This window comes from Streptomyces sp. NPDC096040 (genome assembly GCF_040303265.1).
In the GTDB taxonomy this organism is placed as follows: Bacteria; Actinomycetota; Actinomycetes; order Streptomycetales; family Streptomycetaceae; genus Streptomyces.
This window is the reverse complement of record NZ_JBEOTA010000001.1, coordinates 340901-398355: the sequence shown is the minus strand read 5'-3', so window position 1 is coordinate 398355 and position 57455 is coordinate 340901. Positions and strand designations below refer to the sequence as shown.

General features: G+C 71.5%; 51 protein-coding genes (2 of these 51 running past the window's edge). 36 read left to right on the top strand and 15 right to left on the bottom strand.

Annotation, left to right across the window (positions count from 1 at the left end; translation table 11 throughout):
• Positions 1 to 785 carry the final stretch of an AMP-dependent synthetase/ligase gene (locus tag ABTY98_RS01795; RefSeq protein ID WP_352218865.1) on the top strand. 1090 nt of this gene lie to the left of the window's left edge, so the window shows 785 of its 1875 coding nt (coding positions 1091–1875); its start codon lies off the left edge, out of view; its stop codon occupies positions 783 to 785.
• Positions 786 to 796: 11 nt separating this feature from the next.
• Here ABTY98_RS01795 and ABTY98_RS01790 read toward each other — a convergent pair whose 3' ends face one another.
• Positions 797 to 1393 (bottom strand): response regulator, encoded by a 597-nt coding sequence (locus tag ABTY98_RS01790; protein WP_352218864.1) that lies wholly within the window; start codon positions 1391 to 1393, stop codon positions 797 to 799.
• Positions 1390 to 5499, bottom strand: coding sequence for a HAMP domain-containing protein (locus ABTY98_RS01785; RefSeq protein WP_352218863.1), 4110 nt, complete (start codon positions 5497 to 5499; stop codon positions 1390 to 1392). The genes ABTY98_RS01790 and ABTY98_RS01785 overlap by 4 nt, the downstream gene beginning before the upstream one ends.
• A gap of 102 nt (positions 5500 to 5601) precedes the next feature.
• Between ABTY98_RS01785 and ABTY98_RS01780 the strand changes: the two genes are divergently transcribed.
• Entirely contained in the window at positions 5602 to 7614 is a 2013-nt protein-coding gene (locus ABTY98_RS01780) for a SpoIIE family protein phosphatase (RefSeq protein WP_352218862.1), read from the top strand.
• Positions 7615 to 7654: 40 nt separating this feature from the next.
• A complete protein-coding gene (gene hemW, locus ABTY98_RS01775; protein ID WP_352218861.1) occupies positions 7655 to 8887 on the top strand; it encodes a radical SAM family heme chaperone HemW in 1233 nt (410 codons plus the stop codon).
• A 56-nt stretch (positions 8888 to 8943) separates the two neighbouring features.
• Here hemW and ABTY98_RS01770 read toward each other — a convergent pair whose 3' ends face one another.
• Both ABTY98_RS01770 and ABTY98_RS01765 read right to left on the bottom strand, forming a co-directional pair.
• The gene (locus ABTY98_RS01770) at positions 8944 to 9750 is read right to left on the bottom strand and encodes a DUF3097 domain-containing protein (protein ID WP_352218860.1); all 807 of its coding nucleotides are present in this window, start codon (positions 9748 to 9750) and stop codon (positions 8944 to 8946) included.
• Positions 9751 to 9784: 34 nt separating this feature from the next.
• A complete protein-coding gene (locus ABTY98_RS01765; RefSeq protein WP_352218859.1) occupies positions 9785 to 10507 on the bottom strand; it encodes an MBL fold metallo-hydrolase in 723 nt (240 codons plus the stop codon).
• A 163-nt stretch (positions 10508 to 10670) separates the two neighbouring features.
• On the opposite strand from ABTY98_RS01765, the gene hrcA reads away from it, so the two are divergent.
• The 10 genes from hrcA (at position 10671) to ABTY98_RS01715 (ending at position 21547) form a co-directional block, all read left to right on the top strand.
• Positions 10671 to 11687: a heat-inducible transcriptional repressor HrcA gene (gene hrcA / locus ABTY98_RS01760; protein WP_352218858.1), complete on the top strand. Its 1017-nt coding sequence runs from the start codon at positions 10671 to 10673 to the stop codon at positions 11685 to 11687.
• On the top strand, positions 11688 to 12824 hold the full coding sequence (gene dnaJ / locus ABTY98_RS01755) for a molecular chaperone DnaJ (RefSeq protein ID WP_351691315.1): 1137 nt from the start codon (positions 11688 to 11690) through the stop codon (positions 12822 to 12824).
• A 107-nt stretch (positions 12825 to 12931) separates the two neighbouring features.
• Entirely contained in the window at positions 12932 to 14062 is a 1131-nt protein-coding gene (locus ABTY98_RS01750) for a nitronate monooxygenase (RefSeq protein ID WP_352218857.1), read from the top strand.
• Complete coding sequence (locus ABTY98_RS01745) at positions 14059 to 14817, top strand: 16S rRNA (uracil(1498)-N(3))-methyltransferase (protein ID WP_352218856.1); 759 nt, start codon at positions 14059 to 14061, stop codon at positions 14815 to 14817. The genes ABTY98_RS01750 and ABTY98_RS01745 overlap by 4 nt, the downstream gene beginning before the upstream one ends.
• A gap of 29 nt (positions 14818 to 14846) precedes the next feature.
• A complete protein-coding gene (locus ABTY98_RS01740; RefSeq protein WP_352218855.1) occupies positions 14847 to 15239 on the top strand; it encodes a VOC family protein in 393 nt (130 codons plus the stop codon).
• 93 nt (positions 15240 to 15332) lie between these two features.
• Positions 15333 to 15911 (top strand): hypothetical protein, encoded by a 579-nt coding sequence (locus ABTY98_RS01735; RefSeq protein ID WP_352218854.1) that lies wholly within the window; start codon positions 15333 to 15335, stop codon positions 15909 to 15911.
• Between the two features lie 46 nt (positions 15912 to 15957).
• Positions 15958 to 19191, top strand: a complete 3234-nt coding sequence (locus ABTY98_RS01730; RefSeq protein WP_352218853.1) for a S41 family peptidase — start codon at positions 15958 to 15960, stop codon at positions 19189 to 19191.
• Positions 19192 to 19271: 80 nt separating this feature from the next.
• Positions 19272 to 19625, top strand: a complete 354-nt coding sequence (locus ABTY98_RS01725; RefSeq protein ID WP_352218852.1) for a histidine triad nucleotide-binding protein — start codon at positions 19272 to 19274, stop codon at positions 19623 to 19625.
• A 6-nt stretch (positions 19626 to 19631) separates the two neighbouring features.
• The gene (locus ABTY98_RS01720; protein WP_352218851.1) at positions 19632 to 20537 is read left to right on the top strand and encodes a ribonuclease Z; all 906 of its coding nucleotides are present in this window, start codon (positions 19632 to 19634) and stop codon (positions 20535 to 20537) included.
• 20 nt (positions 20538 to 20557) lie between these two features.
• Positions 20558 to 21547: an adenosine deaminase gene (locus tag ABTY98_RS01715; RefSeq protein WP_352218850.1), complete on the top strand. Its 990-nt coding sequence runs from the start codon at positions 20558 to 20560 to the stop codon at positions 21545 to 21547.
• Here the strand turns inward: ABTY98_RS01715 and ABTY98_RS01710 are convergent.
• Positions 21544 to 22728, bottom strand: a complete 1185-nt coding sequence (locus tag ABTY98_RS01710) for an MFS transporter (protein ID WP_352218849.1) — start codon at positions 22726 to 22728, stop codon at positions 21544 to 21546. The genes ABTY98_RS01715 and ABTY98_RS01710 overlap by 4 nt on opposite strands.
• Positions 22729 to 23037: 309 nt before the next feature.
• Positions 23038 to 23814 (bottom strand): IclR family transcriptional regulator, encoded by a 777-nt coding sequence (locus ABTY98_RS01705; RefSeq protein WP_352218848.1) that lies wholly within the window; start codon positions 23812 to 23814, stop codon positions 23038 to 23040.
• A 99-nt stretch (positions 23815 to 23913) separates the two neighbouring features.
• Between ABTY98_RS01705 and ABTY98_RS01700 the strand changes: the two genes are divergently transcribed.
• From ABTY98_RS01700 to ABTY98_RS01690, 3 genes are all read left to right on the top strand, one after another.
• On the top strand, positions 23914 to 24864 hold the full coding sequence (locus ABTY98_RS01700) for a 5-dehydro-4-deoxyglucarate dehydratase (RefSeq protein ID WP_352218847.1): 951 nt from the start codon (positions 23914 to 23916) through the stop codon (positions 24862 to 24864).
• A complete protein-coding gene (locus tag ABTY98_RS01695) occupies positions 24861 to 26150 on the top strand; it encodes a glucarate dehydratase family protein (protein ID WP_352218846.1) in 1290 nt (429 codons plus the stop codon). The genes ABTY98_RS01700 and ABTY98_RS01695 overlap by 4 nt, the downstream gene beginning before the upstream one ends.
• Before the next feature lie 94 nt (positions 26151 to 26244).
• On the top strand, positions 26245 to 27420 hold the full coding sequence (locus tag ABTY98_RS01690) for a carbohydrate kinase family protein (protein WP_352218845.1): 1176 nt from the start codon (positions 26245 to 26247) through the stop codon (positions 27418 to 27420).
• 170 nt (positions 27421 to 27590) lie between these two features.
• Here ABTY98_RS01690 and ABTY98_RS01685 read toward each other — a convergent pair whose 3' ends face one another.
• Positions 27591 to 28280 (bottom strand): FAD binding domain-containing protein, encoded by a 690-nt coding sequence (locus tag ABTY98_RS01685; RefSeq protein WP_352218844.1) that lies wholly within the window; start codon positions 28278 to 28280, stop codon positions 27591 to 27593.
• 251 nt (positions 28281 to 28531) lie between these two features.
• On the opposite strand from ABTY98_RS01685, the gene ABTY98_RS01680 reads away from it, so the two are divergent.
• The 8 genes from ABTY98_RS01680 (at position 28532) to ABTY98_RS01645 (ending at position 35823) form a co-directional block, all read left to right on the top strand.
• Positions 28532 to 29599, top strand: coding sequence for a PhoH family protein (locus tag ABTY98_RS01680; protein ID WP_352218843.1), 1068 nt, complete (start codon positions 28532 to 28534; stop codon positions 29597 to 29599).
• A 14-nt stretch (positions 29600 to 29613) separates the two neighbouring features.
• Complete coding sequence (gene ybeY, locus ABTY98_RS01675) at positions 29614 to 30111, top strand: rRNA maturation RNase YbeY (RefSeq protein WP_093503180.1); 498 nt, start codon at positions 29614 to 29616, stop codon at positions 30109 to 30111.
• An 18-nt stretch (positions 30112 to 30129) separates the two neighbouring features.
• Positions 30130 to 31431, top strand: a complete 1302-nt coding sequence (locus tag ABTY98_RS01670) for a hemolysin family protein (protein WP_352218842.1) — start codon at positions 30130 to 30132, stop codon at positions 31429 to 31431.
• Positions 31428 to 31787 carry an MmcQ/YjbR family DNA-binding protein gene (locus ABTY98_RS01665; RefSeq protein ID WP_352218841.1) on the top strand — a complete coding sequence of 120 codons (360 nt, stop codon included), beginning with the start codon at positions 31428 to 31430 and terminating at the stop codon, positions 31785 to 31787. Before ABTY98_RS01670 ends, ABTY98_RS01665 begins: the two co-directional genes overlap by 4 nt.
• A 51-nt stretch (positions 31788 to 31838) precedes the next feature.
• Positions 31839 to 32189, top strand: a complete 351-nt coding sequence (locus tag ABTY98_RS01660) for a cytidine deaminase-like protein (protein WP_352218840.1) — start codon at positions 31839 to 31841, stop codon at positions 32187 to 32189.
• Positions 32190 to 32682: 493 nt separating this feature from the next.
• Positions 32683 to 33153: a hypothetical protein gene (locus ABTY98_RS01655; RefSeq protein WP_502994115.1), complete on the top strand. Its 471-nt coding sequence runs from the start codon at positions 32683 to 32685 to the stop codon at positions 33151 to 33153.
• Between the two features lie 166 nt (positions 33154 to 33319).
• Positions 33320 to 34654: a beta-xylosidase gene (locus ABTY98_RS01650; RefSeq protein WP_352218839.1), complete on the top strand. Its 1335-nt coding sequence runs from the start codon at positions 33320 to 33322 to the stop codon at positions 34652 to 34654.
• Positions 34655 to 34764: 110 nt separating this feature from the next.
• Positions 34765 to 35823, top strand: coding sequence for a WxL protein peptidoglycan domain-containing protein (locus ABTY98_RS01645; RefSeq protein WP_352218838.1), 1059 nt, complete (start codon positions 34765 to 34767; stop codon positions 35821 to 35823).
• On the opposite strand, the gene ABTY98_RS01640 is transcribed toward ABTY98_RS01645, so the two are convergent.
• Both ABTY98_RS01640 and ABTY98_RS01635 read right to left on the bottom strand, forming a co-directional pair.
• Positions 35717 to 36055: a P-II family nitrogen regulator gene (locus ABTY98_RS01640; RefSeq protein WP_352218837.1), complete on the bottom strand. Its 339-nt coding sequence runs from the start codon at positions 36053 to 36055 to the stop codon at positions 35717 to 35719. The genes ABTY98_RS01645 and ABTY98_RS01640 overlap by 107 nt on opposite strands.
• On the bottom strand, positions 36052 to 37362 hold the full coding sequence (locus tag ABTY98_RS01635; RefSeq protein ID WP_352218836.1) for an ammonium transporter: 1311 nt from the start codon (positions 37360 to 37362) through the stop codon (positions 36052 to 36054). The genes ABTY98_RS01640 and ABTY98_RS01635 overlap by 4 nt, the downstream gene beginning before the upstream one ends.
• A 141-nt stretch (positions 37363 to 37503) precedes the next feature.
• Between ABTY98_RS01635 and era the strand changes: the two genes are divergently transcribed.
• Positions 37504 to 38472, top strand: coding sequence for a GTPase Era (gene era / locus ABTY98_RS01630; RefSeq protein ID WP_352218835.1), 969 nt, complete (start codon positions 37504 to 37506; stop codon positions 38470 to 38472).
• Between the two features lie 157 nt (positions 38473 to 38629).
• Here the strand turns inward: era and ABTY98_RS01625 are convergent, their stop codons facing one another.
• Complete coding sequence (locus tag ABTY98_RS01625; RefSeq protein WP_352218834.1) at positions 38630 to 39478, bottom strand: helix-turn-helix transcriptional regulator; 849 nt, start codon at positions 39476 to 39478, stop codon at positions 38630 to 38632.
• A gap of 122 nt (positions 39479 to 39600) precedes the next feature.
• On the opposite strand from ABTY98_RS01625, the gene ABTY98_RS01620 reads away from it, so the two are divergent.
• Complete coding sequence (locus tag ABTY98_RS01620; RefSeq protein ID WP_352218833.1) at positions 39601 to 40458, top strand: NAD-dependent epimerase/dehydratase family protein; 858 nt, start codon at positions 39601 to 39603, stop codon at positions 40456 to 40458.
• Positions 40459 to 40671: 213 nt separating this feature from the next.
• Here the strand turns inward: ABTY98_RS01620 and ABTY98_RS01615 are convergent, their stop codons facing one another.
• The 4 genes from ABTY98_RS01615 to ABTY98_RS01600 all read right to left on the bottom strand — a co-directional run bounded on the left by ABTY98_RS01615 (position 40672) and on the right by ABTY98_RS01600 (position 44683).
• The gene (locus tag ABTY98_RS01615) at positions 40672 to 41925 is read right to left on the bottom strand and encodes an MFS transporter (RefSeq protein WP_352218832.1); all 1254 of its coding nucleotides are present in this window, start codon (positions 41923 to 41925) and stop codon (positions 40672 to 40674) included.
• Positions 41922 to 43262: a GH1 family beta-glucosidase gene (locus ABTY98_RS01610; protein WP_352218831.1), complete on the bottom strand. Its 1341-nt coding sequence runs from the start codon at positions 43260 to 43262 to the stop codon at positions 41922 to 41924. Before ABTY98_RS01610 ends, ABTY98_RS01615 begins: the two co-directional genes overlap by 4 nt.
• A 71-nt stretch (positions 43263 to 43333) precedes the next feature.
• Positions 43334 to 43600 carry a protealysin inhibitor emfourin gene (locus ABTY98_RS01605; RefSeq protein ID WP_352218830.1) on the bottom strand — a complete coding sequence of 89 codons (267 nt, stop codon included), beginning with the start codon at positions 43598 to 43600 and terminating at the stop codon, positions 43334 to 43336.
• A gap of 21 nt (positions 43601 to 43621) precedes the next feature.
• Complete coding sequence (locus tag ABTY98_RS01600) at positions 43622 to 44683, bottom strand: M4 family metallopeptidase (protein ID WP_352218829.1); 1062 nt, start codon at positions 44681 to 44683, stop codon at positions 43622 to 43624.
• A 386-nt stretch (positions 44684 to 45069) separates the two neighbouring features.
• Between ABTY98_RS01600 and leuA the strand changes: the two genes are divergently transcribed.
• The 3 genes from leuA (at position 45070) to ABTY98_RS01585 (ending at position 49145) form a co-directional block, all read left to right on the top strand.
• The gene (gene leuA / locus ABTY98_RS01595; protein WP_352218828.1) at positions 45070 to 46791 is read left to right on the top strand and encodes a 2-isopropylmalate synthase; all 1722 of its coding nucleotides are present in this window, start codon (positions 45070 to 45072) and stop codon (positions 46789 to 46791) included.
• Positions 46792 to 46976: 185 nt separating this feature from the next.
• Positions 46977 to 47672 (top strand): TerB family tellurite resistance protein, encoded by a 696-nt coding sequence (locus ABTY98_RS01590; protein WP_352218827.1) that lies wholly within the window; start codon positions 46977 to 46979, stop codon positions 47670 to 47672.
• A 291-nt stretch (positions 47673 to 47963) separates the two neighbouring features.
• Positions 47964 to 49145 carry a sialidase family protein gene (locus ABTY98_RS01585; protein WP_352218891.1) on the top strand — a complete coding sequence of 394 codons (1182 nt, stop codon included), beginning with the start codon at positions 47964 to 47966 and terminating at the stop codon, positions 49143 to 49145.
• A 93-nt stretch (positions 49146 to 49238) separates the two neighbouring features.
• Here ABTY98_RS01585 and ABTY98_RS01580 read toward each other — a convergent pair whose 3' ends face one another.
• The gene (locus ABTY98_RS01580) at positions 49239 to 49847 is read right to left on the bottom strand and encodes a TetR-like C-terminal domain-containing protein (protein ID WP_352218826.1); all 609 of its coding nucleotides are present in this window, start codon (positions 49845 to 49847) and stop codon (positions 49239 to 49241) included.
• Here ABTY98_RS01580 and ABTY98_RS01575 point away from each other — a divergent pair.
• The 7 genes from ABTY98_RS01575 to recO form a co-directional block, all read left to right on the top strand.
• Positions 49747 to 51342, top strand: coding sequence for an ABC transporter substrate-binding protein (locus ABTY98_RS01575; protein WP_352218825.1), 1596 nt, complete (start codon positions 49747 to 49749; stop codon positions 51340 to 51342). The genes ABTY98_RS01580 and ABTY98_RS01575 overlap by 101 nt on opposite strands.
• A 4-nt stretch (positions 51343 to 51346) precedes the next feature.
• Positions 51347 to 52306: an ABC transporter permease gene (locus tag ABTY98_RS01570; protein ID WP_352218824.1), complete on the top strand. Its 960-nt coding sequence runs from the start codon at positions 51347 to 51349 to the stop codon at positions 52304 to 52306.
• A complete protein-coding gene (locus ABTY98_RS01565) occupies positions 52303 to 54348 on the top strand; it encodes a dipeptide/oligopeptide/nickel ABC transporter permease/ATP-binding protein (protein WP_352218823.1) in 2046 nt (681 codons plus the stop codon). The genes ABTY98_RS01570 and ABTY98_RS01565 overlap by 4 nt, the downstream gene beginning before the upstream one ends.
• Positions 54345 to 55343 (top strand): oligopeptide/dipeptide ABC transporter ATP-binding protein, encoded by a 999-nt coding sequence (locus ABTY98_RS01560; protein WP_352218822.1) that lies wholly within the window; start codon positions 54345 to 54347, stop codon positions 55341 to 55343. Before ABTY98_RS01565 ends, ABTY98_RS01560 begins: the two co-directional genes overlap by 4 nt.
• Positions 55343 to 56269, top strand: a complete 927-nt coding sequence (locus ABTY98_RS01555) for a dihydrodipicolinate synthase family protein (RefSeq protein WP_352218821.1) — start codon at positions 55343 to 55345, stop codon at positions 56267 to 56269. The genes ABTY98_RS01560 and ABTY98_RS01555 overlap by 1 nt, the downstream gene beginning before the upstream one ends.
• Positions 56270 to 56854: 585 nt before the next feature.
• A complete protein-coding gene (locus ABTY98_RS01550; RefSeq protein ID WP_352218895.1) occupies positions 56855 to 57079 on the top strand; it encodes a hypothetical protein in 225 nt (74 codons plus the stop codon).
• Between the two features lie 49 nt (positions 57080 to 57128).
• On the top strand, positions 57129 to 57455 hold the 5' portion of the coding sequence (gene recO / locus ABTY98_RS01545; protein ID WP_352218820.1) for a DNA repair protein RecO. Its footprint extends 423 nt past the window's final position; the window shows 327 of its 750 coding nt (coding positions 1–327); the start codon lies at positions 57129 to 57131; its stop codon lies off the right edge, out of view.

Sequence of the window (57455 nt, the reverse complement as noted above, 5' to 3'; positions counted from 1 at the left end):
GGCGGCTGCGGGCCTGTGTCTCCGGATCGGCCGCGCTGGCACCCGAGATCGGCTACTTCTTCGCCGGTGCCGGTGTGCACATTCTCGAGGGCTACGGACTGACGGAATCCTCCGCCGCGTCCTTCGTGAACCCCGGCGAGGCCTACCGCACCGGCACGGTCGGCAAGCCGCTGCCCGGCTGCGAGGTGCGGATCGCCGACGACGGGGAGATCCTGCTCCGCGGCCCCGGCATCATGGAGGGCTACCACGGTCTGCCCGAGAAGACGGCGGAGGTACTGGAGGCCGACGGGTGGTTCCACACCGGTGACATCGGCGAGCTGTCCCCCGACGGCTATCTGCGGATCACCGACCGCAAGAAGGACCTCATCAAGACGTCCGGCGGCAAGTACATCGCGCCCGCCGAGGTCGAGGGACAGTTCAAGGCGGTCTGCCCGTACGTCTCCAACATCCTCGTCCACGGCGCCGACCGGAACTTCTGCACCGCCCTGATCGCCCTCGACGAGGCCGCGATCCTGGAATGGGCCAAGGAGAACGGCCTGGACGGCAGGTCCTACGCCGAGGTGGTGGCCGCGCCGGCGACCCTGGAGATGGTCGACGGCTACGTCAAGCAGCTCAACGAAGGCCTGCAGCGGTGGCAGACCATCAAGAAGTTCCGGCTGCTGCCCCGGGATCTCGATGTGGAGCACGGGGAGATCACGCCGAGCCTCAAGCTGAAGAGGCCGGTTGTGGAGCGGGAGTACAAGCACCTCATCGATGAGATGTACGCGGGGGCGCGCGAAGCGTAGGGGTTTCGCCGTCAGGTGCCGGTGCGTGGGGGCTGCTCGCGCAGTTCGCCACGCACCTTCGGCCGGATCAGCTGCCGTATCTCACCGAATTCGGCCCGCAGCGCCACCGCGTCCAGAGGTCTGTCTCCCGACAAGTGGTCCTCCAGGACCGCCAGTCGCTTGCTCAACTCGCCGAAATCCGCCTGTTCTCGCGTCAACAAGGTCTGCAACTGCTGGTTTTTTCTGTGCAGTTCCAGAAACACGTTGACCTTCGCCCGTAGCACCCACGGATCGAACGGCTTCGTCAGATAGTCCGCCGCGCCCGTCGCGTAGCCGCGGAACGCGTACCCCGCGTCGTCCTCCGCTCCCGTCAGGAAGATGATCGGGATGTCCTTGGTCTGGTCGAGGCGTTTGATGTTCGCGGCTGTTTCGAAGCCGTCCATGCCCGGCATGCGGATGTCGAGGAGGACCACGGCGAAGCGACGGCGCAGCAGGGCCTTCATCGCCTCCTCGCCGGAACGCGCTCGTACTATCGGCTCGTTCAGCGATCCCAGAACGGCCTCAAGGGCTATCAGGTTGTCCTCCATGTCGTCGACCAGGAGGATGCCTGCAGGTTCGTCAGCGATCATTGCCCCGTCCGTTCCTTGTCTGCGGTCTCGTCGCTCTCCGCGTTGTCGGGGTCCAGGAGTGCGCAGACGACGGTGAGCAGCCCGTCGACGTCCACCGGTTTGGTTACGTAGTCGTTGGCGCCGCGCGCGATGGACTTCTCCCGGTCGCCCGGCATCGCCTTCGCCGTCAACGCGACGATCGGCAGGCCGGTCCAGCGGGGGGCGCGGCGGATGGCCGCGATGGTCTCGTAGCCGTCCATCTCCGGCATCATGATGTCCATCAGGACCAGTTCGACGTCCGGGTTGCGTTCGAGGGTCTCGATGCCCTCCCGGCCGTTCTCCGCGTACAGCACGGGCATGCCGACGCGGCCCAGGACATGGGTGAGCGCGAAGACGTTGCGGATGTCGTCGTCGATGATCAGGACGCGCCGGCCGGGCAGGACCTGGCTCGCGCGGCCGGACTGCCACGTCTCCAGCTTGGTCGGAACAGGCCAGGAGTCGTCGGTGTCGGCGTCGGGGGCGGTGGCCGGGGCGGGGTCGAGGACCGGCAGGGTGGGGTCTTCCGGGGCGGGGCCCGCCGCCGTGTTGCCGGGGCTGACGACCGGGACGTACAGCGTGAACGTCGAACCCTTGCCCTGTTCGCTGGCGGCGACGATTCGGCCGCCGAGCAGGCCCGCGATCTCCCGGCTGATGGACAGGCCGAGGCCGGTGCCGCCGTACTTGCGGTTCGTGGTGCCGTCGGCCTGCTGGAACGCCTCGAAGATCACCGGGAGTTTCTCGGCGGCGATCCCGATGCCGGTGTCCGTCACCTCGAAGGCGATCACCTCGTCGCTGCCGCGGACGTGGTGCTGCTCGGGGTCCTTCACCCGGTCGACCCGCAGTTCCACCCGTCCCTTGGCGGTGAACTTGATCGCGTTGGAGAGCAGGTTGCGCAGGATCTGCTGGAGGCGCTGTTCGTCGGAGTACATCTCGCGCGGTACGTCCTCGCCGACCGCCACCTCGAAGGCCAGACCCCGGTCCAGGGTCAGCGGGCGGAAGGTGGCGTGGACGTAGTCGAGGAGCTTGATCAGAGGCAGGCGCTTGGGGCGTACGTCCATCCGGCCCGCCTCGATCTTCGACAGGTCCAGGATGTCGTTGATGAGCTGGAGGAGGTCGGATCCCGAGCGGTGGATCGTCGTCGCGAACTGGACCTCCTGGTCGGAGAGACGGCCGTCCGGGTTGTCGGACAGCAGCCGGGCCAGGATCAGCAGGGAGTTCAGCGGAGTGCGCAGTTCGTGGGACATGTTCGCCAGGAACTCCGACTTGTACTGGGAAGACGTTGCCAACAGGGCGGCCTTTTCCTCCAGCTCCGCGTTCGAGCGCTGTAGTTCCGCCTGTTGTTTCTGAAGTTCGTCCGAACGTTCCTGGAGCTGCGTCGCCAGTCGCTGTGACTCGCCGAGCAGGGACTCCGTGCGGGAGTTGGCGATGATCGTGTTGATCGCCACGCCGATGGTGTTGACGAACTGGTCGAAGAACGCCAGGTGGACGTCCGAGAAGCGGGAGAAGGAGGCCAGTTCGATCACGCCGAGGAGTTTGTCCTCGAAGAGGATCGGGATGATGACGATCGTCGTCGGCGCCGCCTCGCCGAGACCGCTGTTGATTTTGATGTAGTCCGGCGGTGCCTCCTCGACGAGGATCCGCGTCTTCTCGCGGGCCGCCTGGCGGACCAGGCCGTGCACCGGCAGGCTGCCGGTCTCGACGATCGCGCCCTGTGCCGAGCCGTAGCCGGCGATGAACGCCAGGCCCTTCGTCGGCACGGCCGTCCGCACGGCAGCGCCGTCCTCGTCCGGGTCGGCCAGGAAGAACGCGCCGTACTGGGCGTTCACCAGGGGGGTCAGCTCGCGCAGGATCAGGTCGGCGACCTCCATCAGGTCGCGGTGGCCCTGCATCAGCGCGGCGAGCCGGGCCAGGTTGGACTCCAGCCAGTCCTTCGCGCGGGTCGTCTCGCGCAGGTTGGCCACCATCAGGTTGATGTTGTCCTTCAGCTCGGCGACCTCGCCCTGCGTCTCCACCGTGATCGAGCGGGACATGTCGCCCTGTGCCACCGCGGAGGCGACCTCGGCGATCGCGCGGACCTGGGTGGTGAGGTTGAGCGCGAGTTCGTTCACGTTGGTCGTCAGGCGCTTCCAGGTGCCGTACACGCCCTCCACGCGCGCCTGGCCGCCCAGTTGCCCCTCGGAACCGACCTCGCGGGCCACGCGGGTCACCTCGGACGAGAACGACGACAATGTGTCGACCATCGTGTTGATCGTCGTCTTCAGTTCGAGGATCTCGCCGCGCGCGTCCACGTCGATCTTCTTCGACAGGTCGCCCTGTGCCACGGCCGTCGCCACCTGGGCGATGTTCCGCACCTGTGAGGTGAGGTTGTCGGCCATGTAGTTGACGTTGTCGGTCAGGTCCCGCCAGACGCCGGAGACGCCGAGCACCTGGGCGCGGCCGCCCAGCCGGCCGTCGGTGCCGACCTCGCGGGCCACGCGGGTCACCTCGTCGGCGAAGGCCCGCAGCTGCTCCACCATCGTGTTGACGGTGTCCTTCAGTTCGAGGATCTCGCCGCGCGCGTCGACGGTGATCTTCTTGGAAAGGTCGCCGTTGGCGACGGCTGTGGTCACCTGGGCGATGTTGCGGACCTGGGAGGTCAGGTTCAGCGCCATGAAGTTGACGTTGTCGGTGAGGTCTTTCCAGACCCCGGACACGCCTCTGACCTGCGCCTGACCGCCGAGGTTTCCTTCGGTGCCGACTTCGCGGGCCACGCGTGTGACTTCGTCGGCGAACGCCGACAGCTGGTCGACCATCGTGTTGATGGTCGACTTCAGTTCGAGAATCTCGCCTTTCGCCTCCACGGTGATCTTCTTGCCGAGGTCGCCCTGGGCGACGGCCGTGGAGACGAGGGCGATGTTGCGGACCTGGGACGTCAGGTTGTCCGCCATGAAGTTGACGTTGTCGGTGAGGTCTTTCCAGACCCCGGACACGCCTCTGACCTGCGCCCGGCCGCCGAGGTTTCCTTCGGTGCCGACTTCGCGGGCCACGCGTGTGACTTCGTCGGCGAACGCCGACAGCTGGCCGACCATCGTGTTGATGGTCGACTTCAGTTCAAGAATCTCGCCCTTGGCGTCGACCGTGATCTTCTGCGAGAGGTCGCCGTTGGCGACGGCTGTGGTCACCTGGGCGATGTTGCGGACCTGCGAGGTCAGGTTCGACGCCATGAAGTTGACGTTGTCGGTGAGGTCCTTCCAGACGCCGGAGACACCCCGCACCTGGGCCCGGCCGCCCAGCTGGCCCTCCGTGCCGACCTCGCGCGCGACCCTTGTCACCTCGTCCGCGAACGCGGACAGCTGGTCGACCATGGTGTTGACGGTGAGCTTCAGTTCCAGCAGTTCACCGGTCGCCTCGACGGTCACCGTGCGGGTCAGGTCACCGCGGGCCACCGCCGTCGTCACCAGGGCGATGTCGCGGACCTGGGCGGTCAGCCGGGACGCCATGGTGTTCACGGCCTCGGTCACGTCCCGCCAGCTGCCGGACAGACGCTGCACCTTGGCCCGGCCGCCGAGCCGCCCCTCGGTGCCGACCTCGCGCGCGACCCGGGTCACCTCGCCGGTGAACAGGGACAGCTGGTCGACCATCTTGTTCACCGCGCGGCCCAGTCTGCGCAGATCGCCCCGCAACTGGCGGCTGCCGTCGTGCAGATCGACCCGTTGGGTGAGATCGCCGCCGGCCACCGCGTCCAGCACGCGCGTGGCGTTCGCCGCCGGGGCGACCAGGGCGTCGAGGACCTGGTTGACGTCGTTGACGCGGGATGTCCAGGCGCCCTGGCCGGGGCTGGCCGACAGCCGTTCGTCCAGTCGGCCGTGGCGCACCAGCTCCCGTTTCACGCGTTGCACTTCGGCGTTGAAGTGAACGCTGCGGTCCATGATCTGGTTGAAGACCGCGGTGAGTTCGGCGACCATCCCCTCGCCGGTCTCCGGCACCTTGGTGAAGTCGCCGTCGCGGGCGGCGGTCATGGCGGCGAGCAGAGGGCGCAGTTCGGATGCTCGGAGTTGTTCCGGTTTCTGTCCGTCTTCGAGCACACGCGTAGCACTGTTCTCACTCATGGCGGCCCACTTCGGTAACTCGGTGCTTATGGGCGCGGCCAGTCTGTCACTCTGTCCGCATCGATCGGGATGTATTCGTCCGAACTGCTCGGGGAGCTGGACATGGGGGCCATACCCACGCAACGGGAGACCGTCTCCCGGGGCCGTGCGGCGCCTGCGCACGACGAGGCGCCCGCACACGACGAAGCGCCCGCGCACGAGAGCACGGGCGCGGGCACGCACGAGAGCACGGGCGCGGGCACGCACGAGAGTGCGGGCGCGTACGCGCAGGGGCGCGCGACCCTGGCTGGCAGCCCCCTCGCGCCGGGTTCCGCCCGAGCGCTGGTGCGTGCCTGCCTCGACGAGTGGACCGACTGCGGGCTGCTGGACCCGGGACAGCGGGTCGCCGAGGACGCCATGGTCGTCGTCAGCGAACTCGTCACCAACGCCGTCGTGCACGCCGGCACCGACGTCGAGGTCGACTGGTGGCTGGAGGAGGCAGGAGACCAGGCGGCGTTCGTCGTCGAGGTCACCGACCACCATCCCTCCCGCGCCCCCCGTGACCACCCGGGCGAGACACCGTACGAGACCCCGGAGTACGGGCGCGGGCTGCGGCTGGTCGCCTCGCTCGCCGAGTCCTGGGGGGTCACCTACCGCATCGGCGCGAAGACGGTGTGGGCGCGCCTGACCGGTCGCGGCGGCACGCTCCCCGACGAGCAGGAGCTGAAGGTGGCCGAGATCCTCGCGCCCGAGCCTCCCCCGCTCTCGTCCGCGCTCGAACGGGAGTCCCCCCATCGCCCCGACCGGGACCGGGACTGGCTCGGAAGAGGCGCGCTGTCCTTCCTCGCCGAGGCCTCCGACCTGCTCGCCGGGCAGCTCGACGAGAACCTGGTGGCCGCACTCGCCGGCCAGCTGATCGTGCCGCGGCTCGCCGACTGGTGCGCGGTGTGGCTGGAGGACGAGTCGACCCGCGCCGGCGGCTGGGGCGAGGCGGACGGCGTGGGCGGCGTGGGCGGCCCGCGGCTGGCCCGGGTCTGGCACGGCAGCGAGAACCGCATCGAGGAACTGCGCCGCGCCCTGGAGAAGGACCCGCCCTGCGCGCGGGACGGCTTACGGTCCGGGCCCGAGACGTATCCCTGGCCCGGCGAGGTGCTCGGCCCGGAGGGCGCCCACGGCTCGGCGCTCGCCTACCGGCTGATCGCGGGCGGCCGCCCGCTCGGCACGCTCGTGATCGGACGCTCCGGCCAGGCCGGTTTCCCCGACGAGATCACCGGCCTGGTCGAGGACTTCGGCCGCCGGGTCGCCCTCGCCATCGGCGCGGCCCGCCAGTACGCCCGCCAGGCCACCATCAGCGCCGTCCTCCAGCGCGGGCTGCTGCCCGGCGCGGTCGCCGAGATCCCGGGCATGCGCAGCGCCCTCGTCTACGAGCCCTGCGACAAGGGCGGCCCCAGCGGCGACTTCTACGACCTCTTCCCGGCAGGCGACGGCCGCTGGTGCTTCGCCGTGGGCGACGTCCAGGGCAAGGGCCCCGAGGCCGCCGTCGTCATCGGCCTGGCCCGGCCCTGGCTGCGTCTGCTCGCCCGTGAGGGGTACCGGGTCGCCGACGTCCTCGACCGGCTGAACCAGCTCCTCCTCGACGACGCCACCGAGGCCGCCGACGCCGCCGCCCGCGCCCTGGTCGCCGCCGGCGGCCGCGCCGTACCGCCCGGCGACGGCCCGCAGACCCGTTTCCTCTCCCTCCTCTACGGCGAACTCACCCCCCTCGAAGGGGGCGGCGTCCGCTGCACCCTCGCCTCCGCGGGGCATCCGCTGCCGCTGCTCCTGGGCCCCGACGGCGAGGTCCGCACCGCCGCCCGGCCGCAGACCCTGCTGGGGGTCGTGGAGGACGAGACGTACACCAGCGAGACCATCGAGCTCGGGCCCGGCGACAGCCTGCTGTGCGTGACCGACGGGGTCACCGAGCGCCGCTCGGGCTCCCGGCAGTTCGACGACGGCGACGGGCTCGCGCGGGCGCTGGCGGGCTGCGCGGGCCTGAGCGCCGAGCTGATTTCCGAGCGCATCAGACGGCTCGTCCACGAGTTCGGCGGCGGGCCGCCGGAGGACGATCTGGCGCTGCTGGTCCTCCAGGCGGAGTGACCGGCGTCGTACGGGACAGGCGTACGGGACAATGGGGGACATGCCTTCCGCCCTTCCCGACGGCGAGCCGGTCCCCGACGACGGCGCGCTCCCGCCGCACGCGCTGGCCGGTGCCGCCGACCGCCCCCTCGGGTTCTATCTGCACGTCCCCTACTGCGCGACCCGCTGCGGCTACTGCGACTTCAACACCTACACGGCGACCGAGCTGCGCGGCACCGGCGGTGTCCTCGCCTCCCGCGACAACTACGCGGACACGCTGGTCGACGAGATCCGGCTGGCGCGGAAGGTCCTCGGCGACGATCCGCGCGAGGTCCGTACGGTGTTCGTGGGCGGGGGTACGCCGACGCTGCTGGCCGCCGGTGATCTCGTACGGATGCTGCGCGCGATCCGCGACGAGTTCGGTCTGGCCGCCGACGCGGAGGTCACCACGGAGGCGAACCCTGAGTCCGTCGACCCCGCGTATCTGGCGGCCCTGCGCGAGGGCGGCTTCAACCGGGTCTCCTTCGGCATGCAGAGCGCCCGGCAGCATGTGCTGCGCGTCCTGGACCGCACACACACGCCCGGCCGTCCGGAGGCGTGCGTCGCGGAGGCCCGCGCGGCCGGCTTCGAGCACGTCAACCTCGATCTGATCTACGGCACCCCGGGCGAGTCCGACGACGACTGGCGGGCCTCGCTGGACGCCGCCGTCGGCGCCGGGCCGGACCATGTGTCGGCGTATGCGCTGATCGTCGAGGAGGGCACGCAGCTGGCCCGCCGGATCCGCCGGGGCGAGGTCCCGATGACCGACGACGACGTCCACGCGGACCGCTATCTGATCGCCGAGGAGATGCTGTCCGCGGCGGGCTTCGACTGGTACGAGGTGTCCAACTGGGCGACCTCGGAGGCCGCCCGCTGCCTGCACAACGAGCTGTACTGGCGGGGCGCCGACTGGTGGGGCGCGGGACCGGGCGCGCACGCGCACGTGGGCGGTGTGCGCTGGTGGAACGTCAAGCATCCGGGGGCGTACGCGGCGGCGCTGGCGGCGGGACGGTCGCCGGGGGCCGGGCGTGAGGTCCTGACGGACGAGGACCGGCGGGTGGAGCGGATCCTGCTGGAGCTGCGGCTGCGCGAGGGGGTGCCCTTGCCGCTGCTGAAGGAGCAGGGGCTGGCGGCCTCGCGGCGGGCGCTGGGGGAGGGGCTGCTGGAGACCGGCGCGTACGGGGAGGGGCGGGCCGTGCTGACGCTGCGGGGGCGGTTGCTGGCGGATGCGGTGGTGCGGGACCTGGTGGACTGAGGGCCGGGCACCCCTGGGGGCCGGGCGCTGGGGAGGCACCCCTGCCTGCGGCTCGGCTACGGAGCTGTCACGAAATCGATCAGTTCCTCCACTCGCCCCAGAAGCTCCGGCTCCAGGTCCCTGTAGGACCCCACCCGCGCCAGGATCGCCTGCCACACCGCGCCCGTGTTGTCCGAGGGCCAGCCGAGGGCCCGGCACACGCCCGTCTTCCAGTCCTGGCCGTGCGGGACGCGCGGCCATGCCTCGATGCCCACGGCGGCGGGCTTCACCGCCTCCCAGATGTCGATGTAGGGGTGGCCGACGACCAGGGCGTGTTCGCTGGTGACCGACTGGGCGATGCGCCACTCCTTCGTGCCGGGGAGCAGGTGGTCCACCAGGACGCCGAGGCGGGCGTCCGGGCCCGGTGCGAATTCGGCCACGATCGACGGCAGGTCGTCCACGCCCCCCAGGTACTCCACGACCACGCCCTCGATGCGCAGGTCGTCGCCCCAGACCTTCTCGACCAGCTCCGCGTCATGGCGGCCCTCGACGTAGATGCGGCCCGCGCGGGCCACGCGTGCGCGTGCGTGGGGGACGGCGACCGAGCCCGACGCGGTGCGGGTGGGGCGTACGGGGGCGGCCGACGTGGGGCGTACGAGGGTGACCACCCGGCCCTCCAGGAGAAAGCCCCGCGGCTCCAGTGGGAAGACGCGGTGTTTGCCGAAGCGGTCCTCCAACGTGACCGTGCCCGCCTCGCAGCGGATCACCGCGCCGCAGAAGCCGGTGCCGGGTTCCTCGACCACCAGGCCGGGTTCGGCGGCCACCTCCGGTGCCGGTTTCGGCTTCTTCCACGGCGGGGTCAGGTCGGCGGAGTACTGGCGCATTCGGATGACGATAGGAGAAGCCGGGGCGGCGTGGTCACGACACGCCGAAGCGGGCGGCCAGGGCGTCGCGCTGCCGTCGTACGAACGCCGCGTCCACCACCGCTCCGTGACCGGGCACGTACAGGGCGTTCTCGCCGCCGAGGGAGAGGAGCCGGTCCAGGGCGGCCGGCCAGCGGGACGGTACGGCGTCGGGGCCGGCCTGGGGGTCGCCGGACTCCTCCACCAGGTCGCCGCAGAACACCACCTCCGGGTCGCCCGGGACGAGGACGGCGAGGTCGTGGGCGGTGTGGCCGGGGCCCACGTTGGCCAGCAGGGCCTGGCGGCCGTCGCCCAGGTCGAGGGTCCACTCGCCGGAGACCGGACGGCGGGGCAGGGGCAGCGCGTCCGCGGCCTCCTCGGCCTCCGGGGCCGCAAGGCCGTTGCGGATCGCGTCCAGGCGGAGTTCCTCGCGGTCGTGGGAGACAACGGCGTCCATGCCGACCGCCGCGTAGATCTCCGTGCCCGCGAACGCCGCGGTGCCGAAGACATGATCGAAGTGGGGGTGGGTGAGCGCGAGATGGGTCACACGGCGTCCGGCCAGTTCCTGCGCCTCGATCCGCAACCGCGCGCCCTCCGCCAGGCTCGACCCGGCGTCCACCATCAGGACCGGGCCCGCCCCGAGGACCAGCCCGGCCGTGCAGTCCCAGCCCGGCAGCCGGCACCGGCCGACCCTCTCGGCCACCCGCTCCCAGCCGAGCTCTTCCCAAGTCACCGTCATGCCGCGACGCTAGCCGTAGAACGCCATGGGTACTCACCGACCTTGCCCAGTCAGTACCCGACGGCCGTACACTGGGCCGGGGATGCTGGCACTCGGGCTCGCAGAGTGCCAGGCGAAAGACCCGAAAGGCCGCGGGGACGACTTTCTGGAGGTGTGGCGCTGGATGCTGAGTGAACGCAGGCTTCAGGTATTGCGCGCCATCGTCCAGGACTATGTCGGCACCGAGGAGCCGGTGGGGTCGAAGGCGCTGACCGAGCGCCACAACCTCGGGGTCTCCCCGGCGACCGTGCGTAACGACATGGCCGCCCTGGAGGACGAGGGGTACATCGCCCAGCCGCACACCAGCGCCGGGCGGATCCCCACCGACAAGGGCTATCGGCTGTTCGTCGACAAGCTGGCCGGGGTCAAGCCGATGAGCGCGCCCGAGCGGCGGGCCATCCAGAACTTCCTCGACGGCGCCGTCGACCTCGACGACGTCGTGGCGCGGACGGTGCGGCTGCTGGCGCAGCTGACGCGGCAGGTCGCGGTCGTGCAGTATCCGTCGCTGACACGGTCCACCGTGCGGCATGTGGAGCTGCTCTCGCTCGCGCCGGCCCGGCTGATGCTGGTGCTGATCACCGACACCGGGCGGGTCGAGCAGCGGATGGTCGACTGTCCGGCGCCCTTCGGTGAGATGTCCCTGGCGGATCTGCGGGCACGGCTCAACAGCCGGGTCGCGGGCCGCCGGTTCTCGGATGTGCCCCGGCTGGTGGAGGACCTGCCGGACGCCTTCGAGGCCGAGGACCGCGGCACGGTCTCGGCGGTGCTCTCCACCCTGCTGGAGACGCTCGTCGAGGAGAACGAGGAGCGGCTGATGATCGGCGGCACCGCCAATCTCACCCGCTTCGGACATGACTTTCCCCTCATGATCCGGCCCGTCCTGGAGGCCCTGGAGGAGCATGTCGTCCTCCTCAAACTCCTTGGCGAGGCGGGAGATTCGGGCATGACCGTACGCATCGGTCACGAGAACGCCTACGAGGGACTCAACTCAACGTCCGTGGTGTCGGTCGGCTACGGTTCGGGCGGCGAGGCAGTCGCCAAACTCGGCGTGGTCGGACCGACCCGCATGGATTACCCGGGAACGATGGGAGCGGTACGAGCGGTGGCACGGTACGTCGGACAGATCCTGGCGGAGTCGTAAGTGGCCACGGACTACTACGCCGTTCTCGGCGTGCGCCGCGACGCGTCGCAGGAAGAGATCAAGAAGGCCTTCCGCCGGCTCGCGCGCGAGCTGCACCCGGACGTCAACCCGGATCCGAAGACCCAGGAGCGGTTCAAGGAGATCAACGCCGCCTACGAGGTGCTCTCGGACCCGCAGAAGAAGCAGGTCTACGACCTCGGCGGCGACCCGCTCTCGCAGAGCGGCGGCGCGGGTGCGGGCGGCTTCGGGGCCGGTGGTTTCGGGAACTTCTCCGACATCATGGACGCGTTCTTCGGTACCGCGTCGCAGCGCGGGCCGAGGTCCAGGACCCGCCGCGGCCAGGACGCCATGATCCGGATCGAGGTCGAGCTCGACGAGGCGGCCTTCGGTACGACCAAGGACATCCAGGTCGACACGGCGATCGTCTGCAACACCTGCAACGGTGAGGGCGCGGCGCCGGGCACCTCCGCCCAGACGTGTGACATGTGCCGCGGCCGTGGTGAGGTCTCGCAGGTCACCCGGTCCTTCCTGGGTCAGGTCATGACCTCCCGTCCCTGCCCGCAGTGCCAGGGCTTCGGTACGGTCGTGCCGACGCCGTGTCCCGAGTGCGCCGGTGACGGGCGGGTGCGGTCGCGGCGGACGCTGACCGTGAAGATCCCGGCCGGCGTCGACAACGGCACCCGGATCCAGCTCGCCGGCGAGGGCGAGGTCGGGCCGGGCGGCGGTCCCGCCGGTGACCTGTACGTCGAGATCCACGAACTGCCGCACTCGACCTTCCAGCGGCGTGGCGACGATCTGCACTGCACGGTGACCATCCCGATGACGGCGGCGTCGCTCGGTACGAAGGTGCCGCTGGAGACGCTGGACGGGATGGAGGAGGTCGACATCCGTCCCGGTACCCAGTCCGGGCAGTCGATCCCGCTGCACGGGCGCGGTGTCACGCATCTGCGCGGCGGCGGCCGGGGCGACCTGATCGTCCACGTCGAGGTGACGACCCCGACCAAGCTCGACCCCGAGCAGGAGCGGCTGCTGCGGGAGCTGGCGAAGCTGCGCGGCGAGGAGCGGCCGACGGGGCAGTTCCAGCCGGGTCAGCAGGGTCTGTTCAGCCGGCTGAAGGACGCGTTCAACGGGCGTTGACGGCTCGCCGGGAAGGAGCCCCGCCCCCTTCGGCCCGGAAATATCTGGCATGTGCCAAAGGGGCGGCCCGATTCGGTCTTGTTCGGAGGACGTGACAACATGCCGTCATGTCCTCCGCACTGACCGATCTCTTCCCACTTCCGATCGTGCAGGCCCCCATGGCGGGCGGGGTCTCCGTGCCGCAACTCGCCGCCGCCGTGTCCGAGGCGGGCGGGCTGGGGTTCCTGGCCGCCGGGTACAAGACCGCCGACGGGATGTACCAGGAGATCAAGCAGCTGCGGTCGCTGACCGGCCGCCCCTTCGGCGTGAACCTCTTCATGCCCCAGCCGGAATACGCCGAGTCAGGCGCGGTGGAGATCTACGCGCATCAGCTGGCCGGTGACGCCGCCTGGTACGAGACCGAGCTCGGCGACCCGGACAGCGGCCGGGACGACGGGTACGACGCGAAGCTCGCCGTACTCCTCGACAACCCGGTGGCCGTGGTCTCCTTCCACTTCGGTGTGCCGAGCCGCGAGGCACTGGACGCGCTCCGCCGGACGGGAACCCTCACCCTCGTCACCGCCACCACCGCCGAGGAGGCCCTCGCCGTCGAGCGGGCCGGTGCCGACGCGGTGATCGCGCAGGGCGTGGAGGCCGGGGGACACCAGGGCACCCACCGGGACGTGCCGGAGAACGACGACTCCGGGATCGGCCTGCTGTCGCTGGTCGCCCGGATACGCGAGACCGTGAGCATCCCGGTCGTCGCCGCGGGCGGCATCATGCGCGGCAGCCAGATCGCCGCCGCGCTCGCCGCGGGAGCGAGCGCCGCCCAGCTGGGCACCGCCTTCCTGGCCACCCCGGAGTCCGGCGCCGCCGACATCCACAAGCAGGCACTGACCGACCCGCTGTTCACCCGGACCGCGCTGACCCGGGCGTTCTCCGGGCGGCCCGCCCGCGGCCTGGTCAACCGCTTCATGCGCGAGCACGGCCCGTACGCGCCCGCCGCCTACCCGGAGGTCCACCACCTCACCTCCCCGCTGCGCAAGGCCGCCGCCAAGGCCGGGGACGCGCAGGGCATGGCCCTGTGGGCCGGGCAGGGCCACCGGATGGCCCGCCCGCTGCCCGCCGGACAGCTGGTGGAGACCCTCGCGGAGGAACTCGCCGCCGCGTCGACAGCGTTGTCGACCAGGGCGCAGACCCAGAACCAGACCCGGACCAAGGCCCAGGGCGACGGGGGCGACAGGGGGGACATGCGATGACCGCCCCGGTGTTCGTGCTCGACCCGCTCGTGGTGCCCGACCTCTCCGGTGGCGAGGTCGTCCTGGACGGGCCCGAGGGCCGGCACGCCGTGTCCGTGAAGCGGCTGCAGCCCGGTGAGGACGTCATCCTCACCGACGGGCGCGGACGCTGGAGCGAGGGCGTCGTCAGGGCCGCCGAGGGCAAGGACCGGCTGGTGGTGACGGACCTGGAGAGCGTCGTCGAGGAACCCGAGCCGAGCCCCCGCATCACCGTCGTCCAGGCCCTCCCCAAGGGCGACCGCGGCGAGGTCGCGGTGGAGACCATGACCGAGGTCGGCGTCGACGCGATCGTGCCCTGGCAGGCCGCCCGATGCATCACACAGTGGAAGGGCGACCGGGGCCTGAAGTCGCTCGCGAAGTGGCGGGCCACCGCCCGCGAGGCCGGCAAGCAGTCCCGCCGGGTGCGCTTCCCGACGATCGCGGACGCGGCGACCACCAAGCAGGTTGCCGCACTTCTCGCCGAAGCCGACCTGGCCGCCGTACTCCATTCCGACTTCGAGCACGGCAGTGAGCCGCTCGCCGAGGCCCGGTTGCCCGCCGGGGGCGAGATCGTACTGGTCGTCGGGCCCGAAGGGGGCGTCGCCCGGGACGAGGTGGCGCTGTTCGAGGAGGCGGGTGCGAGGGCCTACACCCTGGGGCCTACCGTGATGCGCACATCGACCGCCGGCACCGCGGCCGCGGCCCTGCTGCTGGGCCTCAGCGGCCGCTGGTCCTGACCTTTACGACACCTCAGGGGGAACGCGCCGTGGAACTCGCCCAAGTCCGGCTCCTGGTCTCCGACTTCGCCGCCTGCTACCGCTTCTACGCCGAAGTGCTCGGGCTGAAGCCGCAGTCGGGGGCGAGCGAGGGGCCGTACGAGAAGTTCAGCCCGCACGCCGGGTCCGCGGGGATCGCCCTGCAGGACCGGGCCATGATGGCCGAGGTGCTGGGCGAGCTGGGGGACACGGCGACCGGGCACCGTTCGCTGGTGGTGCTGCGCGTCGACGACCTGGACGCCTACTGCGGGCAGATCGCCGAGCGGGGCGCGGCCCTGGTGCACGGGCCGACGCAGATGACGGAACGCATGCGCGTCGCCCACCTCAAGGACCCGGAGGGCAACCTGGTGGAACTCCAGGAGTGGCTGCTGCTGCGCACCTGAGGAGGCCGTCGGCCTCCAGGGGGACAACTCCGAACACGTGAGTGGCCGTATGCCCCCTACCGTCACGGACGGGACGGTGGCAGGCTGCCCTCCATGGGGGCATTGAGGCCGATTTGGCGCCGGCCGCACGTGACGCGCCGGCCGCACGTGACCAGGGTGGCGGCCCTGGCGGGGCTCGCGGTGGTCGCCGTGGGCGGTGTGGTGGGCTGCCGGCCGACCGACCTGAACTCCGCGACCGTCGCGTACACCACCGACCGGACCGCCACCGCCGAGCTGAAACGGCAGCACGTCGACGTCAGCTGGCTCACCTGCACCGGCAACTACGGCTCGTCGGCGACCAGGTCCGGGAAGACGCCCTCGGCCTCCGAGACCACCGTCGTCTCCGTGGACTGCCGGGGCAGGACCAAGGACGGCCGGGACATCACCGTCACCGGCAGGGTCACCAAGGCCGTCAGCGGGGCCTGTGTGCGCGGGAACCTCGTCGCCGAGGTCGGCGGCAAGGAGTGGTTCCGGGTCAAGGGCCTCGGCAACTGCGACGCCACGCCCGGACCGACGTACAACAACACCTACCGGGCGCCCACCTACGGGCAGCAGCCGGGCCCCACCGTGACCGTGACGAAGACCGTCTGGTGCCAGGGCGACCCCAAGTGCTGGCCGGTACAGGGCAAGTGATCGAAATCGGCCACCGCGAACCCGCCGCGATGCATAGGCTGAGCGGGTGACTCAGGGTGCAGCGACAGGACCGCGGTCCTACCTCCGATTTCCCCATGTCCACGGTGAGCTGGTCGCCTTCACCGCCGAGGACGACGTGTGGCTGGCGCCCCTGGACGGCGGCCGGGCCTGGCGGGTCAGCGCCGACAACGTCCCCGTGACGCTGCCGCGCATCTCGCCCGACGGGACCACGGTCGCCTGGACCTCCACCCGCGACGGCGCCCCGGAGATCCACATCGCCCCCGTCGACGGCGGCACCTCGACCCGCCTGACGTACTGGGGGAGTTCCCGCACCCAGGTGCGCGGCTGGACCGCCGACGGGCAGGTCCTCGCGGTCAGCACCTACGGCCAGGCCAGCCTCCGGCGCAGCTGGGCCCGTACCGTCCCGCTCGACGGCGGACCGTCCGCCGTCCTGCCGTACGGCCCGGTCGGCCATGTCGCCTTCGGGCCGGGCACGGTGCTGCTGTCCGCGCCGATGGGCAGGGAGGCGGCCTGGTGGAAGCGGTACCGGGGCGGTACGGCGGGGAAGCTGTGGATCGACAGGAACGTCCACGACGGGGAAGGCGCCGGGGAGTTCGTACGGCTGCACGAGGAGCTGGACGGGAACCTCGAATACCCCGTGTGGGCCGGAGACCGGATCGCCTTCCTCTCCGACCACGAGGGGACGGGCGCGGTCTACTCCTCCCTCGCCGACGGCTCCGATCTGCGCCGGCACACCCCCCTCGACGGCTTCTACGCCCGGCACCTGGCCGGTGACGGTACCCGGGTCGTCTACTCCTCGGCGGGTGAACTCCGGCTCCTTGACGACCTGGAGGGGGCCGAACCGCGCCGGCTGGACATCCGCCTCGGCGGGGCCCGGGTGGACCGGCAGCCGCGCCCGGTCGACGCGGCCCGCTGGTTCAGCTCCGCCTCGCCCGACCACACCGCGCGCGGCAGCGCCGTCCTGGTGCGCGGCGGCGTGCACTGGGTGACCCACCGGTCGGGCCCCGCCCGCGCCCTCGCCGCCCAGCCCGGGGTGCGCGCCCGGCTGCCCGTCACCTTCCGCGCGGACGCGGAGGAGTGGGTGGTGTGGGTGACGGACGCCGAGGGCGACGACGCCCTGGAGTTCGCCCCCGCCACCGGCCCCGTACCCGGCTCCACCCCGCGCCGGCTCGCCGCCGGGCAGCTCGGCCGGGTCCTGGACCTCGCCGTCGCCCCCGACGGCGGCCGGGTCGCGGTCGCCGCGCACGACGGACGCCTCCTCCTCGTCGAACGCGAGACGGGAGAGGTGCGCGAGGTCGACCGCAGCGAGGACGGCGACGTCTCCGGGCTGGCGTTCTCACCCGACTCCGGCTGGCTCGCCTGGTCCCACCCCGGAGCCGGTGGGCTCGCCCAGCTCCGTATCGCCCACACCACCGACCTCACCGTCACCGAGGCGACCCCGCTGCGGTTCCGCGACTACGGCCCCGTCTTCACCCGCGACGGCAAACACCTCGCCTTCCTCTCCACCCGCTCCTTCGACCCGGTCTACGACGAGCACGTCTTCGACCTGGCCTTCGTGGTCGGCGACCGCCCGCACCTGATCACCCTGGCCGCGACCACCCCCTCGCCGTTCGGCCCGCAGCGGCACGGCCGCCCCTTCGAGACCCCCGACAAGGACGAGACCCCCGACGCCGAGGGCACCCCCGCCACCCGAGTCGACCTGGACGGCCTCGCCGACCGGATCGTGCCCTTCCCCGTCGAGGCCGGCCGCTACTCCACCCTGCGCGCCGCCAAGGACGGCGTCCTGTGGCTGCGCCACCCGGTGCGCGGCGTGCTCGGCGCCTCCCGCGCCCACCCCGAGGACCCCGACCCCAAGACCGAGCTGGAGCGCTACGACCTCGCCCAGCAGCGCATCGAGTACCTCGCCTCCGACGCCGACCACTTCGAGGTCAGCGGCGACGGCAAACGCGTCCTGCTGTGGGCCGACGGCAAGCTCAAGGTCGTACCCAGCGACCGCCGTGCCGCCGGCGACGACGACAGCGACACCAACATCACCGTCGACCTCTCCCGGGTACGGCAGACCCTCGACCCGGCCGCCGAGTGGCGGCAGATGTTCGACGAGACCGGCCGCATCATGCGGGACCAGTTCTGGCGGCCGGACCTCGGCGGCGTCGACTGGGACGGCGTCCTCGACCGCTACCGCCCGCTCGTCGACCGCGTCGCCACCCACGACGACCTGGTCGACCTGCTCTGGGAGGTCCAGGGCGAACTCGGCACCTCACACGCGTATGTCATCCCGCGCGGCGGCCACGGCCGCGGCGCCCGCCAGGGCCTCCTCGGCGCCGACATCTCCCGCCACCCGGACGGCAGTTGGCGTATCGACCGGATCCTGCCCGCCGAGACCTCCGACCCCGGCGCCCGCTCCCCGCTCGCCGCACCCGGCGTCGCGGTACGCCCCGGCGACGCGATCGTGGCCGTCGCCGGCCGGCCCGTCCAGCCGGTGACCGGACCCGGCCCCCTGCTCGTCGGCACGGCGGGCAAGGCCGTCGAACTGACCGTGTCCCCCGCGGGCGGCGGCGAGCTCCGCCACCCCGTCGTCGTCCCGGTCGCGGACGAGGAACCGCTGCGCTACCACGCGTGGGTGGCCGACCGGCGGGCCCATGTGCACGAGCTGTCCGAAGGGCGGCTGGGGTATCTCCATGTGCCGGACATGCAGGCACCGGGCTGGGCCCAGATCCACCGCGACCTGACCGTGGAGATGGCCCGCGAGGGCATCGTCGTGGACGTCCGCGAGAACCGGGGCGGCCACACCTCCCAGCTCGTGGTGGAGAAACTGGCCCGGCGGATCGTCGGCTGGGACCTGCCGCGCGGCATGCGGCCGCAGAGCTACCCGCGGGACGCGCCCCGGGGCCCGGTGGTCGTCGTCGCGAACGAGTTCTCCGGCTCGGACGGGGACATCGTCAACGCGGCGATCAAGGCGCTGGGGATCGGCCCGGTGGTCGGTACCCGCACCTGGGGCGGTGTGATCGGCATCGACAGCCGCTACCGCCTGGTCGACGGCACGCTGGTCACCCAGCCGAAGTACGCGTTCTGGCTGGAGGGCTACGGCTGGGGGGTGGAGAACCACGGCGTGGACCCCGACGTGGAGGTCGTGCAGACACCGCAGGACTGGGGCGCGGGACGGGACCCCCAGCTGGACGAGGCGGTGCGGACAGCGCTGGAGGCTCTGGAGACGGCTCCGGCGAAGACCCCACCGACCTTGCCCACGCTTCCGATGTGAGGAGGGGGCCCGGCCGACGGGGGACCCGCACCCGGCGACGATACGATGCCTGCGACACCGATCACCGCTGAGGAGACACCATGGCCGGGGAGCCCCGGGAGGACTGCCTGTTCTGCAAGATCGTCGCAGGCCACGTCCCCGCGACGATCGTCCGGGAGACCGACACCACCGTCGCCTTCCGGGACATAAACCCCCAGGCACCCACCCACGTCCTGGTGATCCCCAAGGTCCACTACAAGGACGCGGCGGAGCTGGCCGAAGGCGAACCCACCATCGCCGCCGACCTACTGCGCGAGGCGCAGGCCGTCGCCGACGAGGACAAGCTGGACAGCTACCGCATCGTCTTCAACACCGGCAGCGGCGCCGGCCAGACCGTCTGGCACACCCACGCGCACATCATCGGCGGCCGCGGCCTGCAGTGGCCGCCCGGATAAGTCGCCATGTCCGTCCGTGAACTGGTGGTCCTCGGCACCGCCAGCCAGGTTCCCACCCGGCACCGCAACCACAACGGCTATCTGCTGCGCTGGGACGGCGAGGGCCTCCTCTTCGACCCCGGCGAGGGCACCCAGCGGCAGATGCTGCGGGCCGGCGTCGCCGCGCACGACCTCAACCGGATCTGCGTCACCCACTTCCACGGCGACCACTGCCTCGGTCTCGCCGGGGTCATCCAGCGCATCAACCTCGACAAGGTCCCGCACCCCGTCACCGCGCACTACCCGAAGTCCGGCCGGCGCTTCTTCGACCGGCTCCGGTACGCCACCGCCTACCGCGAGACCGTCGGCATCACCGAGGCCCCGGTGGACGCGGACGGCGACCTCGCCGTCACACCGTCGTACACGCTTCAGGCCAGGAAGCTGTCCCACCCGGTCGAGTCCTACGGCTACCGGCTCGTCGAGCCCGACGGCCGCCGCATGCTGCCCGAACGGCTCGCCGCGCACGGCATCGAGGGCCCGGACGTCGGCCGCCTCCAGCGCGACGGCGTCCTCGGGGACGTCATCCTCGACCAGGTCAGCGAGGTGCGACGCGGGCAGCGGTTCGCGTTCGTGATGGACACCCGGCTGTGCGACGGCGTGCACGCGCTCGCCGAGGGCTGCGACATGCTCGTCATCGAGTCCACGTTCCTCGACGAGGACGCCGGACTCGCGAAGGAGCACGGGCACCTGACCGCCGGACAGGCGGCGGCCGTCGCGCGGGACGCGGGAGTACGGCACCTCGTGCTCACCCACTTCAGCCAGCGCTACTCCGAACCCGACGACTTCGAGCGGCAGGCGCGGGACGCCAGATACGAGGGAGAGCTGACCGTGGCCCGTGATCTGCTCCGGGTGCCGGTTCCGAAGCGCAGGTGAAGCGGCCGTACCATGCTTTGATGCCCCTCCCCAAAGCTGAACTGCACCTCCACATCGAAGGCACCCTGGAACCGGAGCTGGCTTTCCGGCTCGCCGCACGCAACGGCGTCGAGCTGCCGTACGCGGACACCGACGCCCTCCGCGAGGCCTACCGGTTCAAGGACCTCCAGTCCTTCCTGAACCTGTACTACGAGCTCATGACCGTCCTGCGCACCGAGCAGGACTTCGAGGACCTCGCCGACGCCTACCTGGCCCGGGCCGCGGCGCAGGGCGTACGGCACGCCGAGATCTTCTTCGACCCGCAGGCGCACATCGCCCGGGGCGTGCCCCTGCGCACGGTCGTCGAGGGGCTGTGGCGGGCACTGGGCAGCAGCGCCGAGGACCACGGGATCTCCACCCGGCTGATCATGTGCTTCCTGCGGGACGAGTCCGCCGACTCGGCGCTGGAGACGCTGGAGGCCGCGCGGCCCCACCTCGACCGGATCACCGGGATCGGGCTGGACTCGGCCGAGGTCGGGCATCCGCCGGCCAAGTTCCGCGAGGTGTACGAGGCCGCCGCCGAACTCGGGCTGCGGCGCGTGGCACACGCCGGTGAGGAGGGGCCGCCCGCCTACATCACCGAGGCGCTGGACGTGCTCGGCGTGGAGCGCGTCGACCACGGGCTGCGCTGCATGGAGGACGCGGACCTGGTCGCCCGTCTGGTGCGGGAGCGGATCCCGCTGACGCTGTGCCCGCTGTCGAACGTGCGGCTCCGGGCGGTCGACGTGCTCGCCGAGCACCCGCTGCCGGCGATGCTCGACGCGGGCCTGCTGTGCACGGTCAACTCCGACGACCCCGCCTACTTCGGCGGTTACGTCGAGGACAACTTCCGCGCGGTCGCCGACACCCTGGGCCTGTCCGAGGAGCGGCTGCGGGAGCTGGCCCGCAACTCCTTCGTCGCGTCCTTCCTGGAGGACGACGAGGAACTGCGGGCCCGGTACCTCGCCGAGGTGGACGCCTACGAGTTCTAGGCGGCGACGTCCAGCTGCACCGTCGCCTCGGTGAGCGCCGGGTGGGTCGTGGTGACGGTGGTGGGCCTGCGCCGCAGCGCCACCGCCGTCAGCGGCACCGCGACCGCCAGCAGGCCCACCGCCAGGACCGTCCCCATCGCCGGGAAACCGGCCCGGGCCGCCAGCAGGCTGCCGGTCATCGGGCCGACGGCCGTCCCCAGCGACGACGCCGACCCGACCAGCACCGCCCAGCGGCCCCGCGGGTCCAGCGAGGCGGCCAGGCCGATGACGTACGACAGGACGACCGGGTAGAGCAGGTTCCAGGCGATCTCGCCGGACGCGAACGTCGTCAGGTCCGTGGCGGACGCGCTGAGCGCGATACAGCCCGCGATCAGTACGGTGCCGAGGCCGATCGGCAGGGCCTGCCCGACCCGTGGGCCGAGCGCGCCCGCCCCGACCACGCCCAGCAGGCCGGCGCCGAGCGCCACCGCGAACACCACGCCGACGGTCACCTCGCCGAGATGCGCCTGCGTCAGGCCGATCCGGCCGCTCACGCCCCACAGCGAGTTCTGCGCGGCCGACCAGCACGGCATCGCGGCGGCCAGCAGCAGCCCCGGGCGGAGGTGCGGGAGCCGGGAGCCGGTCGCGGTGCGGGGGAGGGCCTGGGTGGTACGGGGGGACAGCCGGGCGGTGAGCGGCCACACCGCCAGCGCGGTGAACGCGATCGCGGCGAGGGGCTGCGCATGGCCGGGACCGAGATGCGGGACCGTCAGATAGACGGCACCCGCGAGGGCGGAGACGCCGAGCAGGCCGAGGGTGGTGGTGCGGTGCGGGTCCCGCTGCGCGGCGATGCCGGTGGCGGCGACGGCGGTGACCGTGCCGGAGCCGAAGCCGCCGACGGCCGCGCCGGCTACGACCGCCGGGACATGGGTGGTGAGGGCGGCGCCGCCGTAGCCGAGGACGGCGAGGAGGAGGCCGGCGCGGGCGAGGGTGCGGGGGCCGATGAGGTCCACGCGCGACGCCAGCAGGAAGCCGGCCGTCGCGGAACTCAGCAGCAGGACACTGCCGATGGCGCCGGCCTGGGTGGCGGAGACGGGGAGCCCCGATTCGAGCCTGCCGACGGTGGTCGGGAGCAGGTACGGGGCGAGATACCCGGCCGTGAAAAGGGCGACGAGGGGCCAGGGGGTGGTGCGGGCGAACACGGGCGTTCCCAGGGCGTGCGAAAGAAGCGACGGAAGAAGGGGGTTGGGCGCAGGCCGTCGACGGACAGGAACGCGCGGGGAATTTGTATCAAGTGGGGGAGGGCGGAAGAAGAGCGGGGGGTGTGATGTGGGTCATGTGGGGTTTTGGGGGCGGAGGGAGGGGTAGGAGCGCCGCGCGCCGTAGGGGTCAGGTGCGGTGGCGAGCGCGGGTGAGTGGGGCCCTGTCGCGCGGTTCCTCGCGTCCCTTGAGCCGACTGCCGAGCCGCGTGTCGACAGGCGGGCCCCGCCTCTGGAAGAAGACGAGCCCGGTCAGCGCCAGTTGACCGTGCCGCCCGTCGGCGCTGATTCGATGCGGGTTCGGATTTCGCGCATCACCGTGACGATCCGGTCCTCGTGCTCCGGCGTCAGACGCGCCACCGGCACCGAGCAGCTGATCGCGTCCTGGGCCGGGCTGTCGTAGTGCAGGGCGAAGCCGAAGCCGATGATGCCCACGACGCCCTCCTCGCGGTCGATCGAGTAGCCGCGGCCGCGGATCTCGGCGAGGTCGGCGGTGAGCGACTCGCGGGTGGTGTGGGAGTTGGGGGTCAGGGGCTCGTACGGGCCCTCGGGAAGGTCTTCGGCGGGGCGTTCCGCGAGGAGTGCCTTGCCCAGTGCGCCCACATGGGCCGGCAGCCGTCGGCCCACCCTGCTGATCGTGCGCAGGTATTCGTGTGACTCCCGCGTAGCCAGGTACGCCACGTTCCGGCCGTCCAGGCGGCCCAGATGGATCGTCTCGCCCAGCGCCTGCGACGCCTCGTCCAGGTAAGGGCGCACCAGGCGGACGCGCGGGTCCGAGACCAGGTAGTTCGTGCCGGTCAGCAGGGTGCGGATGCCGACGCCGTAGAGGGAGCCGGTCGTGTCGGTGCGCACCCAGCCCCTTGTGATCAGCGTCTGGAGCAGGGCGTACATCGAGCTGCGCGGGACCCCGAGTTCGTCCGCCAGTTCCTGGAGGCGGGCCGGGCGGTCGCCGCGGGCCGCGAGCAGCTCCAGCAGCTCCACCGTGCGCGCCGCGGACTTCACCTCACGGACGCCTGCTGTCTCGGGCATGTGCAGATCGTAAGGGGGCGGGGCGGTGTGCGCCGTTGACGGGGGGTGTTCGCATATCTAGTCTTTGTTTTTATACGTGGATGACGTCTACATGGGGAGATGGATTCGGTGACCGGACAGCCGGAGGGCGTGGTGCGGAGGCTGCGGGACGGGATGGCGGGCGGGGTGCTGTCGTTCCCGCTCACCGCCTTTCACGCCGACGGGTCCCTGGACGTGGACGGATTCCGGGAGTACCTCGGCGGGCAGCTGGCCGCCCGGCCCGGTGCGCTCTTCCCGGCCTGCGGGACGGGGGAGTTCTTCTCGCTGGACGAGGACGAGTACCGGCAGGTCGTGGCCGTCGCGGTCGAGGAGGCGGGTGGGCGGATGCCTGTCGTCGCCGGGGTGGGGTACGGCTGGGCGCAGGCCGTGCGGTTCGCCCGTGTCGCCGAGGAGGCCGGGGCCGACGCCCTGCTCGTGCTGCCGCACTACCTCGTCGCCGCCCCGCAGAACGGACTGGTCGCCCAGCTGGAGCAGATCGCGGCCCGGACGTCCCTTCCGCTCATCGCCTACCAGCGCGGGCAGGTCGCCTACACGGCCGGCTCGTTGATGCGGATCGCCCGGATCCCCGGCGTCATCGGGCTCAAGGACGGGCACAGCGACCTCGACCGGCTCCAGCGGCTCACCCTCGCCGCCCCGGAGGGCTTCCTCTTCTTCAACGGCGCCGCCACCGCCGAGATCCAGGCCCGCGCCTACGCCACCGTCGGCGTCCCCGCCTACTCCTCCGCCGTGCACGCCTTCGCTCCCGAGATCGCCGACGCCTTCTTCGACGCGCTGGGCGCCGGCGACCACGGCACGGTCGACAAGCTGCTGCGCGACTTCTATGTGCCGTTCGTCGAACTCCGTGACCGCGTCCCCGGATACGCCGTGTCCCTCGTCAAGGCGGCGGCCCGGCTGCGCGGCCGCCCCGTCGGCCCGGTCCGCGCCCCGCTCACCGACCCCTCGGCCGCCGATCTCGCCGACCTCAGGGCCCTGCTGACCGCCGGACTCGACCTCGTAGGAGCCTCCCTGTGAACCTCACGATCACGGACGTCCGCCTCACGCCGATCCTGGTCGCCGATCCGCCGCTGCTGAACACGCAGGGCGTCCACCAGCCGTACACGCCCCGGCTGATCGTGGAGGTGGAGACCGCCGACGGGGTGGTCGGGACAGGCGAGACCTACGGCGACACCAAGTACCTGGAGCTGGCCCGGCCGTTCGCCGAGAAGCTGCGGGGCCGGCCGGTCAGTGATCTGAACGGGCTGTTCGCCGTCGCCGACGAGGTCGCCGTGGACGCGGCCAGGGTGTCCGGGCAGGTCGACGTCGGCGGGCTGCGCGGTGTCCAGACCGCCGACAAGCTGCGGCTGTCCGTGGTCTCCGGCTTCGAGGTCGCCTGCCTGGACGCCCTCGGCAAGGCGCTCGGGCTGCCCGTGCACGCCCTGCTCGGCGGGAAGGTGCGCGACTCGGTCGAGTACAGCGCGTACCTGTTCTACAAGTGGGCCGCGCACCCGCAGGGAGTGCCGGCGGAGCCGGACGGCTGGGGGGCCGCGCTCGACCCGGCCGGGATCGTCGCGCAGGCCCGCCGCTTCACGGAGCGGTACGGCTTCACCTCCTTCAAGCTCAAGGGCGGTGTCTTCCCGCCCGACGAGGAGATCGCGGCCGTACGGGCGCTGGCCGAGGCGTTTCCCGGGCACCCGCTGCGGCTCGACCCGAACGGCGCCTGGTCGGTGGAGACCTCGCTGAAGGTCGCGAAGGAACTCGGGGACGTCCTCGAATACCTGGAGGACCCAGCGCTCGGCACCCCGGCCATGGCCGAGGTCGCGGTGGGCACCGACGTGCCGCTCGCGACCAACATGTGCGTGACGACCTTCGGCGAGATCCAGGGGGCGTTCACCCGCGGTGCCGTCCAGGTCGTCCTCTCCGACCACCACTACTGGGGCGGGCTGCGCAACACCCAGCAACTGGCCGCCGTCTGCCGCACCTTCGGCGTCGGCGTCTCCATGCACTCCAACACCCACCTCGGGATCAGCCTGGCCGCGATGACCCAGGTGGCCGCGACCGTCCCGAACCTCCACCACGCCTGCGACTCCCACTACCCCTGGCAGTCCGAGGACGTACTCACCGAACGGCTCGTCTTCGAGGGCGGCCGGGTCGCCGTCTCCGACGCGCCGGGCCTGGGCGTCGAACTCGACCGGGAGCGGCTGCGGCCGCTGCACCAGCGGTGGCTGGACGACGACGGAACGCTCCGCGACCGCGACGACACGGCCGCGATGCGGGTGGCCGAGCCGGGGTGGACCACACCGGCCGTGCCGCGCTGGTAGGGGCGCTCGTCCGGGCGGTCGTACGGCGAGACGCCGCCGCTCCCACGACATGGTGCAGACTGACCGGATCCGCACCACGTCCAGGGAGCGCACCGTGACCGCGTCCAACGCGTTCGCCGGAGAGGAACCCGAGTACCTCGGCGACGACAGGGGAGCAACGACACCGCACTGCGTCGCGCAGGTCGACCCGCTGGCCGGCCTGCGCGTGCCGGACGATCCGCCCTGGGACGTCTACCTCACCGGCACCGTCTTCCTCGACATCATCTTCACCGGCCTGGACTCCGCCCCCGTGCGCGGCACCGAGTCCTGGGCCCGGGGCATGGGCTCCAGCCCCGGCGGCATCGCCAACATGGCCACCGCCCTCGCCCGGCTCGGCCTGAAGACCTCCCTCGCGGCGGCCTTCGGCGACGACCACTACGGCGAGTACTGCTGGGACGCCCTCGAACAGGGCGAGGGCATCGACCTCTCCCCCTCGCGGACCGTACGCGGCTGGCACTCGCCGGTCACCGTCTCCATGGCGTACGAAGGCGAGCGGACCATGGTCTCGCACGGCCACGAGCCGCCCGCCGACACCCTGTTCCGGCAGCAGAACGCCCCCGGCCACCCGGCACACGCGCGTGCCGCCGTCGCCTCCCTCACGCCCGGCAAACGCAACCCCTGGATCGCCAAGGCCGCCGCCGAAGGCACCCGGATCTTCGCCGACGTGGGCTGGGACGAAACCGGCGCATGGGACCTGGCGGGGCTCGCCGATCTCGAACACTGCGAGGCGTTCCTGCCGAACGCGGAGGAGGCACGGCGGTACACCGGCGCCGACTGCCCGCGGGCCGCGGCCCATGCCCTCGCCGAGTACGTTCCGCTCGCCGTCGTCACCCTCGGGGCGGAGGGGGCCTACGCGGTCGACGGGCGGACCGGCGAGTCCGCGGAGGTCCCGGCGATCGCCGTGGAGGCCCTCGACCCGACCGGCGCGGGCGATGTCTTCGTCGCCGGGTTCGTCACCGGCACCCTTGCAGACTGGCCGCTGGCCGACCGCCTCGCCTTCGCGGGCCTCACGGCAGCGCTCTCCGTCCAGGAGTTCGGCGGCTCCCTGTCCGCACCCGGCTGGTCGGAGATCGGGGCGTGGTGGCGGAAGGTCCAGTCGGTGGAAGGCCAGGACCCGACGGCGCTGCGACGGTACGCGTTTCTGGAGGGGCTGGTGCCGGAGGAGGACCAGGTGAGGCCGTGGCCCCTGCGGAGAGCGGTACCGACGATCGGCTTCGGCCGGACGGCGTGACGGTCGCGGGTGCGGGTGCGTGGGGGCTGGGGGTTTCGCTCACCGGCGCTTGCGGGGTGCCGCCTGCGCCCACCCGTGCCGCCCCAGCGGCACGACTGCCCGCAGGCTGGGTGGCGCCCCTTCAGGGGCGCGGGGAACTGCGCGATCGGCCCCCACCGGCCCGCAGCCGACTACCCTCCGAGCACCCGGGAAACCTGCTCCCGCAAGAGCGACCGTCCTCCCTTCGAAACGCCCGACAACGCCCCGGCGAACAGTTCTTCCACCCCGCCCCCCGCGGCGCCCATACTCCCGCTGCTCAGCTCGTACCCCTCCCGCACGGCGACCCGCAGCACACCCTCCGTGTCCACCGCCGCCGCGGCGATCGTCGGCACCTCGCCGCCCGCCGGGTCCGCGACCTTCGCGTACGCCCCGGTCACCGGCTCCCGCCAGCGCAGCGCCAGCAGCACCGGCGCCTTCGCCTCCAGCTCGGACAGGTCCACCTCGTACACCCCGTCCGCCGTGAGCACCTCGGCCCACGCGTCCAGCACGATCGCCGCCGGCAGCAGATCCCGCAGACTCGACCCGGCGATGTTCCCGCCCACCGTCGCCGTCCGGCGCACCGCGCCCGTGCCGACCCCCTTCGCCGCCTTCCGCAACACCTCCGGAACCCGGTCGTCCACCTGGTGCAGAAGCACCGCACCCCCCAGCACGCCCTGGCCGATCGCCGTCGCCTCCGGCACCTTCCGCAGGGACACCGCCTGTTCCGGGAAGCCGTCCCGCTGCCAGGCGGCCCATACGAGGGTCGCACCGCCGACGGGTATCGCCCCCTCGGCCAGACATTCCCGGGCCTCGGACACGGACGTGGGCAGACGCAGCAGCACGGCTACCTGCTTTCTGGACGGACAGGTGGCGTGGAGCGGACGCGGCCCCCCGACCACGCATGGCAGTGACGGCCCGGATTCTGCCCCGGCGTGCCGGAGCGCATGCAGGGCTCATGGCCGCACCGGGGGCGCCTTTCGCTGTGAAAAGGCCTACGGCGTTGTCAGTCCCGCGTCGTACGCTTGGTATCGCGAGGCCGCCCTCAGCTACGCGGCCGTGAAGAGGAGGAACCGCAGGCCTTAAGCGCCGGCCCATGACTCAGACACCCACAGCTCACACTCCCGCGCAGCAGCAGGCCCGAGCTCAGTTCGAGGTTCCCGCCCAGCACCCGATGGTCACCGTGCTGGGATCCGGCGACTCCCTGCTGCGCGTGATAGAGAAGGCCTTCCCGGCGGCCGACATCCATGTCCGGGGCAATGAGATCAGCGCGGTCGGCGATGCCCGTGAGGTCGCCCTCATCCAGCGCATGTTCGACGAGATGATGCTGGTGCTCCGCACCGGGCAGCCGATGACGGAGGACGCAGTGGAACGCTCGATCGCCATGCTGCGGGCGAGCGAGAACGGGGAGGGCCCGGAGGAGACCCCGGCCCAGGTTCTGACACAGAACATCCTGTCCTCGCGCGGCCGCACCATCCGCCCCAAGACCCTCAACCAGAAGCGGTACGTCGACGCGATCGACAAGCACACCATCGTGTTCGGCATCGGACCCGCCGGTACCGGCAAGACCTACCTGGCCATGGCCAAGGCGGTGCAGGCCCTGCAGTCCAAGCAGGTCAACCGCATCATCCTGACCCGGCCGGCGGTCGAGGCGGGCGAGCGGCTCGGCTTCCTGCCGGGCACGCTCTACGAGAAGATCGACCCCTACCTGCGGCCGCTGTACGACGCGCTGCACGACATGCTCGACCCGGACTCGATCCCGCGGCTGATGGCGGCCGGGACGATCGAGGTGGCGCCGCTGGCGTACATGCGTGGCCGTACGCTCAACGACGCCTTCATCATTCTCGACGAGGCCCAGAACACCTCGCCCGAGCAGATGAAGATGTTCCTCACCCGGCTCGGCTTCGAGTCGAAGATCGTGATCACGGGTGACATCACCCAGGTCGACCTGCCCAACGGGACGAAGTCCGGTCTGCGCCAGGTGCAGGACATCCTGGAGGGCGTGGAGGACGTGCACTTCTCCCGGCTGTCGTCCCACGATGTCGTACGGCACAAGCTGGTGGGCCGTATCGTCGACGCGTACGAGCAGTACGACAGCGAGCACGGCACGGAGAACGGCACGCACCAGGGCGGCCGCTCGAAGTCCGGGCACAAGGGGAAGTAGACAAGCACAGCGCCATGTCGATCGACGTCAACAACGAGTCCGGAACCGAGGTCGACGAGCAGGCGATCCTCGACATCGCCCGCTACGCCCTCGCGCGGATGCGCATCCACCCGCTCTCCGAGCTCTCGGTGATCGTCGTGGACGCCGACGCCATGGAGCAGCTGCACATCCAGTGGATGGACCTGCCCGGGCCGACCGATGTCATGTCCTTCCCGATGGACGAGCTGCGGCCGCCGTCGAAGGACGAGGACGAGCCGCCGCAGGGGCTGCTCGGCGACATCGTGCTCTGCCCGGAGGTCGCCGCCAAGCAGGGGGCCGAGGCCGACACACAGCACTCCATGGACGAGGAGCTCCAGCTGCTCACCGTCCATGGAGTGCTGCACCTGCTCGGCTACGACCACGAGGAGCCCGACGAGAAGGCCGAGATGTTCGGTCTGCAGGCGGCCATCGTGGACGGCTGGCGCGGGGAGCGGGGCCTGACCGGTCCCTCCCCGGCGCCGACGGTCTCCTAGCCGGGTGGTCGTCTTCATATGAGTCCGCAGATCGTCGCCGGAGCGATCGCGCTGGTCGTCGTGGCGTGGCTGGCCGCCTGCGCCGAGGCCGGTATCGCCCGCGTCTCCAGCTTCCGCGCCGAGGAGGCCGTGAAGTCCGGGCGGCGCGGCAGCGCCAAGCTCGCCCAGATCGCCGCCGACCCCACCCGCTACCTCAATGTGGCGCTGCTGGTCCGCGTCGCCTGCGAGATGGCCGCCGCGGCCCTGGTCACCTATGCCTGCCTCGAGGCGATCCCGGCCACCTGGGAGGCGCTGCTCGCCGCGATCGGCGTGATGGTGCTCGTGTCGTACGTCGCCGTCGGTGTCTCCCCGCGCACCATCGGCCGCCAGCACCCGCTGAACACGGCGACGGCCGCCGCGTACATCCTGCTGCCGCTGGCCAGGATCATGGGCCCGATCCCGAACCTGCTGATCCTCATCGGCAACGCCCTCACCCCCGGCAAGGGCTTCCGGCGCGGCCCGTTCGCCTCCGAGGCCGAACTGCGCGCCCTGGTCGACCTCGCCGAGAAGGAGTCGCTGATCGAGGACGACGAGCGCCGGATGGTGCACTCGGTCTTCGAGCTCGGCGACACCCTCGTCCGCGAGGTCATGGTCCCGCGCACGGACCTGGTGGTCATCGAGCGGTACAAGACCATCCGCCAGGCCCTCACCCTCGCCCTGCGCTCGGGATTCTCGCGCATCCCCGTCACCGGGGAGAGCGAGGACGACATGGTCGGCATCGTGTATCTCAAGGACCTGGTCCGCAAGACGCACATCAGCCGGGACGCCGAGTCCGACCTGGTCTCCACCGCCATGCGGCCCGCGTTCTTCGTGCCCGACACCAAGAACGCCGGCGACCTGCTGCGCGAGATGCAGAAGGAACGCAACCACGTCGCCGTCGTCATCGACGAGTACGGCGGCACGGCCGGGATCGTCACCATCGAGGACATCCTCGAGGAGATCGTCGGCGAGATCACCGACGAGTACGACCGTGAACTTCCGCCCGTCACCGACCTCGGCGACGACCGCCACCGGGTCACTGCCCGCCTCGACATCACGGATCTCGGCGAGCTGTACGGCCTGGACGAGTACGACGACGAGGACGTGGAGACCGTCGGCGGACTGCTCGCCAAGGCGCTCGGCCGGGTGCCCATCGCGGGCGCCTCCGCCCAGGTGGAACTCCCCGACGGCCGCAGGCTGGCCCTGACCGCCGAGGCCGCCGCCGGCCGCCGGAACAAGATCGTGACCGTGCTGGTGGAGCCGGTGCCCGTGGCCGACGACCCGAAGGACGAGCCCGAGTGACCCCCGAGCGGCTCCGCGCCTTCTGTCTCTCCTTCAACGCGGCGGAGGAGGACTTCCCGTTCGGCCCGGACGCCTCCGTCTTCAAGGTGCTGGGCAAGATGTTCGGTCTGAGCCGCCTGGACGCCCGCCCGTTGACGATCAACCTCAAGTGCAACCCGGAGGACGCGATCCGCCTCCGCACCGACCACGAGGGCCTGATCATCCCCGGCTACCACATGAACAAGCGCCACTGGAACACCGTGACCGTGGACGGTGACCTCCCCGACCGGCTGGTGAAAGAGCTGATCGAGGACTCGTACGACCTGGTCGTCGCCGGTCTCCCGAGAGCGGAGAGGCTACGGCTGGACCGACCGTGAAGCGGGTGGCCTGGCTGTCTGACCGAGTCAAGTTGTTCGTATGCTCGGGGCATGACCGAGAGCAGTGGGCTTGATGCCGAGGACCGCAAGATCGTCACCCTGGCCCGTTCGGCGCGGGCCCGTAACGGGGTGCCCGAGGGGGCGGCCGTGCGGGACTCGACGGGGCGGACGTATGTGGCCGGGACCGTGGAGCTGGCCTCGCTGAAGCTGAGCGCACTGCGGACGGCGGTGGCGATGGCGGTGGCGTCGGGGGCGGAGTCGCTGGAGGCGGCGGCGGTGGTGAGCGGGGCCGGAGAGGTTGACGCCGGGGACTTGGCCGCGGTGCGGGATCTCGGGGGGCCGGGGACGCCGGTGCTGCTGGCGGGGCCGGACGGAGAGGTGCGGCTCACTGTCGTGGCCTAGGGGTCTTGCCCACCCGGCCGCCCGACTCGGTCCGCTGAGAAGCGAAGGCCTGATTGACTCCGTCGGTTGGGGGCGGGGGATTGCTGACTCGGGTGGGTGGGGGTACGGGGGCGGGTGCGGCGTCGTCGTGGTTGCTCGCGCAGTTCCCCACGCCCCTGACGGGGCGCCTCAGCCGGTCCCACCTCCAGGGGCGCGGGGAACTGCGCGATCAGCCCCCCCCACGCACCAGCACCTGCACCACCGCCGCAACCCCCCTCGGCCCTGCTCCCCGGCCGCAGCCAACCCCCTTCGGTCAGCCGCCGCAGGCAGGTCGGCCGGAATTCAACTTTGGCGGTCTGTTTCTCTCGCGTATCAATGGGACGTAGGTTCCGACGGACCGTCAGATCTGGGCGGGCGTCAGATCCGGCGCCCCGCGGTGTGACCGCATCCACCCGGACCGGGGTCGCCATCCCCACATGGCATTCCCACGTAACGGGAAGGGAGCCCGATCTCCATGAAACGCTTGACCACCGGTGCGGCACTCGCGGCGGGGGCCCTCGCCGCCACGGCGCTGGCCTTCGCACCCTCGGCCGCCGCCGTCACCCCGACCACCGCCACCGTCACCGCCAGCTGCGGCATCTTCGGCGGCGGCGCGGCCACCCTCACCGCGACCCAGAGCGGTACCTCGTCCACCCTCACCCTCACCTCCAGCGCGATCACCGCCCCGCTCGCCCTGTCCGCGAACAGCATCACCTCCACGCTCACCATGGCCAACTCCACCGGTTCCGCCCGCGTCTTCAGCGGGACCGTCAACCCGGCCATGGCGGCCGGCGACCCGGTCACCGTCGGTCCGCTCCCCGGCACCGTGGCCTCCGGTGACAGCCTCGACTTCCACGGCGGCTCGCTGAAGATGGTCATCTTCGGTGTCACCGTCACCTGTACGTCGAGCGCCGCCCAGTCGCCCGGACCGTTCGTCATGAGCTGACCGGTACGCGCCCTCGGGTGAGTGATCCGTTCCGGATGCCGCAGAAGCTGATGAACCGTCAGATTTCTGCGGCATCTCCATTGACTTCTCACGCGCCCTCCACATCAATGGCCCCCTGTCGGCGCAGAGGAGCCGCTGCGCCCGCAACCCTCAGGAGGGGGCATCCATGGGTTCACCCCCAAGATCACGAAGATCCCGACGGTGGCGCTGGATCTCACTGTTCGGGGCGACCGCGCTCGCGGTCATGACGGGGGGCGCGCTGGCCTGTCCGGCCGGTGCCGCCGGGACGAACGTCGACTTCGCCACGCACTGCATCCCGCCCGCCGTCGCGGGCCTCCCGCCGATCGACGGCACCACCACCGCGAGCATCTCGGTGGACGACACCACCCCCAAGGTCGGCGACACGGTCACCGTGACCTACACCGTGGTCACGCCCGCCGCCAACAACCCCACCGCCCTCGCCCTGCCGGCCGACATCATGACGCCGACGGGCAAGGTGACGCTGGGCGGCGCGCAGACCGGGGGCGTCACGGTCACCGGGCCGAAGAAGAACGACCCGGTGCCCGGCCACGGGACCTTCCCGTCGTTCTCCATGACCGGGACCTTCACGGTCACCTCGCCGGGTGCCATCACCCTCTCGCCCGGCGACTACAACATCCACACCAGCTACATCCTGGAGCTGGACACCCCCTGCACGGTCACCAACCCGCCCGCCCCGGTGTCGGAGACCGTCACGGCGACCGACTCGACCCCGGTCAACAACCGTGCCATCAGCCTCGACAAGGCCTCCGGGAACCCCGGTGACAGTGTCACCGTCAGCGGGCAGAACTTCACACCCGGCGCGACCGTCACGCTCGCCGGACGGTCCGGGAGCAGCCAGACCGCGGACACGGCGACCGCGACCGCGGGCTCCGACGGTTCCTTCAGCGCCCCGATCACCGTCAACGACAAGACGACGACCGGGATCGTGGCCTACGAGGGGAGTGCGTGGAGCGACACGTCGGGGGCCGGTCCCGCCGCCTACGCCGTCAACGACACCACGCCCGTGCCGGACGGGAGCCAGAAGCTGACGACCACCGTCAAGGCGGGGACCCTGTCCATGTCCCAGGCCGGGGACTCCGTCGCGCTGTCGGCGGTCGACTTCGGGCAGGGCGGCGCGTCGACCGGCGCGCTGCAGACGGTCACCGTCAAGGACTTCCGTGGCGGACCGGCCGGCTGGTCGCTCACCGGCAAGGTCACCGACTTCACCGGTCCCGGCGCCAAGATCGACGCCGGGAAGCTCAGCTGGACCCCGTCCTGTGCGACCAAGGCGGGCAGCCCGAGCACCTGTGCGGCCGGTTCCGCGGGCGCCGTCGGCGGTTCCGGAGCGACCCTCGCGTCGACCGCGGACTCCACCCTCACCGGCGGTGAGTTCACCGTCGGCGCCGGACTCTCCCTGGACGTACCGGCGTTCACCCCTCCGGGGTCGTACTCCGGAGTCCTCACCCTGACGCTCACCTGAGCCAACTCCCCTGTGGCGACCGGGCTTTCGTCCATGAAGGTCTTTCACCGAAGGCCTTCAGGAACAACCCGGTCGCCACCCGAACCGCTTCCGACCGGGGGTCCGCACCCATGCGTCGCGTCAAGCCGTATGCCCTCCTCCTGAGCCTGCTCCTCGGACTCCTCTGCACGGCAACTCCCGCGCACGCCGCCGACAACGGCAGCTGGTCCGTCTACCCGGTCGCCTCCAGGATCGCGGCGCGGCCGTACTTCTATCTCTCCCTCGACCCCGGGCAGACGATCACCGACAAGGTGGCCGTCGCCAACAAGACCGGCCAACCGCTCACCTTCCGGCTGTACGCGGCCGACGCCTACAACACCGCGCGCGACGGCGGGTTCGCCGTCCGGACGGTGAAGGAGCGGATGCGGGGGGTGGGGGCCTGGGCGAGGATCGCGAAGACGCGGGTCACCGTGCCACCGCACAGGACGGTCGCCGTTCCCTTCACCCTGCGGGTGCCCCAGGGCGCCGAACCCGGTGACCATCCCGGGGCGATCGTGGCGCTGGACGAACGCGTCGATCCGGGGGCGGGCGCCCTCGCACTCGGTGTGCAGCGGGCCGTCGGCGCCCGGGTCTATCTGCGGGTGAGCGGGCCGACGCTCCCGGCCGTCGCCGTCGAGAACGTGCACCTCACCCACCACCAGCCGCTGATGCCCGGCCTCGGAGACAGCACGGCGACCGTCTCCTACACCCTGCACAACACGGGGAACGTGACGTTGAACCCCAAGGTGCGGCTGCGGGCCGAGGGGCTCTTCGGCCGTACGCTGCTCGCCCGCGACCTCACCCGGATCCCCTCCGAGCTGCTGCCGGGGGAGCGCGTGCGGCTCGCCGCGGCCTGGCACGACGCGCCCCAACTCGACTGGGGAGACGTGACGTTGACGGCCAGCGCGACCGGCACCAAGGAGTCGGCGAGTACGTCGTTCCTCGCGCTGCCATGGCTGGTGGTGGGGCTGGCCTTCGCCGCCGGGGTGGCGGGCGGTGTGCTGTTCGCCCGTGCGCGCCGGGGCCGCGGTCTGCCGCGGCTGCTCAGAGGGCGTCGGGGCCGCGTTCGCCCGTCCGCACCCGTACGACCGTCTCCACCGGCACCGCCCACACCTTCCCGTCCCCGATCTTCCCCGTCTGCGCGGCCCTGACGATCGCCTCGATCACGGGCTCGGAGTCGGCGTCCTCGACGACGACCTCGATACGGACCTTGGGGACCAGGTCGACCTGGTACTCGGCACCGCGGTACACCTCGGTGTGGCCGCGCTGCCGGCCGTACCCGCTGGCCTCGGTCACGGTCAGGCCGTGCACCCCGATCTCCTGGAGGGCGGTCTTCACCGCGTCGAGGCGGTAGGGCTTGACGATCGCGGTGATGAGCTTCATGGCTGGGTCTTGACCTTCTGGGCGGAGGGGAGGACGGACGCGCTGACCGGGGCGCCATGGCCGAGGACCCCGTGATCGTAAGCGGTCTCGGCGTGCACCGTAAGGTCCAGTCCGGTGTGCTCCTGCTCCTCGCTCGCCCGGAAGCCCAGCGTCCTGTCCAGCAGCTTGCCGAGGCCGTACGTCACCGCGAACGCGTACGCCGCCACGGCCACGACCGCCACCGCCTGCCTGCCCAGCTGGGCGAGCCCGCCGCCGTAGAAGAGGCCCTCGGCGCCGCCGGTCATGGCCTTCTGCGCGAACAGGCCGATGAGGAGGGTGCCGATGACACCGCCGACCAGGTGGACGCCGACGACGTCGAGCGAGTCGTCGTAGTTCAGCCTGAACTTCCAGGAGACCGCGTACGAGCAGACCACGCCAGCGGCGAGCCCGACGACCAGCGCGCCGAGCAGCGAGACCGAGCCGCAGGACGGGGTGATCGCGACCAGGCCGGCGACGGCGCCGGAGGCGGCGCCCAGGGTGGTCGGGTGGCCGTCGCGCTTCTGCTCGACGAAGAGCCAGCCCAGCAGGCCCGTGCAGCCGGCGGCCATGGTGTTGAGGAAGGCGGCGGCCGCGAGACCGTTGGCGCCGAGCGCGCTGCCCGCGTTGAAGCCGAACCAGCCGAACCAGAGCAGACCGGCGCCCAGGATCACCATCGGGAGGTTGTGCGGACGCATCGCGTCCTTCTTGAAGCCGAGCCGCGGGCCGAGGACCAGGCAGAGCGCCAGCCCGGAGGCGCCGGAGGTGATCTCGACGGGCAGACCGCCCGCGAAGTCCAGGGCGCCGAGGCCGTGCAGGATCCAGCCACCCGGGCCCCACACCCAGTGCGCCACCGGAACGTATACGAGCAGCGCCCACACCGGCACGAACACCAGCCACGCCCCGAACTTCGCCCGGTCCGCGACCGCACCGCTGATCAGCGCCGCCGTGATGATCGCGAAGGTGAGCTGGAAGGTGGCGAAGAGGAGAGTGGGGACCGTGCCCTGGACGCTGTCCGGGCCGAGCCCGTGCATCCCGGCGTGCTCGAGCCCGCCGACGAGCCCCGCCCCGGCGTCCGAGCCGAAGGCCAGCGAGTAGCCGCCCGCCAGCCACACCACCGTCACCAGCGCGATCGACACGAAGCTCATCATCAGCATGTTGAGGACGCTCTTCGTACGGACCATGCCGCCGTAGAACAGGGCCAGGCCCGGGGTCATCAGCAGGACCAGGGCGGTGGCGGCGAGCAGCCAGGCGGTGTCGCCGGTGTCGGCGTGCGCGGCGGCGAGGATCACGGGCGTCTCCAACGTCGTGGGGCTCGTCAGAGGTTCACCGGAACGCGTTTCCGGTCGCATACGGCTGTGTTTCCGTGACGTTTCGTTGCCTCGGGGTTACCGAAATCTCACGGTGCGGCGGGGTGTCGTGGATCAGGGAGAATGGGGGGCATGAGCGTTCGCAGCCAGTCAACCGAGCCGTCGGAATCGTCGGAGGCCGTCCACCGGGCGGGCTTCGCCTGTTTCGTCGGGCGCCCCAACGCGGGCAAGTCCACCCTCACGAACGCTCTGGTCGGGCAGAAGGTGGCGATCACCGCGAACCAGCCGCAGACCACGCGGCACACCGTACGCGGCATCGTGCACCGGCCGGACGCCCAGCTGATCCTGGTCGACACCCCGGGCCTGCACAAGCCGCGCACCCTGCTCGGCGAGCGCCTCAACGACGTGGTCCGCACCACCTGGGCCGAGGTCGACGTGATCGGCTTCTGCCTGCCGGCGAACGAGAAGCTCGGCCCCGGTGACCGCTTCATCGCCAAGGAACTGGCCGGGATCCGCAAGACCCCGAAGATCGCGATCGTCACCAAGACCGACCTGGTCGACTCCAAGACCCTCGCCGAGCAGCTCATCGCCATCGACCAGCTGGGCAAGGAGCTGGGCTTCGAGTGGGCGGAGATCGTGCCGGTGTCGGCGGTCGGCGACAAGCAGGTGAGCCTGCTGGCCGACCTGATCGTGCCGCTGCTGCCGGAGGGCCCGGCCCTCTACCCGGAGGGCGACCTCACGGACGAGCCCGAGCAGGTCATGATCGCGGAACTCATCCGCGAGGCCGCGCTCGAAGGCGTCCGCGACGAGCTGCCGCACTCCATCGCCGTCGTGGTCGAGGAGATGCTCCCCCGCCCGGACCGCCCCGCCGACAAGCCCCTTCTCGACATCCACGCCAACCTTTTCATCGAACGCCCCAGCCAGAAGGGCATCGTCATCGGCCCCCAGGGCAAGCGCCTGAAGGAGGTCGGCATCAAGAGCCGCAAGCAGATCGAGGCGCTGCTCGGCACCCCGGTCTTCCTCGACCTGCACGTGAAGGTCGCGAAGGACTGGCAGCGGGACCCGAAGCAGTTGCGGCGGCTGGGGTTCTGAGGGGGCGCGTCGCGGGAACGAAGTGGTGGGCGAGACCGCTGCCCTTCGTGGCCCCTTCCGAGGACCGCACAGGGGCCCGAGGCGCGACGTCGTGAACCACTGGTCACGCCCCGGCAGAAACAGCGCAGACCCGGCCACGGAGAACTGCGGTGGTGGGTCAGGACCGGGTGGGGGTCATGTCCTGCAAACCCACCACCCGTAGCAGTCGCAGACGTTCGTAGGACTCCGTGCCCGGGCGGGCCGTGTGGATGACCAGGTGCTGGTGGGTGCCGGCGTTGAGGAGGACCTCACAGTCCAGCTCCAGGAGGCCGACGGAGTGATGCAGGAAGCGTTTTGTCGATGCGCGGCGGACCGCCACCTCGTGGTCCGCCCAGAGACGGGCGAACTCCTCGCTGCCCGCGAGTAGTTCGGCCACGAGCGCGGTGGGGACCGGGTCGGTGGGGCGGGCCGCGGCCACCGCGCGGAGGTTCGCCACGTGTTCGCGGGCCCGCGCGGGCCGGTCCTCCGGCGGGAACACGTCGCGGGTCGCCGGGTCGAGGAAGTAGCGGCGCAGCAGGTTGCGTTCGCGCGGCGGGCGGGCCAGGACGTCACCGCTCAGCGCCCGTGACAGCGCGTTCTGGGCCAGGACCTCGCCGTAGTCGGTCGTCACCAGCGCCGGGGTGTCGTGCAGCCGGTCCAGCACCAGCAGCAGACCCGGGCGGACGTGCGTGGAGGCCGCCTCCCGGCGTGGGGGTTCCTCGCCGGCCAGGTGGAACAGGTGGTCGCGTTCGTCCTCCGTCAGGCGCAGCGCGCGGGCGAGTGCCGTCAGCATCTGGCGGGACGGGCGTGGGCCCCGGGACTGTTCGAGGCGCGTGTAGTAGTCGGCCGACATGCCCGCCAGCGACGCCACCTCCTCGCGGCGCAGGCCCGGGGTGCGGCGGCGGGCGCCGGGGGCCAGGCCCACGTCGGTGGGGTCCAGGCGGGTGCGGGCGTGGCGCAGGAAGTCGGCCAGTTCGGGGCGGTTCACCCCTCCAGGGTGGCCCGGACCGGCCGGCTTATCCAGGGACTGCCGGTCCCCTGATCGGGAGGTCTCTCCCGACCGTGCCGCGGGAGGACGAGGGTGGTGGCACCAGAGCGAAGGAGAAGGTCATGATCACTCTTGTCACCGGTACGACCGGGCAGGTCGGGCGGCGGTTCGTGCCCAGGCTGCTCACGCAGACCCGGCCGGGGGAGGGGGTACGGGTGCTGGTGCGGGACGCGGCCCGTGGGGAGCCGTTCGCCGAGCTGGGCGCCGAGGTCGTCGTCGGCGACCTGCGGGACGAGGAGGCGCTCGGCAAGGCCGTCGCAGGGGTGGACGCCGTCGTGAACGTCGCGGCCTCTTTCCGCGGAGTGCCCGACGAGGAGGCCTGGGCCGTCAACCGGGACGCGGCGGTGGCCCTGGGGCGGGCCGCGGTCTCCGCCGGCGTACGACGGTTCGTGCAGGTCAGCACCGGGCTCGTGTACGGCACCGGGCGCGGCCGCCCGCTGACCGAGGACGACGAGAGCCTGCCGGGCGGTGAGATGTGGGGCGCCTACCCGGAGGCCAAGGCGGTCGCCGAGCGTGAGCTGCTCGCGCTGGAGGGCGGCATGGAGGTGCGGATCGGGCGGCTGCCCTTCGTCTACGGCGAAGGGGACCCCCACCTCGCCAACTCCCTGCGCTGGGCCGCGCACTGGGCGCCCGCCCAGCGGCTCCAGATGGGCCACCACGCCGATGTCGCGCAGGGGCTGATGCGTCTCCTGTACGCACCGGCGGTGAACGGTCCGGTCCACAACATCGCCGACGACGCCCCCGTCACGACCGTGGAGCTGTACCAGCTCAACGGCGTCGAGGTGCCCGCGGACCTGCACACCCGCACCGACCGCGACCCCTGGTTCGGGATCATGTCGACGCAGAAGATCCGCCGGGACCTCGGCTTCCGGCCGATCTACCCGAGCGTCTGGGCCGCCCGGGACGCAGGCGCCCTGTAGGGCCGGTCTGACAATTCCCGTCTGCCTCGCGACGCCATGCACGCACTCTCGCCGCACCGGGCGCAGACCCGAGTACGTCCAGTACGAGGGCCTACGCCCGGCAACTCCCCCAGCCTCCGGCCGGGGGGACCCCAGAGCACGCACCTGACGCCGCGAGGCCGCCCTCCGGGCGACGACGGGAATCGTCGGACAGGCCCTGGCCGACTCGATGCCCTAGTCGACGCCCCTGATCCGCCCCACCAGTCGCGCCCCCGCCAGCCCGATCACCGCCGCCGCCAGGTAGAGCACCCGGTAGCCGCCCAGGTAGGTCACGATCGGCGCGGCGAGGGCGGGCGCCGCGACCTGGGGCAGGGCGTTGGCCACGTTGATGACGCCGAGGTCCTTGCCACGGTCCAGGGCCTTCGGCAGGACGTCCGTCATCAGGGCGAAGTCGACCGAGGTGAACACACCGAAGCCGATGCCCAGGAAGGCCGCCGCGACGATCGCCCCCGGCCAGGTCTGCCACGCCGACAGCAGCGCCGTCGCCGCCGCCATCAGCATCCCCGACCAGACCACGAACGGCTTGCGCCGGCCCACCCGGTCCGACCAGACCCCGCCGACCACGACCGTCGCCATCAGCGTCAGCCCGTTCACCGCCGTCAGGATCAGTACGCCCTGGTCGGGGTCGTGGTAGTGGAGGCGGTCGCGCAGGTAGTACAGCAGGTACAGCAGCACCAGCGCATTGCTGAGGTTGATCAGGAAGCGAGTCAGCCAGGCCCACCCCAGGTCGGGATGGCGGCGCGGGCTCAGCCAGAAGCCGGCCAAAAAGCCCCGCCGGGACCAGGCCGGCCGGTCCTCCGGCGCCAGCCGTAGATCCGGGTGGCGGAGCACGTACGGCAGCACGCCGACCGCCGTGAACACCGCGCACGCCGCATAGCCCGCCCCTATGCCCCCGGCGGCCGTCGCCAGCCCCGTGCCGCCGACCACCCCGAGGATCTGCGCCGCCCCCAGCCAGCCGCCCACCGAACCCCGCTGGCGCCGCGGCACCCGGTCCGGGACCGCGGCCGTCACCGCCGCGAACGCCGCGTTCAGCGTCAGCTGGACCAGACACCAGCCCAGCATCATCGTCCACATGCCACCGGCGACCGCGAGGAGCAGCAGCGACAGCGCCCCGCCCGCCGTGCCGGCGACGATCCACGGCGTACGGCGGCCCCAGCGGGACGTCGTACGGTCCGACAGCGCGCCGAAGACCGGGTTCGCCGCCAGCGACACCACCGCGCCGACGCCCGTCACCCACGCCAGCATCGTCTCCTTCGACACCCCGGAGCCGGGCGCGAAGTCCTTGGCCTGGGAGGCGAGGAGAATCTGGAGGGGGCCGTACCAGCCGACCCAGATCGCTCCGTTGGCGAGGGAGAGCGCCGACGTCCAGCCGCGGCCGACCTTCTCGGCCGGTTCCGCCAGGGCGGCAGGCGGCCGCGTCGTCGTCATCTCTGTGCCCGGAGTCTCTGTGCCCGGAGCAGGTTCCGGAACCAGCCGTACGACGACTTCGGCGTCCGCGCCCGGGTGTCGTAGTCCACGTGGACCAGGCCGAAGCGGCGCGCGTACCCCTCCGCCCACTCGAAGTTGTCCAGCAGCGACCAGACAAAGTAGCCGCGCACGTCCACCCCGGCCTCGACCGCCCGGTGCAGCGCGCGGATGTGGCCGTCGAGGTAGGCGATGCGGTCCTGGTCGTCGACGCCCTCGTAGGAGCAGCCGTTCTCGGTGATGACGATCGGCGGGAGCCGGTCACCGTAGCGGTCCCGGAAGCCGGTGAGGAGTTCCGTCAGGCCCTCCGGGACCACAGGCCAACCGAAGTCGGTCACCGGGACGTCCTCGATGTCCTGGACGGAGAAAGGAAGTTCGGCGGGGAGGGTGAGTCCGCCGAACTCGATCTCGGTGCCCTGCGGGGCGCCCACCTTCGTCGGGGCGTAGTAGTTGACGCCGTACCAGTCGAGCGGCTCGGCGATCACCTTCAGGTCCGCGGCGACATCGCCCGGCATCAGGTCGCCCATGCCCTCCGGGTACTCGCCCAGCAGGACCGGCTCCGCGAACAGGCGGTTGAGGAGGAGGTCGTAGAAGCCGGCCGCCTCCAGGTCCGGCTGCTCCTGGGAGGCCGGCCAGGTGGGGCCGTGGGAGTTGGCGATGCCGATGTCGGCGGCGCCGGCCGCGCGCAGCGCCCGTACGGCCAGACCGTGGGCGAGGAGCTGGTGGTGAGCGGCCGGGAGCGCGTCGAACATCAGCCGCTCGCCGGGGGCGTGGGCGCCCAGGGCGTGGCCGAACAGGGTGTGCTCGGCGGGCTCGTTGAGGGTGATCCACTTCTGCACCCGGTCGCCGAGCCGGTCCGCGACCGTCGAGACGTGGTCGGCGAAGCGCGCGGCGGTGTCCCGGTCCAGCCAGCCGCCCTTCTCCTGGAGGGCTACCGGCAGGTCCCAGTGGAAGAGGGTCGGGACCGGCCGTACGCCCGCCGCACACAGTTCGTCCACCAGCCGGTCGTAGAAGTCCAGGCCGCCCTCGGAGCGCACCCTCGGCCAGGAGACCGAGAAGCGGTACGCGTCCACGCCCAGGCCGGCCAGCAGGGCCACGTCCTCGCGGTAGCGGTGGTAGTGGTCGCAGGCCACCGCCGCCGTCGAGCCGTCCTTGATACGGCCCGGCTCGGCCGAGAACACGTCCCACACGGAGGGCTCGCGCTCGTCGGCCGCGCCCTCGATCTGGTGGGCCGAGGTCGACACACCCCAGAGGAAGCCGTCGGGGAACCGGGGTATCGGATGGACCGCGTCAGTCGCCATGGCCGGGATCATCCTTACCACCGGTAACGGAAGTCAACGTCCGGACGTGAACTACCCGTTACCGACGCCGTTTAGGCGCCCTCCTTCAACACCCGTGAGATCAGCTCGCGTTGCTCGGACGTCAGCCGCGGATCGGCCGCGTACACCGTCCGCCCGTCCACCGTGATCCGGTACGCGAACCCGTCCGGCACCCCGGGCGGCGGCGTGCCCCGGCCGGCCGCGAGCGCGTGCTCGGCCAGGGCCTGCCACTCATGGGCGTCGGGCCGCCCCGAGGTGTCCACCTCGGCGCTCCGCTCGATGCCCGCGAACCCGCCCGTACGCCTCACCTGAATACGCATGGGTCCCTGTGTAGTACGGGGTCAGCCGGTCTGCACACCCACCTGGGCCCACGCCTTGAGGACCGCCTCGGTCTCCTCGCCCTCCTCGAAGCGGGCCTTGGCCGCCGCCACGGTGAGCTTCGCGAAGTCCGTGAAGAGGGCGTCCGACCGCAGTTCGCCGCCGGTGAGCACGTCGTACCAGATCCGCCCGGCCCGCTCCCAGGCGTTGCCGCCGAGGGCGGTGGCGAGGAGGTAGAAGGCGTGGTTGGGGATGCCGGAGTTGATGTGGACGCCGCCGTTGTCCCGGTTGGTCTTCACGTACTCCCCCATGGTCGCGGGCTGCGGGTCCTTGCCGAGACGGGGGTCGTCGTACGCCGTGCCCGGGGCCTTCATCGAGCGCAGGGCCACGCCGTGCACGCCCGGGGCGAGCAGGCCCTCGCCGATCAGCCAGTCCGCCTGGTCGGCGGTGTGGCCGAGGGAGTGCTGCTTGATGAGCGAGCCGAAGACATCCGAGACCGACTCGTTGAGGGCGCCGGACTGGCCGTAGTACTCCAGGTTGGCGGTGTACTGGGTGACGCCGTGGGTGAGCTCGTGGCCGATGACGTCGACGGAGCTGGTGAAGTCGGTGAAGATCTGCCCGTCGCCGTCGCCGAACACCATCTGCTCGCCGTTCCAGAAGGCGTTGTCGTAGTCGACGTCGTAGTGCACGGTCGCGTCGAGCGGCAGCCCCTCGCCGTCGACGGAGTCCCGCTCGTACGCCTTCAGGTACAGGTCGAAGGTGGCGCCGAGGCCGGCGTAGGCGCGGTTGACACCGGCGTCCTGGCCGGGCTCGGAGCCCTCGTCGCGGACCTTGGTGCCGGGCAGGTCGGTGCCGTGCCCGGCGTCGTAGATCGTGCGGTGCGGGGTGCCGGTGGCGGCGGCGGCCGGCACGACGGCGCCGCGGACCGTGGTGATCCGGCGGCGGGTGCGCTGCGCGGCGTCCTGCTGCAGGGTGCGCAGGGCGGCGTCGGCGAGCGTCCGGTCCTCGTGGGTGGCGAGGTGGTCGAGGATGTGCGGCGGCACGATCGTGCAGAAGACGGGCCTGTAGCCCCCGTTGGTCGTCATGGACCGCACGATTGCACTGTGTTAGCTCTCTGTCACTAGGTGCAACCATGATTGGTGAAATATGGGGATGCTTTCGCCGTGGGTGGTTGCGCTGTGCTACGGCCTGCGGGCCGGTGGGGGCTTGTCGCGCCCACGCGGCGGAGCCGGATACCGACGCCGGACATCGACACAGTCCCGCGCCCCTGAAGGGGCGCCTCGGTCCCGCATGCTGATACAGAGCCGCCTGTCCGGCGAGGCTCGGCTAGTCTGCTGTGCATCATGCGTTTCGGGCTGCTTCTTCTTAGCTGCCGCGGCGAGGGCCTGTAGTCCAGGTCGACTCCCTCCCCGCGGAGCTTCGTGTTGCGTCGTCGGCCGTCCTTCCGGACATCCTGAGGAGCCCCGCAGACATGGCGAACCGCCAGCAGCCCACCACCATGCCGATCCACAAGTACGGCCGCTACGAGCAGGTCGACATCCCGGACCGCACCTGGCCCCGGCAGCGCATCACCGCCGCTCCCCGCTGGCTCTCCACCGACCTGCGCGACGGCAACCAGTCCCTGATCGACCCGATGTCGCCCGAGCGCAAGCGCCGGATGTTCGACCAGCTGGTCAAGATGGGCTACAAGGAGATCGAGGTCGGTTTCCCCGCCTCCGGCCAGACCGACTTCGACTTCGTGCGCTCGATCATCGAGGAAGAGGGCGCGATCCCGGACGACGTCACGATCTCCGTGCTGACCCAGGCCCGCGAGGACCTGATCGAGCGGACCGTGGAGTCCCTCAGGGGCGCCAGGCGGGCCACCGTCCACCTGTACAACGCCACCGCTCCGGTCTTCCGCCGGGTCGTCTTCCGCGGCTCCAAGGACGACATCAAGCAGATCGCCGTCGACGGCACCCGCCTGGTGATGGAGTACGCCGAGAAGCTGCTGGGCCCGGACACCGAGTTCGGCTACCAGTACTCGCCGGAGATCTTCACCGACACCGAGCTGGACTTCGCGCTGGAGGTCTGCGAGGCGGTCATGGACGTCTACCAGCCGGGTCCGGGCCGCGAGATCATCCTCAACCTGCCCGCCACCGTGGAGCGTTCGACGCCGTCCACGCACGCGGACCGCTTCGAGTGGATGCACCGCAACCTCTCCCGCCGCGAGCACGTCGTGCTGTCCGTCCACCCGCACAACGACCGCGGTACGGCCGTCGCCGCCGCCGAGCTGGCGCTGATGGCCGGCGCCGACCGCGTCGAGGGCTGTCTGTTCGGGCAGGGCGAGCGCACCGGCAACGTCGACCTGGTCACCCTGGGCATGAACCTGTTCTCGCAGGGCGTCGACCCGCAGATCGACTTCTCCGACATCGACGAGATCCGTCGTACGTGGGAGTACTGCAACCAGATGGAGGTCCACCCGCGCCACCCGTACGTGGGCGACCTGGTCTACACGTCCTTCTCCGGCTCCCACCAGGACGCCATCAAGAAGGGCTTCGACGCCATGGAGGCCGACGCGGCCGCGAAGGGCGTCACCGTCGACGACATCGAGTGGGCCGTGCCGTACCTGCCGATCGACCCGAAGGACGTCGGCCGCTCCTACGAGGCCGTCATCCGGGTCAACTCGCAGTCCGGCAAGGGCGGTATCGCCTACGTCCTGAAGAACGACCACAAGCTGGACCTGCCGCGCCGGATGCAGATCGAGTTCTCGAAGCTCATCCAGGCCAAGACGGACGCCGAGGGCGGCGAGATCACCGGCGCCGACATCTGGGCGGTCTTCCAGGACGAGTACCTGCCGAACCCGGAGAACCCCTGGGGCCGTATCCAGGTGCGGACGGGGCAGTCGACCACCGACACCGACGGGGTGGACACCCTCACCGTCGAGGCCACCGTCGACGGCGAGGACACCGTCCTGACCGGCTCCGGCAACGGCCCGATCTCCGCGTTCTTCGACGCGCTGCAGGGTCTGGGCATCGACGTACGCCTCCTGGACTACCAGGAGCACACGATGAGCGAGGGTGCCTCCTCCCAGGCCGCCTCCTACATCGAATGCGCGATCGACGACAAGGTTCTGTGGGGCATCGGCATCGACGCGAACACGACGCGTGCGTCGCTGAAGGCGGTCGTCTCCGCCGTCAACCGCGCGACGCGATAATCGCTCTGACCGGCGGTTTAAGGGCCCTGATCGCGATGTACGGCGATCAGGGCCCCGTCGTATACCGGCCATTCCGCCGTGGAGATCACGGAAAGGTCTCGTACGCGGTACTGACTCCACCTCCCCGATGTGGCTAACATCACGCCAGCGGTGGCGATGTTGCCACGGCGTTAAGGAGGTGCGACGTGCTGCCAGTACGGGGACGAGACGGCCGAACCGCCAGGCCTGCCCGCATCCTGGGCACCCGCACCGCATGGACACCCGTCGGAGACGGCGAGTTCTTCTGCCCCGGCTGCGGAGGCGACCGCAACTACCAGCGGCTGACCGGCCGCCGCCGCTTCACCCTGCTCGGCGTGCCCGTGCTGCCGCGCGGCACCACCGGGCCGGTCGTGGAGTGCGCCGCCTGCCGTCACCACTACGGCACCGACGTCCTCGACCACCCCACCACCTCCCGCTTCTCCGCGATGCTCCGTGACGCCGTGCACACCGTCGCCCTCGCCGTCCTCGCGGCGGGCGGCACCTGTGCCCGTACGTCCCTGGAGGCGGCCGCGGCCACCGTCCGCGCGGCCGGTTTCGAGGACGTCACGGAGGAACAGCTGAGCGCGCTCGTGGACGCGCTCGCCGCCGACACCGGCCGGATGTTCGAGCAGCCGTGCGGGGCGAGCCTCGCGATAGAGCTGCACGAGGCCCTCGACCCGCTGGCCCCGCACCTCGCTCCCGCCGGCCGGGAGTCCCTGCTCCTCCAGGCCGCCCGGATCGCGCTCGCCGACGGCCCCTACACCAACGCCGAACGCGAGGCCCTCGGCACGGTCGGCGCTGCCCTGACCATCTGCGCCGACGACGTGACCCGCCTGCTGGCGGCGGCCCGCACGCCCTCCTGAGCCGCCTGCCGGGCGTGCCTGCACTCCTCCTGGGCCGCCTGCCGGGCGTGCCTGCACTCTTCCTGGGCCGCCTGCCGGGCACGGCCCGCACCCCCTCCTGGGCCGCCTGCCGGGCACGGCCCGCACCCCCTCCTGAGCCGCTTGCCGGACACGGCCCGCGCCCCCTCCTTCGCCCCCGGCCGGACCGGCAGGGAGCTGACGGAGTGCCAAAGCGCGTGACCCGTTTGGGTGTTGTGAGTGTGCGGGGGAGGCGGTCGGGAGGAACATGGGAGGGTGAGCCATGTGTCTCCTGTGACCCGCGTGAGCCGGATCTCCCTCGCCGCCGCCCTGCTTGTCGGGGCGTTCACCGTCGAACCCAGGGCCTGGGCGGCGGCCACCTGCGAGTCCTCCGTGCCGTATGTCTCCGGCGAGGGCGGCTACCCCCAGTACCGCATCCCGGCCGTCGTCCGCACCGGGCGCGGCACCCTGCTCGCCTTCGCCGAGGGCCGGCAGTCCACCACCGGCGACAGCGGTGACATCGACGTCGTGCTGAGACGCTCCTCCGACGGAGGCTGCACCTGGGGCCCGCTCCAGGTGGTGGCCGACGGCAAGGGGAACACCCGGGGCAACCCGGCGCCCGTCGTCGACCCGCGCACCGGCGACATCGTCCTGGTGACCTCCTACAACGACGGCGCGGTGAGCGAGGCGCAGATCATGCGCGGCCAGGTCACCAAGGAGCAGAGCCGCCGGGTGTTCGTGCAGCGCAGCCGGAACGACGGCCGGTCCTTCACCGCCCCGCGGGAGATCACGGCGCAGGTGAAACCCTCCGGCTGGCGCTGGTACGCCACCGGTCCCGGCCATGCCGTCGCCCTCACCGCGGGACCGCACCGCGGCCGCCTGGTCGTCGCCGCCGACCACTCCGGCTCCCCGCGCCCCGGCTCCTCCGACACCGGCCGGGAGGCCAGGTACTACGGCGGCCACGCGATCTACAGCGACGACGGCGGCCGCAGCTGGCACCTCGGCTTCGTCGACGACTCCTACACCGGCCACGACAACGTCAACGAGACGACCGCCGCCCAGCTCCCCGACGGGCGCCTCTACTTCAACGCCCGCGACCAGAACGGCACCAGCCTCGGCAACCGCGTCAACGCCTGGTCGAGCGACGGCGCGGAGACCCTGGACGCGGACTTCACCATCCAGCCGACCCTGCGCCGGGTCCCGGTGGTCGAGGGCTCGGTCCTCCAACTCCACGGCGTGGGTGCCCCGTTGCTCTTCTCGGCCCCCTCGATCCCGACGGCCCGCCAGCTGATGGCCCTGTGGACCAGTGCGGACGAGGGCATCACCTTCGACAAGATCCTCACCCTGTCCGGCCGGAAGGCGGCCTACTCGGACCTGGTCCAGGTGGACAAGAGCACGGTGGGGGTGCTGTACGAGACGGGGACGAGGACGGCGTACGACACGATCGAGTTCCGGCGGGTCGCGGCGCCCCGGTAGTGAACCGGGCAACCGAATCGGCCCGGGCGGTGCTCTGGAGGGCGAGGGGGTGGCTCACGCAGGCCGAACTCGATGCCCGGTTCCAGGAATTCGTCAGGGGGCGGCGGCCCCGTCTCGTGCCTGGCCGCCGACGCCGTGCAGGAGGTTGTCGACCAGCTGGGTCGCGAAGTCCTCGGTGAGAGGCTCGTCGGGGAGCAGCAGCCGGTGGTAGCACGCTCCCCATAGCTGGTCGACCAGGACCTGCGGGTCGATACCGGCGTGCAACTGGCCGCGGTGTTGGGCGCGCCGCATCGCCGCCACGGCGAGCTCGCGACGGGGCCCGGAGTAACGCTCCAGAAGGGCGGCCGACAGGTCGGGGTCGGTCTGCGCCTGGCCGACGAGCCCGGCGATGACCCGCCTGCCCGGCCGGCGTCCCGGTGTCCGGCGCCGGTCGCCTCCCCGGTGGTCGGCGCCGACTGCCGCCCCTTCGCACCGCCATTGGTCCGACCTCTGACGGTTTACGCCATTCGCGCGCCCCGCCTTGACCACCCCCAAAGCCCCTTTTATGGTCGCGCTTACACATGACGTCCGACGTCTCCGTTTCCCCCACGCTGGAGGCACCGTGCGCGACGAGGCGACCCACGGCCGCAGGACGTTCCTGAAACACGTGGGCGCACTGGGCGCGGCCGCCTCGCTGACGGCCTGTGGGCCCAAGTCCACCATCGACCTCGGCGGCAGCGGCTCCGACCGCACCCTCACGGCCGTGATCGGGTACGGCAACGACGGCAGCTGGGACCCGACCCAGACCGCGTCCGCGTTCGCGATGGCCGCCAACAACCACATCTACGAGGGCCTCGCCGACACCGATCCGATCACCCGCGCCCCCTACCCGGCGCTGGCGACCCGGCTGCCCGCCGACCCGGACGCCACCACGTGGCGGTTCACCCTGCGCCCGGGCGCCACCTTCCACGACGGCAGACCGGTCACCGCCGACGACGTGGTCTTCGTCTTCGACCGGATCCTCGACCGGGGCACCCAGACCCTCGCGAAGGGCTTCTTCGCGAGCTGGCTGAAGGAGGCCCGGAAGATCGACACCCGGACCGTCGACCTGCTCCTCAGGTTCCCCTTCCCGGACGGGATCGCCCGCCTCACCCTCGCCAAGATCATGCCGGAGCACGTGTTCTCCCGGCCCGGCGCCTGGGACGACGCGATCAAGGGACTCGCGGTGGGCACGGGACCGTACCGGCAGACCGGGCACCACCCGAAGTCGAACACCACCTTCGCCGCCTACGACCGCTACAACGGCCCGCGCAAGCCCGCCTTCCGGCGGATGAACTGGCTGACGATCGTCGACGCGGCCTCCCGCGTGGCCAGGATCTCCGGTGTCGGCGCGGGCGCGCAGATCTCCGACAACATCCCCTACGCCAACATCACCCGCCTCGAACAGGGCGGACTGTCGGTCGGCGGCGGCGCCGGGATGAACAACCTGTTCCTGATGTTCAACACACGGCACAGACCCTTCGACGACGTCCGGGTCCGCCAGGCCCTGCACCACGCCATCGACAAGGCGAAGATCATCGAGGTCGCCCTCAAGGGCCATGGAAAACCGGCGAGTTCGTTCCTGAACGAGACCAACCCCGCCTACCGCAGGGCGAAGACGGTCTACGACTACGACCCCGACAAGGCGAAGGCACTGCTGGCGGCGGCCGGCGTCAGAGGGCTGAAAGTCAACATCCTCGCCGTCAACGTGAGCTGGATCGTCGACTGCCTGCCCACCATCAAGTCGTCCTGGGACGCGATCGGCGTCGCCACGACCCTGTCCCCGCAGGAGACCACGGCCGTGTTCACCAAGATGGACCAGAAACAGGACTACCAGGTCGTCGCCGCCGTCTCGAACCCGAACCAGTTCGGCCTCGACGCCGACCTGATCATGCACTACAACTACGGTCCCGGGAACCTCTGGATGGGCTACGCCCGATGGGCCGACAACGCTGTCGCGAAACGGCTCTTCAAGGACATGGACGCGGCCACCCGCGAACCGGACCCGGACAAGAAGAAGACGATGATCCAGGACTACATCGACGTCGTCGCCGAACAGGCCGTCCTCTACCCGGTCGTCCACAACGAGCTGATCACCGCCTGGGACCCGCGCAGACTCACCGGCATAAGGGCCCAGCCCTACCCGGGCATCAACGTCCTGACGGCCAAGTGGGTCTGACGGCATGAACGCCGTCCTGCGCATTTTGCTGCGCCGAATCGCCCTGCTGGTGCCGCTGCTGCTCGGCATCGCCCTGTTCGTGTTCCTGGTGATGCGCTTCTCCGACGTCGACCCGGCGTCCGCGTTCTTCCAGGGCGCCAACCCCACCCCGCGCCAACTCCACGACTTCCGGGAGCGCAACGGCCTCCTCGACCCGCTCCCCGTCCGCTACGTCCACTTCGTCGGCGACCTGTTCCAGGGCGACCTCGGCACCAGCGCCCTCACCCGCACCCCGGTCCTCGACCAGGTCGCCACCGCCCTGCCCCTCACCCTCCAGCTGACCTTCCTCGGCCTCGGTATCGCCGTCGTCCTGGCACTGGCCGGCGGCGTCACGGCGGCCATCTACCGCGACCGCTGGCCGGACCAGGTCATCCGGGTGCTCTCGCTCGTCGGTGTCGCCGCCCCCGCGTTCTGGCTGGCGCTGCTGATGATCCAGTACCTGGCGGTCGACCGCGGCTGGTTCCCGTCCGGCGGCTACATCAACCCGGAGGACTCCGTCACCGGCTGGCTGAAGACCATGACCCTGCCCGCCCTCGCGCTCTCCCTCCCGGTCGCCGCCCAGCTCACCCGGATCGTCCGCACCTCGGTGGTCGAGGAACTCGACCGGGACTACGTCCGCACGGCCATCGGCAGCGGCCTGCCACCCCATGTCGTGGTCGGCCGCAACGTCCTGCGCAACGCGCTGGTCAACCCCCTGACCGTGCTCGGCCTGCGCGTCGGCTACCTCCTCGGCGGCGCCGTCGTCATCGAGACCGTCTTCGCCCTGCCCGGCATGGGCAAGCTGATGATCGACGCCGTGCAGAACGGCGACCCGGCCGTCGTCCAGGGCGTGGTCATCACCACCGCGACCGGCTTCGTCGTCGTCAACCTCGTCATCGACGTCCTCTATCTGCTGGTCAACCCCCGTCTGAGGGAGGCGGCATGACGACGTTCAACCGCGCGGCCCTCACCACCGCCCTCGCCCGTCCCGGTGTACGACTGCGCAGGCTGTCGCCGCGGTCCTGGGCGGCCCTCGTCTTCCTGGCCGTGGTCGTCCTGATTGCGGTGTTCGCGCCCCTCCTCGCCCCCGACGACCCCCTCGCCCAGCAGGCCCCCACCGACGGCACCGGGCACCCCTCCGCCGGTCACTGGATGGGCCAGGACAGCCTCGGCCGGGACATCCTCAGCCGGCTGATGTACGGCGCCCGCTGGTCCCTCGCCATCGGCCTCGGCGCGACCGGCCTCGCCCTGGTCGCCGGGGCGCTGCTCGGCGCGCTCGCGGCCACCTCCCGCAAGGGCGTCGACGAGACGCTGATGCGCTGCCTGGACGTGGTGATGGCGTTCCCGGGCATCGCCCTGGCCGCCGTCCTGGTCGCCGTCTTCGGTGGCGGCATCACCGTCCTGATCTGCGCGATCGCCTTCCTCTTCACCCCACCCGTGGCCCGCGTGGTGCGGGCCAACGTCCTCGACCAGTACGGCGAGGACTACGTCACCGCGGAACGCGTGATCGGCGCCCGCACCCCCCACATCGTGCTCCGCCATGTGGCCGTCAACTGCGCCGCCCCCATCCTGGTCTTCTGCACGGTCCAGGTCGCCGAGGCCATCGTCTTCGAGGCGTCCCTGTCCTTCATCGGCGCGGGAGTCCGGCCTCCCGACCCGTCCTGGGGCAGCGTCATCGCGGACGGCAAGAACATGGTCCTGACGGGAGGCTGGTGGGCGACCCTCTTCCCCGGCCTGCTGATCCTGCTCACCGTCCTCTCGCTGAACATCCTCTCCGAGGGCGTCTCGGACGCGTGGGCATCACCGGCACCGAGGGAGACGGAGACGGATCCGACGGATCCCGTCGAGACGCCCGAGCCGGGCGGGATCCTGGAGCTGCCCGGCCTGACGGAGGCGGGGGAGCGGCTCCGCTCCCGGGCCCGGCCCCTCCCGCCCCGGGAGGGCCAACCGGTGCTGTCGGTGAAGAACCTCGCCATCGGCTTCGCCGACCGCCACCGGGGCGTGAACATCGTGGACGGCATCGGCTTCGACATCCACCCGGGTGAAGTCCTGGGTCTGGTGGGGGAGTCGGGCTGCGGAAAGTCCCTGACGGCCCTGACAGTCATGGGCCTGCAGCCGAAGACGGCCAGGGTGACGGGCGAGATTCTTTTCAGCCGACGGGACGGGAGCGCCCCGTCAGGGGCGCGGGGCCGTATTGAATATGCGGCTACCGCCGCGCGGGCGCGATCAACCCCCACGAACCCGCAGCCGCCCATCGACCTGACCACCCCCCACCGCCGCCTCCTGGGCCACGAAATCGCGATGGTCTATCAGGACGCCCTCTCCTCCCTGAACCCGGGGATGACCATCCAGGCCCAGCTCAAGCAACTGACACGACGCGGCGGCACCCGCACCCCGGCCGAACTCCTCACCCTCGTCGGCCTCGACCCCACCCGGACCCTCCGCAGCTACCCCCACGAACTCTCCGGCGGCCAACGCCAACGCGTCCTGATCGCCATGGCCCTCTCCCGCGACCCCCGCCTGATCATCGCCGACGAACCGACCACCGCCCTCGACGTCACCGTCCAGGCCCAGGTGATGGAACTCCTCCTCCGCCTCCGTGAGGAACTCGGCTTCGCGCTGATCCTCGTCTCGCACGACCTGGCCCTCGTCGCGGACGTCACCGACCGGGTGGTGGTGATGTACGGCGGACAGATCGTCGAGACCGGCGTCACCGCGGAGCTGGTCGCCGCCCCGACCCACCACTACACGCGCGGTCTGCTCGGCAGCGTGCTGTCCCTGGAGTCCGGGGCCGAGCGGCTCACCCAGATCAGGGGCGTGGTGCCGTCCCCGGCCGACTTCCCGGCGGGCTGCCGCTTCGCGGACCGCTGCCCGGCGGCGAGCGAGGTCTGCCGTACGACGGCGCCGGACCTGGTCGGCTCGCGCGACCACACCGCGGCCTGCCACCACCCGGCCGTCGACCTGGCGAGCACGGAGGCGGTGACATGAGCGCGGTGGAGCTGTCCGGCGTCCACGTGGTCCACCGGGCCCGCGGCGGCGGCGTGTTCGGCCGGGACCGGGTGTACGCGCTGACCGGCGCCGACCTCACCGTGGCGCCCGGCGAGACGGTCGGGGTGGTCGGCGAGTCGGGATGCGGGAAGTCGACGCTGGCGAAGGTGCTGGTCGGCATCCAGCGGCCGACCTCCGGCACGGTCACCTTCCACGGCCGCGACCTGTGGTCGATTGCCCCGGCCGAACGCCGGTCGGCCGTCGGCGCGAGCACCGGCATGATCTTCCAGGACCCGTCGACGGCCCTCAACCGGCGCCTGCCCGTCCGCCGTATCCTCCGCGACCCGCTGGACGTCCACCGGCGCGGCACCCGGGCCGAACGGGAGGAGCGGGTACGGGAGCTGATGGGCCTGGTCGGCCTGCCCCGGGCCCTCGCCGAGGCCCTGCCCGGCCAGCTCTCCGGCGGACAGCGCCAGCGAGTCGCGATCGCCCGCGCCCTCGCCCTGGACCCCGACCTGGTGGTGGCGGACGAACCGACGAGCGCGCTGGACGTCTCGGTCCGCGCCCAGATCCTCAACCTCCTCCTCGACCTGCGCGAACGCCTCGCCCTTGCCATGGTCTTCGTCTCCCACGACATCCAGACGGTACGGCGGATGAGCGACCGGGTGATCACCATGTACCTGGGCCGGATCGTCGAGGAGACCCCGGCCGCCGAGGTCACCGAGCACGCCCGGCACCCGTACACCCGGGCCCTGTTCTCGGCCACCCCCGGCCTGCTGCACCCGATCGACCCCATTCCGCTGACCGGTCCGGTGCCCTCGGCCACCCGCCCGCCGTCCGGCTGCCCGTTCCGCACCCGCTGCTGGAAGGCGGACGACGAGTGTGCCGTCCGCATGCCTGACTTCACGGCCGCGTCACGCGAGGGTCACCGCTACCGCTGTCACCATCCTGTGAAGGAGGACCAGCCGAGCCACAGCCTGCCCAGGGAGCCCTGATGACCCTGCCCACCCCGCTGACCGGTGTCGTACCGCCCGTCTGCACCCCTCTGACACCGGACCGCGAGGTGGACGTCCCCTCCCTGCGCAGGCTTGTCGACCATCTGGTCGCGGCCGGGGTGGACGGCCTGTTCGTGCTGGGCTCGACGTCGGAGGTCGCGTATCTGACGGACCGGCAGCGCAGGCTGGTCACGGAGACGGTGGTGACGCACACGGCCGGGCGGCTCCCGGTCCTGGCCGGGGTGATCGACATGACGACACCCCGGGTCCTGGACCACGTCGCGTCCGTCACCTCCGCCGGCGCGGACGCGATCGTCGTCACCGCCCCCTTCTACACCCGCACCCACCCCGCCGAGATCGCCCGCCACTTCCGCCTGATCGCCGACCGGTCCCCGGTCCCGGTCATCGCCTACGACATCCCGTCGGCCGTCCACACCAAACTCCCCGCCGGTCTGGTGCTTGAGCTGGCCGCCGACCGTGTCCTGGCCGGGCTGAAGGACTCCAGCGGCGACCTGGCGGGCTTCCGCGAGGTCGTCACGGGCTCCCGGGGCCTGCCCGGCTTCAGCGCCCTGACCGGCTCGGAACTGCTCGTCGACGCGGCCCTCGCGCTGGGCGCCGACGGCGCGGTACCCGGCCTCGCCAACGTCGACCCGGACGGTTACGTCCGCCTCCACCGGCTCTGCCGGGCCGGTGACTGGGAGCGGGCACGGGCCGAACAGGAGCGGCTGTGCGGGCTGTTCGGGATGGTCCGGGTCGGCGACGAGCGCCGGATGGGCGGCAGTTCGGCGGCGCTGGGCGCGTTCAAGGCGGCGCTGCGTCTGCGCGGGGTCATCGCGTCCCCGGTCACGGCGGAGCCGCAGGTTCCGTTGTCGGAGGCGGAGACCGAGTGCGTGGGCAAGCACCTCGCGGCGGCCGGCCTGATGTGAGCCGGCACCGCCGACGCGGCTATGGGAGGCCGACGGCCCCGGATGCGCAGGGTGCAGGAGGCGGAAGCCCAGGCTGGGCAGGCTGTCGCCGCCCGCGAAGCGGCCGCCGGGGCGCAGCCCCCGGCAGGCCCCGGCGAACAGCCGGTCCTGGGACGTCGTCGCCGAGGTCCGCCCCGGCCGGCGCCCACGCAGCAGTTCCTCCTTCGTCAGCCGTGTGGCTGTTGCCGCCCTCGCGGGTCTGTGGATCCCGGTCGGCCGGGGACGCCGTGAGGCGCAGTGCCCTACGTCCGCCGGACCGAGCCGGCCACGGTCGCCGTCACCCCGGCCCTCGGGGGTCTGTGGATCCCGGTCGGCCGGGGACGCCGTGAGGCGCAGTGCCCTACGTACGCCGGACCGAGCCGGCCACGGTCGCCGTCACCCCGCTCGAGCGAAGCCAAGAGTGGGGGAGGCGGCTGATGCAGTGCCCGCTGCCCCTCCCCCTTCCGGCTCCGCGGGGCCGGGACAGTCTCCGGCCGAGTCTAGACACGCAGCGCCACCTCAGTGATGCGAAGCGTGAAATTCCCGGGGGCGGGGGAGCCAGGTGAGGTGAACGCGAAGAACCTCCCTCTCGGCTCCTGCGCCGTCGACACCCGTACCGGACGGCTGGGCATCGTCATGGGGCACGAAGGCCCCTATGTGCAGCTGCGGCCGTACGGGGGAGGGCGTGAGTGGGACGCCCACCCGGACGCCGTACGGATCGCGACCCAGGCGGAACGGCTCAGCGCGGCCACCGCCCACGCCAACGCCCGCAGCCGCGGCGAGGTGCCTTGAAGGTTCCGGTCCGGACCGGTCCCCCGCCTCGGCAGGGCAGAATGGGCCCATGAGCCTGTTCCGCGACGACGGCATCGTGCTGCGCACCCAGAAGCTGGGTGAGGCGGACCGGATCATCACCCTGCTCACGCGCGGACACGGCCGGGTGCGGGCGGTCGCTCGTGGGGTGCGGCGGACCAAGTCGAAGTTCGGGGCGCGCCTTGAGCCGTTCTCCCATGTCGACGTGCAGTTCTTCGCGCGGGGGAGCGAGCTGGTCGGGCGCGGGCTGCCGCTGTGCACCCAGAGCGAGACCATCGCGCCGTACGGCGGCGGGATCGTCACCGACTACGCGCGGTACACCGCCGGGACGGCCATGCTGGAGACCGCCGAGCGGTTC

Bases quoted from the DNA above. Each gene is read 5' to 3' on its own strand.
- ABTY98_RS01770 (WP_352218860.1), bottom strand. From the start codon at position 9,750: ATGCGCCAGTACTCCGCCGACCTGACCCCGCCGTGGAAGAAGCCGAAA.
- ABTY98_RS01700 (WP_352218847.1), top strand. From the start codon at position 23,914: ATGGATTCGGTGACCGGACAGCCGGAGGGCGTGGTGCGGAGGCTGCGG.
- ABTY98_RS01620 (WP_352218833.1), top strand. From the start codon at position 39,601: ATGATCACTCTTGTCACCGGTACGACCGGGCAGGTCGGGCGGCGGTTC.
- leuA (WP_352218828.1), top strand. From the start codon at position 45,070: ATGGCGAACCGCCAGCAGCCCACCACCATGCCGATCCACAAGTACGGC.
- hemW (WP_352218861.1), top strand. From the start codon at position 7,655: ATGCCTTCCGCCCTTCCCGACGGCGAGCCGGTCCCCGACGACGGCGCG.
- ybeY (WP_093503180.1), top strand. From the start codon at position 29,614: ATGTCGATCGACGTCAACAACGAGTCCGGAACCGAGGTCGACGAGCAG.
- ABTY98_RS01735 (WP_352218854.1), top strand. From the start codon at position 15,333: ATGGGGGCATTGAGGCCGATTTGGCGCCGGCCGCACGTGACGCGCCGG.
- ABTY98_RS01640 (WP_352218837.1), bottom strand. From the start codon at position 36,055: ATGAAGCTCATCACCGCGATCGTCAAGCCCTACCGCCTCGACGCGGTG.
- ABTY98_RS01655 (WP_502994115.1), top strand. From the start codon at position 32,683: ATGAAACGCTTGACCACCGGTGCGGCACTCGCGGCGGGGGCCCTCGCC.
- ABTY98_RS01670 (WP_352218842.1), top strand. From the start codon at position 30,130: ATGAGTCCGCAGATCGTCGCCGGAGCGATCGCGCTGGTCGTCGTGGCG.
- ABTY98_RS01745 (WP_352218856.1), top strand. From the start codon at position 14,059: ATGACCGCCCCGGTGTTCGTGCTCGACCCGCTCGTGGTGCCCGACCTC.
- ABTY98_RS01560 (WP_352218822.1), top strand. From the start codon at position 54,345: ATGAGCGCGGTGGAGCTGTCCGGCGTCCACGTGGTCCACCGGGCCCGC.
- ABTY98_RS01680 (WP_352218843.1), top strand. From the start codon at position 28,532: ATGACTCAGACACCCACAGCTCACACTCCCGCGCAGCAGCAGGCCCGA.
- hrcA (WP_352218858.1), top strand. From the start codon at position 10,671: ATGCTGAGTGAACGCAGGCTTCAGGTATTGCGCGCCATCGTCCAGGAC.
- ABTY98_RS01705 (WP_352218848.1), bottom strand. From the start codon at position 23,814: ATGCCCGAGACAGCAGGCGTCCGTGAGGTGAAGTCCGCGGCGCGCACG.
- ABTY98_RS01720 (WP_352218851.1), top strand. From the start codon at position 19,632: ATGTCCGTCCGTGAACTGGTGGTCCTCGGCACCGCCAGCCAGGTTCCC.
- ABTY98_RS01660 (WP_352218840.1), top strand. From the start codon at position 31,839: ATGACCGAGAGCAGTGGGCTTGATGCCGAGGACCGCAAGATCGTCACC.
- ABTY98_RS01580 (WP_352218826.1), bottom strand. From the start codon at position 49,847: ATGGTGGACTTGGGCCCACAGGCCGTCAGCGAGGCGGCCGCGCCCAGT.
- ABTY98_RS01785 (WP_352218863.1), bottom strand. From the start codon at position 5,499: ATGAGTGAGAACAGTGCTACGCGTGTGCTCGAAGACGGACAGAAACCG.
- ABTY98_RS01565 (WP_352218823.1), top strand. From the start codon at position 52,303: ATGACGACGTTCAACCGCGCGGCCCTCACCACCGCCCTCGCCCGTCCC.
- ABTY98_RS01600 (WP_352218829.1), bottom strand. From the start codon at position 44,683: ATGACGACCAACGGGGGCTACAGGCCCGTCTTCTGCACGATCGTGCCG.
- ABTY98_RS01650 (WP_352218839.1), top strand. From the start codon at position 33,320: ATGGGTTCACCCCCAAGATCACGAAGATCCCGACGGTGGCGCTGGATC.
- era (WP_352218835.1), top strand. From the start codon at position 37,504: ATGGGGGGCATGAGCGTTCGCAGCCAGTCAACCGAGCCGTCGGAATCG.
- ABTY98_RS01765 (WP_352218859.1), bottom strand. From the start codon at position 10,507: ATGACGGTGACTTGGGAAGAGCTCGGCTGGGAGCGGGTGGCCGAGAGG.
- ABTY98_RS01780 (WP_352218862.1), top strand. From the start codon at position 5,602: ATGGGGGCCATACCCACGCAACGGGAGACCGTCTCCCGGGGCCGTGCG.
- ABTY98_RS01570 (WP_352218824.1), top strand. From the start codon at position 51,347: ATGAACGCCGTCCTGCGCATTTTGCTGCGCCGAATCGCCCTGCTGGTG.
- ABTY98_RS01725 (WP_352218852.1), top strand. From the start codon at position 19,272: ATGGCCGGGGAGCCCCGGGAGGACTGCCTGTTCTGCAAGATCGTCGCA.
- ABTY98_RS01645 (WP_352218838.1), top strand. From the start codon at position 34,765: ATGCGTCGCGTCAAGCCGTATGCCCTCCTCCTGAGCCTGCTCCTCGGA.
- ABTY98_RS01715 (WP_352218850.1), top strand. From the start codon at position 20,558: ATGCCCCTCCCCAAAGCTGAACTGCACCTCCACATCGAAGGCACCCTG.
- ABTY98_RS01790 (WP_352218864.1), bottom strand. From the start codon at position 1,393: ATGATCGCTGACGAACCTGCAGGCATCCTCCTGGTCGACGACATGGAG.
- ABTY98_RS01615 (WP_352218832.1), bottom strand. From the start codon at position 41,925: ATGACGACGACGCGGCCGCCTGCCGCCCTGGCGGAACCGGCCGAGAAG.
- ABTY98_RS01750 (WP_352218857.1), top strand. From the start codon at position 12,932: ATGTCCTCCGCACTGACCGATCTCTTCCCACTTCCGATCGTGCAGGCC.
- ABTY98_RS01610 (WP_352218831.1), bottom strand. From the start codon at position 43,262: ATGGCGACTGACGCGGTCCATCCGATACCCCGGTTCCCCGACGGCTTC.
- ABTY98_RS01605 (WP_352218830.1), bottom strand. From the start codon at position 43,600: ATGCGTATTCAGGTGAGGCGTACGGGCGGGTTCGCGGGCATCGAGCGG.
- ABTY98_RS01555 (WP_352218821.1), top strand. From the start codon at position 55,343: ATGACCCTGCCCACCCCGCTGACCGGTGTCGTACCGCCCGTCTGCACC.